The following is a 57,671-nucleotide window of genomic DNA, read 5'->3' as shown; positions in this document are numbered from 1 at the left end:
TAAAACCAGATGAATTGTACATAATATCTGGGCACAAGTGATAACCTAAAAGGTCATGGAATTTGTTGACTTTTCTTTTTAAATGAAATGTGCCATTTTTAACAATTCCACCAAATTCACCATTGAATAAATCAAGAGGAATGGGGCGAGAAAACGTTTTCTTGTTCGATGAATTATATATTTCAAGAAATATAGGCTCTACAGAACGGGATATACACAGTTCTTCTTTATGTTTAACTGTATTTTTTGTTAAAACCTCCCCAAGAGTTCCATAGTCACTTTCCCACTTAACTGTTTCAAAACGAGCAGAGTTGCGCATCTTGTTGTCTACATTAACTACACAAAATCGATTTTCTTGAAAGCTAGGAGCATACTCACAAACATTTTCTAATTCGTTGTAACTATTTGTTGATTTGCATTTTTTACTTATATTTGCTTGCACAGCTATATTAGTTAGTTTTTGTGCAATACTGCCAGCTACTGATGCAATAGATGCATAACCAGATACTTTTGAGAAAGCGGTAGGATAATTTGATGCTCCATGAGCGATGACTTCCCCAATACTATCCATGCCTACTTTAGAAATACTAATAGCAGTTTCTGTATTCTCATTTGCACTAACGAATGTAGCCATTGATGCCACTACTACTGATACAATAGATTTATATGCTACTTTTTTATTTTTCACTGTACGACCTACGATTATTAGCTAAATTACTATGAGACTCATATTGAGCCTCGAGTTAATAAGACCATATTTTTATCACGTTGCTAAGGCATGTTATTATTTAGGAAACGGCAATATGCTAAGCATATTCATTAATGTTCTTATTAGTTTTATTTCTATGAAACAAGATGTGCAAGGTGTCAGCTATTGTTATTTTTTTGATCTTTAGGACTTGTGAATATTATTCAATAAACCCAAGATTGCTTAATTCGATTGACTATGAGTTAGTATGTAAAAAACTCCGGCTGAGAAAATAGTTCACATGTCTCTATATGCATAATCGCTGTCATATATTTTTTTGATCCAATACTTATTGCTCCTATGTCACTTTCACCTTCCCAAGCAACGATGTTGAAGCCCATCTTTAACATGACATCGACAAAGCATTCAACGGAAACTTGACAGTAATAATTATGTATGTTTGTGTTTTTGATTAAATTCAGATTTTAACTGTTTAAAAAAAGTCTCTTCTGTCATTGCATTATGACTAATAGACAAGTAGGAGTAGTTTCTATTTTTACTCAGAGGGACGGATTGTTTTAACCAATTGTAGGCATTTTGGTTCTCTGACCGAATTACGCAACAAAGCCTAACCAAGGCACACAGTTGGCTGAGATTCCGATTTCTTTTCGTGCTCAATAAGTAGATTTGATCGATAAATCAATCCCGTCACTTATTTTTGACGGGATTGGTTTAGACGTGTTACGTATAGTTATTTGTGGATATAGGTATTTTTCAGTAATAAAGTATTTGCTATGGGAGCGATACTTGGTAATTCTAGCCCACTACTAAAACTCATAATCATAGTCTCACTTTTATCTAATCTGGCTTTCATTCTTTTATAAGTTTTCGGACCTATAACTAAGAAATCATTGACACGAGTAGAATTATAGAATGTTGAGCGACTAAGGATTTTTTCAGTTGAGTCAATTTCGAAGCATACACTTTCATTAACATTATAGTATTCGCTCCAATATGGGTCGCTACAACTAATTGTGTAAAGTTGCGCTTGCTTTGACTCTAAATCATCCTCTGTATTGTATCTTATTAAAAGATGAGCAAGATCACCTGCAGATAATAGCTCAATCTCACTTATGATATTTTGGTTGTTTTCCAGAATGTTACTTTTTATTTTTTTCGCTTTGTAATAACTGTTTACTTGATACAGATTACGCTTTGATGCGACCAAGAAAACGGTATATTTCTGATCAGAGATAGCAACAATGTCTTCAATTTCATCGTCAAATTCAATTCCATTGCTAACTTTATCTCTGTAAGTTGGTGCTCGATCTAAACCAGCAGTTAAATAGATGGCATTCTTACCGTTTCTTAATTTACATAGAAATAGTGCATTTGTTTCTGAATATTTACTCGTTGATTCAACGGCTGCGATAACAGAAGTAATATCTCGATCAGCTCCGCCCCATGGAAGTTCATTTGAAAACCCTAATGACTCTATCTTGTCAAAGTATTGATAGCTAGCTTTTGCATAATTTTGATTTATACTTCTTTCAAAAGAAAAAACTTTCCAGAATTTTTATATGAATTTGAAACGACAATTGATCTAGGGAAGCTAATTTTTCCTTTTAACTCTAAGTTGACATTATTTTGTCCAACGAGATCTAATGTTTTAAATGATGTGCGTTTTGCATATTTGAAACCATTCGAGTCATCCACAATAGAAAGAAACTGACCTTTTGGACCGTATATCAAATCTTCTGGCTTTAATACTTGAAGAGTAAAATCGTTGATCGGGGTCGGATTAAATTTCGGTTTTAATAATGTATAGAGAATTTTAGCCAATAAAACAGCTCCACCAGCAACGAGAGCAACGATACCTAATGGACCAGCACAAGACAACCCCAGTAGTGCCGTAAATCCAGATACCACACCAATCGTTGATACGGCAACATTAAGTGTTTCAAATACGATAGAGGATATATCTAGAGAGTTCACACTATTAATCAAAGCATCTACGGCATAATATAGTCCAACAGCGGAAAGGATAAAGGATACTTTGGTAACAAGCTTTGCAATTATGGTTTGATTAAATAAAGCATGAGCTATATTTTGTATTGGTCTATTAATCAGCTTTTTAGCATTACTTGCCCCTAACCAGAATGTGGCATATTTTTCAAAATACATAGTTGCTTTGGTTAAGCTAGTAGGTGACATTTTTTTCATGTAAGCAGAAATAGCCTCTACAGCTGCGTAGTAGCCAATGCTAGAAATGGTGTCAAACATTTGAGTCGCGATGCCAAGTTTAGCGCCAAAACCTGTGGGCTGTTCATCAGATGACGTGATAGCCCACATATGATGAGCGGAGCTAAATAGAAATAAAAATGTATTTAGCATAGCAGTAGGCGCTAATCGAGTACTAGACCCAATTAATATTCTTTTTGTTAGTCTAGTTTGTGCGTATTTTATTATAGGGTTTCTCGTCTGTTTTAAACTATTAAGGTTATTGTCTGCCAGACTTCTTCTTGTTCTTAGTTTAACAGGAACCGTGCTGGATGTAATATCATCTTTAAATTCAGGATAAATCTTTTGGAGCATGGAAACACTCTGATCACTGAAGATAGACGTATTAGCCCAATCGAGAGATGAAAGTTTTGCAACAAATTCTTCTTCATTTTGTTTATCGAAAAAATTCTTCCAAAAGCTTTCAATTTCTTTGTTACTGTTTGTCTTTAATGTATGAAGAGTTTCTTTGATTAACTCTTCATTATTTACAGCAGCATAAGTTTGTGATGAATCTCCCCACCTTGTACTCATAGATGTTGCTAATGCGATTGTGTTATAGAGAGTGTCTTCAAATTTTTTAATTATTTCCGATGATAGCCCACTTTCTCCTTTATCTTTTCCTGCACGGCTTAAAATACCAATTATACCAACCAAGCTCATCGTATTCTGAAATGCTGGTTGAATACTATAATTATCTACTCTACCTATTACCATCGAATCTATGCGATTTTCTAGTTTTGGTTCTTCAAGGTACCAGTTGTATAAATCATTTGCCCATTTAGTAGGGTTAGACATTTTATAACGGTGTAACCTATGGCCAAGTGATCCACTGGCAAAAGATACAGCAATGCTATAAAGATCACTCATCAGATTCTTGAAGTTACTTGTTTCTTTCTCATTTTCTATATTTGACTTAACACCAAACATATTCCATGAATTAAGTTGTTTCCTCTCTTCTCGAGATAATTTTTCCAGTTCATCCTTATTGCTATATACCCCTTGGATCATTTGGGCAATAAACTCAGGCATTATTTCTGTCAAGTAACTTTTATGCTTTTCTTTGATTTTCCAAACATTATTGATTTTATCTGACATGCCAAGGACTTGTTGGTTTGGTGACATATTTTCACCAAGAAGTTGAGCTATGTACCGATGTTTTTCATTAAATACATCTTTAATGATTTCATTGAACATTACACTAGAAATGTATTGTACTTCATCAATAGCTTCTTCAAAGTACTGTTTGGGATATCCTACACAGGCAAGAGCATTGGTACTTTTAGTGTAGAAATTAATCTTATCAAGATCTTCTAATGTTGGAATGTCAGTCGATGTTGATATGTCGCATACAGCTGCATAAACAGTATTAGGGACAAATGCAAATCCAGCAACTGCACTTAATGCTGAAATGGAGGAATAGGTTAGAAAACTTCTTTTCGAAGGGTCAAATTTAGCTCTCATAATTAATATGCCTTTAATGAAAATAAATATTTGTATGGCGAAAAATAAAATGACAACTTTTATTTATAGTTGCCAATCTTTCACCATTTAATTTTAATATATCTATCATTAATTGGTATTGGCACGGGGAATATAAGGGTGTTCTTATTTGCTATGCTATAACTTGAGATCATTAAAATGTTAATGAATTTTATTTTCATTATTGGGTGTATAAAACCTAGAACATAGAATTCCTATTTCGAACAAGAGATACATTGGAATGGCTAATAATGTTTGTGAAACAATATCTGGAGGGGTAAGTAGCATCCCGATAATAAATAAACTAACAATGATGTATGAGCGCTTATCTATCAAGCTTTGTGGTGTAGTTACTCCAGACCAACATAACAGAATAATTGCAATAGGAATTTCAAAAGCGATTCCAAAAGCCATAAATAAAGCAAGGATAAAGTCTAGGTAACTCGATATATCAGTTGAAAACTCTACACCACCTAATGAAATACTCGTAAAAAACCCAAATACTAAAGGAAATACTACGAAGTAAGCGAATGCAATACCGGCATAGAATAATAAAGAACTTGAAAGTAGTAATGGAATGATTAGACGACGTTCATGCATGTACAATCCAGGAGCAACAAATGCCCATATTTGGTAAAGAATAAGTGGTGCTGCGATGAACACTGAAACAATCAATGTGAGTTTTAGTGGGGTAAAAAATGGCGATGCGACATCCGTTGCTATCATGGTTGTTCCAGATGGGAGGCGCTCAACCAAAGGCGCTGAGATAAATTCGTAAATGTGGTTAGAGAAAAAAATGAGACTGGCAAAAACTAATAGCACGGCAAGTATAGAATATAGCAGACGATTACGAAGCTCTAATAAATGGGAAATTAAAGGCGGAACCTGTTTGGTGGTAGACATGTTAACCTCTTTTAAACAGAATGGAAAAGGAGCAACTAAGAATTACTTCTTATCACGAGATTATTCAGCTTTGTTATTCGCCAAGTTAAGGCTAAGCTGCTTTTCTTGATGGGTTGATTCAGGCTCCATTACTGTTTGCTTAGGTTTTTCTTCAATCGGTGGTGGCTCTATTGTAATGTTGACCGAGTGTGCTGAAGTTTCTAGCTCAGATGAGAACGTATCCATGTCGAGTTGTTTCGCTTTACTTATATGTGCTTTCAACTCTATGAGATCCAAGTCCTCTGAGAATTCATCCTTGATGTTATTTATTGTGCGTTTTGTCGCTCTAATAATGCGCGACACATGACGAATAGCATCAGGTAAGCGCTCTGGACCAATGACAATTATGGCAATTATAGAAATTAAAGTTAACTCCCCGATACCCACATCAAACACAGTTACACCAGTTCTTTATTTTTATTCATTTCAGTAGCTGTTTTATTTGGTTGATGATCTTCTAGTCCTCCTAGTTCAAAATCCAAATCTTTGTTACTTCTCACAGGGTCATCTTCACTCATCGCTTTCTTAAAACCTTTAATAGCACCGCCCAAATCACCACCAATTCCACGCAGTTTTTTTGTTCCAAATAGTAGTATTACAATGACAGCTACAATCAGAAGTTGCCAAATACTCACACCACCCATAGATTTACCTCTTAATAATAAATGTTTAATGCCTTATTCTTCGGCATTTTTAAATGAGAAACATATCTGATGGTTATAATAATTTCATTTTTCATTCTGTTGAATAGCAGTGTTAATTTTTTATTGTGCTTCTTTGCTAATGGCTAATTTATTTAATGCTTAATTAATGTGTCTGTATGGTGCTTGTTGCTATTGAATAGACAAACACATATAAGATGATGTAGGTTTTACTGACCTAATTAGATCTAGCAATGTTAATGCTGGTTATGTTCATCTCTAATAGAGAGGGTGGTTTATAATGTAAAAAAACTCTGGCTGAGAAAATAGTTCACATGTATCTATATGCATAATCGCCGTCATATATTTTTTTGATCCAACACTGATTGCTCCTATATCACTTTCACCTTCCCAAGCAACGATGTTGAAGCCCATCTTTAACATGACATCGACAAAGCATTCAACGGAAACTTGACAGTAATAATTATGTATGTTGGTGTTTTTGATTAGATATGTAAATTCAGATTTTAACTGTTTAAAAAAAGTCTCTTCTGTCATTGCATGATGACTAATAGATAAGTAGGAGTAGTTTCTATTTTTACTCAGAGGGACGGATTGTTGTAACTCTATAGAGTTTATTGAAAGGTTACAGTTGTTTATGCGTTGGATCTCACTTGAAAGAGTATCTACTCTAAAAATAAAACATATATTGTGTCCAACGATATCTTCACCTAGCATATACATTGATGCAATGGCGCGGCTTTTTTTGACATAATCGCTAATGTCTATCTCTCTGATATTCAGAGGTTCATCCGAAAACCTTGTTTGTATATGAAAATTATGAAGAATATCTAGAAAATAGTGCCTATTTGAACTATTTACTGAAATCTCCTGCACATCACCAAGGTTAGTATTGATGTTGTTATAATTGACGCTAGAAACAATAGTAGTCGCCCCTTGGTATCTCTTTTTTATTGATAGAGAGAAATGATTAACCCGGCTTTGATACTTCTTTTCTGAAGTTTGAGCCTCCGCCTCTTGTAACAGATAGTCGAGTAAATCATATCTGAATACTCTAAGCACTTTGACCCTCCGACCAAGGGTAGGTTGTGTGATACCTCGTTCCCATCTGCTGAAGGTTACGCAGTCGATACTTTTTAGGTCTCCTCCCTGAGTATTTAATAACTCTACCGCTTCAGATTGCGTGAGGCCGAGCTCATTCCTCATTTCTTTTAGATATTGTCTAAACACTGCATTCATTCATCTGTTCCATGCATAGGTTTCTGCTATTTCTTGTGATTATAAATTGTAAATTCGCGAAGAAAAATATCTTATTTATTTTGATTTTCACCGCAAAGGCATATCTAGTTTGATTATCTTTAGATTGCCTATTTCTTATGAAAAAAAAATTATCTTTTATAAATCGGATAGTTTTTTTGCATTTAAAACAATAGGTTAATTTATGATCGGTATTTTGTGATTTGTCATCTAAAATTTATAGAACTGGAACTGATGTATCACTTTTGTGGATATGTTCTTTTTAATGGTATCCATTGTGAGCTGTGTATTCTTGTTTTAAATGTATATTATTGCCCAATTGTATTGTGCGAATTCAACTTCCTATCTCGATTCTCTGCCCACCAAAGAGTGATCAAGCGGTTGGTTTAATATTGATCAGGATGCTTACTGGTTTGGTTTTTTTAAGACTTTCTTCTTTCATTTCTTTTTAAAATACTTTCATATGAACGCGCCACCTTCATGGTGGCGCGTTCATATTTTCGTTAAGAATAAGCTTTTTTAATTAGTGGGGTAGCTTCATACCTGTTAGACGCTTTTTACGTTCCATCAAGCGGCCAAACAGTGGGCTGAGTAGCGTTACAATCGCCAATGCCGTAAAGGCTAAAGTGATTGGACGTTCCCACAGGAAGCTGATTTCACCATCGGTAATGATCAACGCGCGGCGTAAGTTTTCTTCCATCAAACCACCCAAAATAAAGCCGAGCAGTAGGGGGGCGAGTGGGAAGTTCGCTAGACGCAGAGCAATTGCGCCCATCGCGACCAGAATCATCACATACACATCCATCGTATTGAACGATACCAAATACACGCCAGTGATGGAGAAGAACAGAATCATCGGCAGCAGTACAGTGCGCGGTACTGCCAGCAGTTTGGAGATGTACGGAATCAACGGCAAGTTAAGGATCAGCAGTACGATGTTACCCACGTACATTGAGATGATGACTGACCAGAAAATATCGGGATGCTCAACAAACAGACGTGGCCCTGGTTGAATACCGTAAGCAATCAATGCACCAAGCATAATTGCCGTCGTACCAGACCCTGGGATACCCAACGTTAAGAGGGGAACGAATGAGCCGCTTGATGCTGCGTTGTTGGCGGACTCTGGTGCAACCAGACCACGAATAGATCCATGGCCGAACTCTTCTTTCTTATCTTTTGGGGCGAGATTACGCTCCATGCCGTAAGCCAAGAAAGCCGCAATGGTTGCGCCTGCACCGGGTAAAACGCCAGTGAAGAAACCAAGGATTGAGGAGCGCAGTGAAACCGGTGCGGCTTCTCTCACTTCTTCTCTGGTTAGCTTCATGCTACCGATGTTTTTCATCTGCTCTTGTTCGTTGGCACTGTTATCGCCGTCCGGTTTTAAAATACCCATCAAGGTTTCACCAAGGGCAAAAGTTGCCATGGCTAAGAGTAGGAAGCTAAAGCCATCCATCAAATCGGTCAGGCCGAAAGTGAAGCGTTCGACACCAATGCCTTTATCAATACCGACTGTGGAAAGCATTAAGCCGAGTACAGTCATCATCCATGCCTTGATCACTTGACCTTTACCCGCAAAGGCGGCTACGGCTGAAAGGCCGACCAACATCAGTGCGAAATAGTCGGACGATTGAAAACTGAGTGATACTTTGGCCAGTGCAGGCGCTGCAAACAGCAACATAATGGCTGAGAGTGTACCGCCGGTGAACGAAGCGTAAGCAGCGAGTGCCAGAGCTTTACCCGCTTGGCCTTTTTGCGCCATTGGGTAGCCGTCAAACGCAGTCACTACCGTTGAAGAACACCCCGGTGCGTTGATCAGAATGGAAGAGGTTGAACCGCCAAAAATCGCGCCGTAATAAACGCCGGCCATCAAAATCAGGCCAGAGGCGGGTTCCAAACCGTAAGTAATTGGGATCATCAGCGCAATGGCTGAAATGGGGCCTAAGCCGGGCAACATACCGATGAAAGTGCCGACGAAGCAGCCGATCATGACCATCATCAGGTTGGTCGGCATTACCGCCGTTGCCAGCCCTTGTAAAATTCCGTCTAACATGATGATTTCCTATCCGAAAGTAAACAGATGACCCGGCTCCAGATACACATCCAGTCCTTTGGTCAGTAACAAATAAAAGGCAATCACGAAAGGGAATGATGCCCCCAATAAAATGCTTTTCCGCCGCTCACCCAACAGGTAAAAACCGGCCATGAGGAACAAAGAAGTGGCAATCACAAAGCCCAGATACGTTAAACCGAGACCATACAGCGCCATCAAGACTAAAAAGCTGATCAACAACTTCCAATTGAACTCCAGTACTGCGCCACTTTTCTTGTCAGGTTGCCCAACAACAAGCAGTAATAGCGACAGGGCGATGCCCGCATAAGTCAAAATGGTAGGCAGAGTTCGAGCGTTAAACGGTTCGAGCTCATCACCCGGAAACATGGTGATCAGTGAGGTTTGATAGCCGTAACCAAGGCTGAACAGCAGGAATAGCATGGCTCCCACTCGGTCACGACAGAGTAAGTAATCTTTAGTGAAAATTTTGGTTGGCAGGTCCGACATATCCAACTCCATGGTTTTGTGAACGGTGTGCGAGAAAGAGCCGAGTAAACACAAGTTAATAAATGGGGATTAACTAAACCTGTCACACTGCCGATACCATTGCCGGCAGAGTCGAGGTGTCAGGGTCGGCGGGGACTACATGTCAAAGGAGTACCCCGCAAATTTTACCCATAAACAAAGGAGTGACGGTGTGTACGTTTACTCGGCAAACGGTGAGAGAAGCGGATTGCTCCGCTTCTGTTGCAATTACTTCAAGAAGCCGAGTTCACGCATCAGATCGCCCATTTGCTTCTCTTGCTCTTCAAGGAAAGCGTAAAACTCTTTGTCACCTTTGTAGCTGTCAATCCAGCCATTACGGTCACGAATAACTTTCCACTCTTCGCTAGCAAACATCTTCTTGAATATATCGTTCCACTCCGCCACTTTTTCTGCGCTTACGCCCGGTGCTGCAAAGTAGCCACGCCAGTTTACGAACGTGGTTGGGTTGCCATAGTCAGCAAGGGTTGGAATATCGGGTGCGATCTCCAAACGTTTTGGAGAAGTAATCGCCAGAACGCGCACTTGACCGGATTTCGACATCTCCAGCACTTCGCCCAGACCCGTTGAAAGCACTTGAGTTTCGCCAGAGAGCAGAGCTGTCATTGCAGAGCCGCCCGCATCATAAGCCACGTAACGCACTTCTTTTGGATCCAAGCCTTGGCCTTTAAAGGCCGCCGCTGCCACTAAGTGGTCCATACTGCCGCGCGCAGAACCACCTGCGATTTTAATTTGTTTTGGGTTGGCTTTGAAATCTGCGACCACTTGTTCCCAAGAGGTATATTTCGAATCACCTGCTACGACGAATGCACCGTAGTCAGACACGATTTCAGCTACTGGAGTTAAGTCACGGAAGGATTGAGGGAATACGCCAGACAGTGAGCGAATGACGATCGGGGTTGAGTTCACCATCAAGGTATCTTGCTGACGATCAGCCGTTTCAATCAGGTGAGCAATCGCTTTACCGCCACCACCACCGGATAGGTTTTGGTAAGAAGCGTTCCCCACCAATTTCGCTTTCATGAGCGCATCGCCTGTGGCGCGTGCGGTCATATCCCAACCGCCACCTGCACCACCGGGTACGATAAAGTGGATTTTTTCAATGTCAGCCGCGAGAGAGGAGAAAGAAAAAGTAGCGGCTAAAACGGCTGCGGTGAGGGAGGGTTTGAAAAACTTCAACATGTTTCACGTTCCTTATGTCGGTGCATCATACTGCTCGTTGATGCTTATCGTTTTGTGTTATCTCTTACTACAAGCGGTAGATTCACGACCACATGTCGTTTGAGTTAAGTGGCGGGGGATTTCCCTTATCACTAATACCGATGCTTTGGTATGCCATTAAGGTTAATTCTCTGTTAATGAAATGTATTTAATCTGTCGATAAAAACAATATTGGTCATTAGGTCAATTTTGTTCATAAAGTTCATGGCTTGATTTCACTCTGCTTTGAAGTCGAAGGCATTGATTGTGTAGACAACTCTTTAAGCTATCTCTCAAGCCTTAACGAAGTGATTAAAGGGTGGTGTTATCTTTATTTATTGTTTTTAAAGAGTTTATTGGTTTTTGTGCTTTTATTCGGTTTTTATACCTTAGTCTATATTGTCGACAATGGGCTTGATTGTTGACACTTGCGTGGGCTATTTTTTCATCAGGCCGAATTGTTATTAATGAGTGCTTAGGTACAAAGATCTAGGTGCGAAGTGAGAATTACGATTGATGAAAAGTAGTAACTTATCTCGTCAGCTGAGCACAGAAAAAGAGAGCACCAAATCAGAGAACCTAACCGAATATCTGATTGAAGCCATTGTGGAAGGTCAGCTCGCGCCGGGCAGTAAAATCTCTGAACCTGAACTTGCCAAACAGTTTCAAGTCAGCCGCGGCCCACTGCGCGAAGCGTTAATGCGAGTGGAAGGGCTTGGGCTGATTGAACGCATTCCGCACATCGGTGCGCGAGTGATTCAATTGTCACCCACCAAATTGGTTGAGCTGTATGCAGTGCGTGAAGCACTGGAAGGCATGGCTGCAAGGCTGGCGGCTCGCAATATTACCGAAATCGAACTCGCGGGCTTAGAAAGCTTATTGTCGACACATTCCACTCATATCGATCAGGTTGAAGGCGCTTCTTACTTTCACCAGCAGGGTGATTTCGATTTCCACTACCGAATTATTCAAGCCAGCCGCAATCAACAACTGATTGGCTTGCTGTGTGATGAGCTTTACCACTTGCTGCGCATGTATCGTTACCAATCGCCGCGTTCGCATTCGCGTCCGGTAGAAGCTTTGGAAGAACACAAATTTATTCTGCGTGCGATTCGCCAACGAGACGAAGAGTTGGCCGAAATGCTGATGCGTCGACACATCTCGCGCAGTCGTCAATTGATCGAACAACACATAGTGCTGGATGCCCAACAACAAGGTTAAGGAGAATCCCATGAGTTTAAGTCCTGGCGCCAAATTCAGGCTGGCAGTGAAAACCCATCATCCGCTACAAATCGTCGGCACGATTAACCCTTATTGCGCAATGATGGCGAAAAGTATCGGCCATCAAGCGATTTATCTCTCTGGCGGTGGCATTGCCAATGCTTCGTACGGCTTGCCGGATTTGGGCATCACCACTCTCAATGATGTTTTGGTGGATGTGGAACGCATCACCAACGCCTGCGATTTGCCTTTGCTCGTGGATATTGATACCGGATTTGGCGGCGCATTTAACATTGCTCGCACCATCAAAGCGATGGAAAAAGCCGGAGCTGCAGCCGTGCATATGGAAGATCAGGTGGCGCAGAAACGCTGTGGTCATCGTCCGAATAAAGCGATTGTTAGCCAGCAAGAGATGGTGGATCGCGTAAAAGCGGCAGTGGATGCGCGCATCAATCCTGAGTTTGTGATCATGGCGCGCACCGATGCCTTAGCGGTAGAAGGTATGGACAGCGCAATTGAACGTGCGATTGCTTGTGTGGAAGCAGGCGCGGACATGATTTTCCCCGAAGCCATGACCGAGCTGAAACAGTACGAGCAGTTCTCGACGGCACTGCGTAGTGCCACAGGTAAACCTGTGCCGATTTTAGCCAACATTACCGAGTTCGGTCAGACACCCCTTTACAGCGGTGAGCAATTGGCGGCAGTGAATGTGGATATGGTGCTGTACCCACTCAGCGCTTTCCGAGCCATGAATAAGGCGGCGGAAAATGTGTATCGCCATCTGCTGGAACACGGGAATCAGGAAGCGTTGCTCGATCAAATGCAAACGCGCAAAGAGCTCTACGCTTACCTGCATTACCACGAATACGAAGACAAGCTGGATCAGCTGTTTTCACAACCCTCTTAAGTCGAGGGAAGCCCAAGGAAAACAACCCTCTCTTAGGTTTGACAGCCAATGTGGCTGCGCGAGTAAGAGAACATTAAACCCAATAACGTGAAATTGCTCTCCTAAAACACCTGAAGGTGGACACTAAGAGGTCGGTGCGCTAGCACCAAAAGGAGAGTCAGAAAAGGAGTTCGACATGTCTGCTGCATAAGAGTTAGGCGGAGCTGGGCTGCGCGGCCAAAGCGCGGGAAGCACCGCTTTGTGTACTGTGGGTAAAACGGGAACCGGGTTAACCTACCGTGGTTACGACATTACCGATTTGGCCCATCATGCTCAATTTGAAGAGGTCGCGCACCTGCTATTGGTAGGGCATTTGCCAACGCAAGCGGAGCTGGATCAGTACAAAACTCGTTTGATTGGCCTGCGCGGTTTACCCGAAAAACTTAAACAAGCACTGGAATTGATCCCTGCTGAAGCGCATCCGATGGATGTGATGCGCACGGGCTGCTCCATTCTTGGCAACCTTGAGCCTGAACATACCTTTGCTGAGCAACAAGCAGCGACCGAGCGTATGTTGGCGCTGTTCCCTGCGATCATCTGTTACTGGTATCGCTTCAGCCATGACGGGGTGCGGATTGATACCGCCGATCAAAGTGAAGATTCGATTGGAGGCTATTTCCTCAAAATGCTCACTGGCCAAGCGCCGAGCGAGCTGTTCAAAAAAGTAATGCACTGTTCGCTCACTCTGTACGCTGAGCATGAATTCAATGCTTCTACCTTTGCGGCAAGAGTCTGCGCGTCAACCTTGTCGGATATTCACTCTTGTGTGACGGGCGCGATTGGTACGCTACGCGGGCCTTTGCATGGTGGAGCGAATGAAGCTGCGATGGCGATGATTGAGCAGTGGCACAGTGCCGATGAAGCGGAAGCGGGCATCATGCGCATGTTGGCGAGCAAAGAAAAAATCATGGGCTTTGGCCACGCGATTTATCGTGAGAGTGACCCACGCAACGCCTTAATCAAAGAGTGGTCGAAGGCGCTTTCTGAAGCAGTGGGTGATACTCATCTCTACGCTGTCTCTGAGCGTGTGGAAGCAGTGATGAAGCGCGAGAAAGATCTGTTCTGTAATGCGGACTTCTTCCACGCTTCGGCCTATCACTTTATGGGCATTCCAACCAAATTGTTCACGCCAATCTTTGTGATGAGCCGTTTAACCGGCTGGGCGGCGCATGTTTATGAGCAGCGTGCCAACAACCGAATTATTCGCCCAAGTGCGGATTATGTGGGGCCTGAGCATCAAACTTGGTTGCCGATTGAACAGCGTGGCTAACGCTGAACAAGTACAACGAACCCTCCATCGGAGGGTTCAGAGCCATTCCAATGGCCTGCAGCAATGGAAGCAAAATAATGAATAGTCTGTATCGTAAATCCTTATCGCCAAGCCCTGCGCAATCTCAGGTCAATTTCTTTGATACGCGAGCGGCGGTTGAGGCGTTAAAACCGGGCGCGTACCAAACCTTGCCTTACACGGCGCGTATTCTGGCCGAAAATTTGGTGCGCCGCTGCCCGCCGGAACAATTGAGCGAAAGTCTGCTGCAAATTATTGAGCGTAAACGCGATCTTGATTTCCCTTGGTATCCCGCGCGCGTGGTTTGCCACGATATTCTCGGCCAAACCGCGCTGGTCGATTTAGCGGGCTTGCGTGATGCGATAGCCGATCAAGGCGGCGACCCAGCGCAAGTCAATCCTGTGGTCGAGACTCAGTTGATTGTCGATCACTCGCTGGCGGTGGAGTATTCCGGCTGCGATCCTGATGCGTTTGAGAAAAATCGCGCGGTGGAAGACAGACGCAACGAAGATCGCTTCCACTTTATCGAGTGGTGTAAAACCGCGTTCAAAAACGTCAGCGTGATCCCCGCTGGTAACGGCATCATGCACCAGATCAACCTCGAAAAAATGTCGCCGGTGATACAGGTGAAAGAGGGTGTGGCTTTCCCTGATTCTTGCGTAGGCACGGATAGCCATACGCCGCACGTCGATGCACTCGGTGTGCTGGCGATTGGCGTGGGCGGCCTTGAAGCGGAAACTGTGATGCTTGGTCGCCCTTCCATGATACGCTTGCCAGATATTGTCGGTGTGAAACTTACCGGAGCGCGCCAACCGGGTATTACCGCAACCGATATTGTGTTGGCTTTAACTGAATTTCTGCGCCGTGAGCGCGTGGTCTCAGCCTATCTGGAGTTTTTTGGCGAAGGGGCGAAAGCGCTGACCATCGGCGATCGCGCGACCATCTCCAATATGACGCCGGAATACGGCGCGACCGCCGGCATGTTCTACATTGATGAACAGACCATTCAATACTTAAAACTGACTGGCCGCGAGCCAGAGCAAGTCGCTTTGGTTGAAAGCTATGCCAAAGCCGCAGGTTTATGGACGGACAGCTTAGAGCACGCGGAATACGAACGTGTGCTGGAGTTTGATCTCTCCAGTGTTGAGCGCAATTTGGCGGGGCCTTCCAATCCGCATCGCCGTTTGCCGACCAAAGATCTGAGCGCGCGCGGCATTGCGATACCTGCTCAGCAACGAGACGCACAACAAGCAGAGGGCTTGATGCCTGATGGCGCGGTGATCATCGCCGCCATCACTTCCTGCACCAACACCAGTAACCCGCGTAACGTGGTCGCAGCAGGGCTGCTCGCCAAAAAAGCTAATCAGCTCGGCCTTAAACGCCAACCTTGGGTGAAAACCTCTTTCGCGCCGGGCTCGAAAGTCGCCAAATTGTATTTGCAAGAAGCTGGGCTGCTCTCTGAACTCGAACAGCTTGGTTTTGGGATTGTGGCGTATGCCTGTACCACTTGTAACGGCATGAGTGGCGCGCTCGACCCAGCCATTCAACAAGAAATTATTGAACGCGATCTCTACGCTACGGCGGTGCTGTCTGGCAACCGCAACTTTGATGGCCGTATTCATCCGTACGCCAAGCAAGCGTTTTTGGCTTCGCCGCCGCTGGTGGTGGCTTATGCGATAGCAGGCACGATGCGCTTTGATATAGAGCGTGACGCGCTGGGTCACGATGCGCAAGGCAAGCCAATTTATCTCAATGACTTATGGCCAAGTGATGAAGAGATTGATGCCGTTGTTGGCCGCGCGGTCAAGCCGGAGCAGTTCAAGCAGATCTATATCCAGATGTTTAAACTCGATGAGACACAAAGCGCGAGCTCACCGCTGTATGACTGGCGGCCGATGAGCACGTATATTCGCCGTCCACCGTATTGGGAAGGAGCGCTCGCGGCACCGCGTACCTTGAAAGCCATGCGACCACTGGCGATTTTGGGTGACAACATCACCACGGATCATTTATCGCCCTCCAATGCCATTTTGGCGAGCAGCGCTGCTGGGGAATACCTGACCAAAATGGGTGTGCCGGAGGAAGATTTTAACTCTTACGCCACCCACCGTGGCGATCATCTGACTGCGCAGCGTGCCACGTTTGCCAACCCGAAACTGTTTAACGAAATGGTCAAAGAAAACGGGCAAATCAAGCAAGGCTCGCTCGCGCGTATTGAGCCGGAAGGCAAAGTAACCCGCATGTGGGAAGCGATTGAAACCTACATGAACCGCAAGCAACCACTGATTGTGATTGCAGGAGCAGATTACGGGCAAGGTTCATCACGTGATTGGGCGGCCAAAGGCGTGCGTTTAGCCGGCGTTGAAGCGATTGTTGCAGAAGGCTTTGAGCGCATTCACCGCACCAACTTGGTCGGAATGGGCGTACTGCCGCTGGAATTTAAATCGGGTGTCAATCGCCACTCGTTAGCGTTGGATGGCACTGAGCTGTTTGATGTGGTGGGTGAGATCAAACCTGGTGCAGATTTAGCACTAGTCGTGACCAGACAAAACGGCGAGAAGCTGGATGTGGCGGTGACTTGTCGTTTGGACACGGCCGATGAAGTGCACGTATACCAAGCCGGTGGCGTGTTGCAACGCTTCGCGCAAGACTTTTTGGCGCAGTAGGAGGCAGTATGAACGAGACAGTGTCACAAATTCGTATTCCTGCCACCTACATGCGTGGCGGAACCAGCAAAGGGGTATTTTTCCGTCTGAACGATTTGCCGCTTGAAGCGCAGCAGCCCGGAGCTGCCCGTGATGCCTTGTTGCTGAGAGTGATTGGTAGCCCTGACCCTTACGGTAAACAGATTGATGGCATGGGCGGCGCGACATCGAGCACCAGCAAAACCGTGATTGTCAGTGTCAGTTCACGCGCGGATCACGATGTAGATTATCTGTTCGGGCAAGTGGCAATAGATAAGCCGTTTGTTGATTGGAGCGGAAACTGCGGCAACCTCTCTTCCGCCGTGGGGCCATTTGCGATCCACGCAGGGCTGATTCCCGCTGAGCGGATTCCGCACAATGGTGTGGTGGCGGTGAAAGTGTGGCAGGCCAACATCAGCAAAACCATTGTGGTGAATGTACCGATTGTCAATGGCGCGGTGCAGGAGTGCGGTGAATTTGAACTCGATGGCGTGACCTTTCCGGCTGCCGAAGTGCAGGTCGATTTTGTGGATCCTGCGGATGATAGCGGCGCCATGTTCCCAACTGGTAATGTGATGGATGATTTGCAAGTGCCGGGTATCGGCACGTTCAACGCCACTTTCATCAACTCGGGCATTCCAACCATTTTTGTCGATGCCGAAGCGCTCGGTTATCAAGGTACTGAGCTGCAAGATGCGATCAACAGTGATCCACAAGCTTTGGCGAAGTTTGAAACGCTGCGCGCGTATGGCGCACTGAAAATGGGGCTGGTAGAGCACATAGAAGAAGCGCAAAGCCGCCAACACACGCCAAAAATTGCTTTTGTCAGCGGCGCGAAAAGTTACTTAGCTTCAAGCGGTAAGCCAGTAGAAGCGGATTCGGTGGATCTGCTGGTGCGTGCGCTCTCGATGGGCAAACTGCATCACGCCATGATGGGCACGGCCGCTGTGGCGATTGCCTCTGCAGCAGCAGTACCGGGCACGTTGGTCAATTTGGCCGCGGGTGGCGGTGAGCGTACGTCAGTCACCTTTGGTCATCCCTCCGGCACCTTAAAAGTGGGAGCGAAAGCCAAGCAAAGCGAGCAAGGGTGGCAAATTGAGCGCGCGATCATGAGTCGTAGCGCCAGAATTCTAATGGAAGGATGGGTACGCGTTCCCGCAAATTACGCTGCCCTCAGTGAGAGCAAGGAGTAATGCGATGTCTGCCTATCAAGAGCAATATCAATGGGCGAAAGAGCAGCCCGAAGCCTTCTGGCGTAAACAAGCGCAGCAGATCGACTGGTTTGAACCGCCGCAAACTATTTTGGCCAATGACGAGCACGGTATTGAGCGCTGGTTTCCTGATGGCGTGCTCAATACCTGTTGGTTAGCACTCGATTATCACTGTGAACAAGGCCGTGGCGATCACACCGCGCTGATTTACGATTCTCCCGTGACGGGCAAAAAGCAGCGCTACAGCTACTCGGCACTGCGTGACAGTGTGGCGAAAATTGCTGGCATGCTGGCCGCACAGGGGGTGAGCAAAGGTGATCGCGTTATCATCTACATGCCGATGATCCCAGAAGCGGCCATGGCGATGCTGGCTTGTGCGCGCTTGGGCGCCATTCACTCGGTCGTGTTTGGTGGCTTCGCACCGAATGAGCTGGCAGTGCGGATTGAAGATGCGGAGCCGAAAGTGATCATGACCGCCTCGTGCGGCGTGGAAATCAATAAGGTGATTCCCTACAAGCCCATGGTGGATAAAGCCATTATGGATAGCCGCTGGAAACCCGAAAAAGTCTTGGTTTATCAGCGCAGCGAATGTCGCGCTGAGCTCACTCATGCTCGTGATTTGGAATGGAACACGGTCGTGCAATCGGCCACGCCACACGGTTGCGTGCCTGTGTTAGCCACCGATCCGCTGTATATCCTCTACACCTCAGGCACCACTGGCAAACCGAAAGGGGTAGTGCGGGATAATGGCGGCCATGCGGTCGCGCTCAAGTATTCAATGCAGATCATCTACAACATGCCGCAAGACGGGGTGTTTTGGGCTGCTTCGGATGTGGGCTGGGTAGTCGGTCACTCCTACATCGTGTATGCGCCGCTGCTCCATGGCTGCACCACCATTTTGTATGAAGGCAAACCGGTACGTACACCCGATCCCGGCGCGTTTTGGCGAGTGTGTCAGGAATACCAAGTGACTGCGCTATTTTCTGCTCCGACCGCGTTTCGTGCCATCAAAAAAGAAGATCCGAATGGCGAGTACTTAAAACAGTACGATTTGTCGGCGTTAACCACCATTTTTATGGCCGGAGAACGACTTGACCCGCCGACCTTGGAGTGGGTACAAGCCAAAACTGGCAAGCCAGTGATCGATCACTGGTGGCAAACCGAAACAGGCTGGGCGATCGCCGGAAACCCCACCGGTCTTGAATCTATGCCGGTCAAAGCAGGCTCGGCAACCAAACCGATCCCCGGTTATCAGGTGGAGATTCTTAATGAGCTTGGCGAAAACATGCCCGCCAATCAGCAAGGTTTTGTGGCACTGAAACGGCCACTGCCCCCAAGCTGCCTGCCAACCGTGTGGCGCAACCATGACCGTTTTGAGTCGGGCTATCTGGCACAATTTCCTGGTTACTATGTGTCGGGCGATGGTGGCTATCTCGATGAAGAAGGGTATCTCTTCATCATGGGACGCATTGATGATGTGATCAACGTTGCGGGTCATCGACTATCGACGGGGGAAATGGAAGAGATCGTCGGCGCCCATCCGGCTGTTGCGGAATGTGCAGTGATTGGCATTCATGATGAGCTGAAAGGGCAGTTGCCACTGGGTTTAGTGGTACTGAAAGATGGGGTGAAAATTGATGCACAAACGCTGGAATCTGAGCTGGTGGCCAGTGTGCGCAATCAGATAGGTGCGGTGGCCTGCTTCAAACATGCCATGGTGGTGGAGCGCTTACCGAAAACGCGATCAGGCAAAATTCTGCGCCGTATCATCCGCCAAATCGCCGATGGCGAGAGTTATACCATCCCTTCTACGATTGATGATCCAATGAGTCTGAATGAACTGGAAAAAGTGTTTCAACACTGATTTCGCATGCTAACACTGAGAAAGTGCTCCTATTGGGGCACTTTTTAGTTACCCATCTCATGTATGTGACAAAGATAACAACCTGATTGCACAAAATCCCTACAGACAAAGCTGATTTTTCTTTGCACTTCCTATACAATTTCGCCCCACTATAAATTGATAAAAATCACAAAATGGCTAACTTCTCACTCTCGGCTGCAAGCGATGCAGACTTAGAGCAACTCAATCAGTTGATGTTTGAGCTGCATGATGAGCACCATCAGCAGTGTCCTGAACATTTCAAAACCGCGGAAGAGATTGAGCAAGAGAAGAGTATCGCTCGCTATCTGGATGATCCTGAATGTTTAGTGTATGTCGCGAGGCAGGGAGAGCTGATAGTTGGGTTTATTACAGGACATTTTTGTGAGCTGGTTTCAACCGTAAGTCAAGCGGTTGCGATGGGCAGTGTCGATGAACTCTATGTGGTTCCGGCATTTCGTGGACAAGGGATTGCCAGTCAGCTATGTCATAAATTAGAGCGCGTCTTCAAAGATTACGGGGTGAAGCAGATGTTTGTTGAAGTCTGGGATTTTAACCAGTCCGCCCAAAATTTTTACCAGTGTGCTGGTTTTGTTCAGCATATCCATTGGTTACGTAAGCCGCTTGTTTAAGTCAGTTCGTTTTTTAAAAGGAAACAGTACCTTGTTGGTAAATGTTCGCGCACTTTTGTTGGTGTTGGGTTTCACCTTGAGTTTGGGGATCTCTTTTTCGGCGCTGTCCAATCCTGTGCAGGAGAGCGAGTATCGTGGCGCATTATGTCTGATTCGTGGCGATAACAAATTGGTGATGACGAAAGAGGTACTGACCGGAAAGCTTTCACTCCCTGGTGGGACTATCGAATCGGATGAAGCACCGCAAATGGCGGCTCAGCGTGAAACATGGCAAGAAACGGGTATGGTGGTTTCAGTTGGCCGCCTGCTTGGAAGCACTGCAACCACGTTGGTTTATGAGTGTATTAGCGAATCTCAGATCATCGCCTATTCATACAAAAATGGCTTTAGTGGTTATGAACTTCCCGTTTGGTTTGCACCTGATTACGGTGTGGAGACCATTTCCGCCATGCTGATCACGCCGAGCCATGTGAATCCTACGGAATATCGTTATTCCGAACAGTGGCAATCCATTGTTGTTATGTTTGAAGCTAGTTCAGATCAATCTGTTGATTATGTCGCGGAATTGTACAAAGCTGCCCCTAAATTTCAGCAAGTTGAACTTGAATGGCTCAATCAACTGCAATTGACTCTCAAGCAAGTGCAAAAGAGTCTACCTTGGCTGCAAAATTTCATTTTGATTGGGATGATTTTTAATCTTCCGGTCATTGGTTTAGTTCTGTTTCCTTTCATCTATTGGCAGCTAGGTAAACCTTATTGCTACAAAATTATGTTTGCTATGACGGTAACATCACTGCTCTGTTTGGTTGCCCAGCAAGGCTTTGCGTTGCCTAGACCCCATGTATATCAACCAGGGTTAGAACTGTTTCCAAGTTATGGTTTTGCATTTCCTAACTTGCCCATAGCTTTGTGGAGCTGTTTAGGCGTTCTGTTATGGCATGTGCAACAAGAGTTTACTTACCGTTGGGTTATGCGTGTCTGGGTGGGGGTTTTTGCTTGGCTCTCGTTTGCTTCTTTTTACTCGGGTAGCGCGTTTATCAGTGATATTGCGGCAGGGGCGCTATTTGGTGCGTTAGTAGCTTGGCATATTATTCGCCTTGATCTTAAACCTGGAGTGAATGTGCAATCTTTGTTGAGCTCGAAACCCGTTTGGTGGGGGATAACAATTGCTTGTGCAACACTGTCTCTGATCTGGCCACAACCCATTTTTACTCAATGGTTAGCACTGTTAGTGACCATCTCCGGATTGGTCACTGTGTTAAAGCCTAGCTCAGCGTCACTCTCTTTACGTGATGTGTTGCTGATGATTGCATTGTTACTACTCGCTAATGAGGGGATCTCGTTTGCGATTGAGCCGTTCAATCATAGTTCACTGTACGCTTTGGTCGGTGAAACATTACGCTATCCATTGCTGGTTTTGTTGTTTGCTGTGTTGGTACGCCGCCACGTAAAAACGCCGGAGATCACGGCAGCTTAGTGAGTGATGAATAAGAGCCAGAAAAAAACCGGAAGCTATGAGCTTCCGGTTTGCGTTTGGTTCGCATAAAAAGCGGTCTAAGCCGTTGTGTATGCGCAAACGAATTCGGCAATTTTCACCATATCCGCAATCGCAATGTACTCTTCAGTGGTGTGGACTTTGGCCATACCGGTTGACAGGTTGACCGTGGTTAACCCTTTCGCATTGAAGTTGTTGGCATCGCTGCCGCCGCCGCTGAGCTTGGTTTTTGGCTCAACGCCAATCGCTTCGAAACTCGCTTTAATCGCTTGGATGTGCGCGTTATCTTCTTCCAACTTGAATGCGTTATAAGCGCGAGTGGATTCAATCTCTACTTGTGCGCCATGCTTCTCCGCTGCGCGCTCAAAAGTTTCGATCATGTGCTGAACTTGGGCTTCTAACTTAGCATCGTTGAGTGAACGTGCTTCCGCCACAATTTTCAGCTCAGGCATCACAATGTTAGTCGCTTGGCCACCCTGAACGATACCGATGTTGGCTGTGGTTTCTTCGTCAATACGCAGCAGTTTCATTTGAGTGATCGCATCTGCTGCCACAGAAATCGCGCTGATCCCATCTTCCGGCACTAAACCCGCGTGGGCAGGCTTACCTTTGATCAGCGCAACGATTTTTTGCTGACCCGGTGCGGCGCGAACGATAGTGCCGATTGGGCCACCGGTGTCGAGAACAATCGCTTTTTGCGCTTGTACTTTGCTCATGTCGAAGTGCTCAGAGCCTTTTAGGCCGCCTTCTTCATGCACAGTGAAGGCGATCTCAATGGTTTTGTGCGCTTGTTGGCTATCGCGCAGAACACGTACTGCTTCGAGAACCGCTGCAATGCCTGATTTGTCATCACCACCTAAGATGGTGTTGCCTTTGGAGCGGATAATGCCATCTTCAATCACAGGCTCGATACCATTGCCCGGTTTTACCGTGTCCATGTGGCAGCTAAAGAGAATGCTTTCGTTCAATGTGCCTTCTAGGCGGGCATACAGGTTAAAACCGTTAGAAACCTCAGCAGGGACTGGTAGTTTGTGCACAGAGAAACCGAGTTCACCCAGCTGTTCAGCTAGGGTTTCAGCAATCTGCTTTTCATTACCCGATTCACTATCGATTTGAATCAGTTGTAGGAAGTGATCAACAAGACGTTGGGTATTAATCAGGCTCATAGGAATACCTCTTTGAGAACAGAGGCAGTCACCATGCCTGCAATCGAGTTCACAGAAGATGCGTTAAATCAAAAAAAAGCCGAAAAAGGGTGGGGGAAACGTGCTTGAGTGAAGTAACCCTCACTTTGGTGAATTATGAGGTTGTAAAGAGACGCAGGACGAATCACAAGTAACAATATTGTTACATTGTACGTTGAATTTTACTCTTGGGTGATTCTCTATCGAGATCGGTTCATACGCTGAATTTTTCATCTATTTATTAGTATTCAATGAGTTGAATTTACACTTTGCGTGGCTGTGGGTTATGTTTTTATGATAATGAATAGGGTTGCGATGAATGTAATGATTTTGTTACTTTTTGGGACTGGTACGTTCGCTAACCTACTTTACGGATTGGGATTTTCTTTATCCAGCATTTAAGCCATGGTTTAAATAATCACACTCACCAAGGAAACGATGATGATGGATAGCGTAAACCCACTCGGTACAGATGGATTTGAATTTGTGGAATATACAGCAGCGGATCAACAGGGGATTGAAAGCCTCAAACAGCTGTTTACTTCTCTGGGTTTTGCCGAAATCGCGAAACACCGCTCCAAAGATGCTTGGCTGTATCGTCAAGGTGACATCAACTTTATTGTGAATGCTCAGCCACGTAGCCAAGCAGAGGCATTTGCTAAAGAACATGGCCCCTCTGTCTGCGGGATGGCCTTTCGCGTGAAAGATGCGGCAGCCGCGCTCAAACATGCTTTGGCTAATGATGCGGTTGAATACAAAACCGAGATTGGGCCGATGGAATTGAGCATTCCAGCGGTGATGGGCATTGGTGACAGCTTGCTCTATTTTGTGGATCGTTATGGTGACCACAGCATCTATGATGTCGATTTTCATTTTTACCCTGACAGCGAAGAACGCCTAGCGCAAGCGCAAGTGGGGCTGTACGAAATTGACCACCTCACGCACAACGTGAAGCGCGGCAATATGAACCAGTGGGCAGGTTTTTATGAGCGCATTGGTAACTTCCGTGAAATCCGCTACTTTGATATCGAGGGCAAACTGACGGGGTTGGTGAGCCGAGCGATGACCGCGCCCTGCGGCAAAATCCGTATTCCGATCAACGAGTCTTCTGACGATAAATCGCAAATTGAAGAGTTTATTCGTGAGTATAAAGGGGAAGGGATCCAGCACATCGCGCTCAGCACGGACGATATTTACCATACCGTGAAGACCTTGCGTGAACGCGGCATGGACTTCATGCCAACGCCGGATACCTATTACGATAAAGTGAATCAACGAGTGGTTGGTCACCAAGAAGATGTACAAGCACTGCGTGACTTACGTATTTTGATTGATGGCGCACCGATGAAAGACGGCATTTTGCTGCAAATCTTTACCCAAACCGTGATTGGTCCAGTGTTCTTTGAAATCATTCAGCGTAAAGGAAACCAAGGTTTTGGTGAGGGCAACTTTAAAGCGTTGTTTGAATCGATTGAAGAAGATCAAATTCGCCGTGGAGTATTGACTGATGCATAAATGGATTACTTTTCCGCATCGTGAAGGTACCTGTTCAAGGCAGGCACATGCAGACTTTCCTGAGCACGCTATTTATGAACGTGAGGCGGGGCGTAGTGGCTTTTTCGGCCCCGCGGCTCATTTTCATCATCAACATGCACCCACAGGTTGGAGTGAGTGGGAAGGCGAATTGCGCCCACGCGCGTTTAACTTCAACCATGTTGAGGGCGTCAATGCCTTATCCCCTTGGCAAGTACCACTGTTACTGCACAACCATGAGGTAAAAGTGCGGGTGTGGAAACTTACCCAAGCTATGCCAGCCTTGGCGCGCAATGCGGATGGCGATGAACTGCTATTTATCCATCAGGGTAAAGCCGATCTCTATTGTGATTATGGCCATCTGGTTGTCAGTGAGGGCGATTATGTGCTGATCCCGCGCTCGACCAACTGGCGGTTAGAGCCGATTGAGCCGATGTTTATTCTGATGATTGAAAACACCGATGCAGTGTATTCACTGCCGGAAAAAGGCTTAGTAGGAAATCATGCGGTGTTTGATCCTGCGGTGTTGGACGTGCCTTCGATCAATGATCAGTTCCGAGCGCAATATTCTGAGCAGCAGACTCAAGTGCAGGTAAAGCGTCACGGGCAAATCAGCACTATTACTTTCCCGTTTAACCTATTGGATGCGGTTGGTTGGCATGGCGATCTTTCTGTGGTGCGCCTGAACTGGCGAGATATTCGCCCGCTGATGTCGCATCGCTATCATCTTCCGCCTTCAGCACACACCACCTTTGTCGGACAAGGCTTTGTGGTGTGTACTTTTGTTCCTCGTCCGATTGAAAGTGATCCCGGCGCACTCAAAGTGCCGTTTTATCACAACAACGATGATTACGATGAAGTGCTGTTTTACCACGCCGGCGATTTTTTCAGCCGCGACAATATTGAAGCCGGCATGGTGACTTTCCACCCTGCGGGTTTTACTCACGGTCCGCATCCGAAAGCATTCCAAGCAGGGCTGGAGTACCGCAAAAAATTCACTGATGAAGTGGCGGTGATGATTGATACCCGCCATGCGCTACAGTTCAGTGAAGCTGCGCAGCAAGTGGAAAATCGGCAGTATGTTTACAGTTGGCAGAGTAAAAAGGAGTAGGGCGATATGAAGTTAGCGACCCTGAAAAATGGAACGCGAGATGGTCAACTGGTGGTGGTCAGCCGTGATTTGACTTTGTGTGTGGCGGTGCCGGACATTGCGGCCACTTTGCAGCAAGCCTTAGATGACTGGCCAACCCTAGTGGAAAAACTGCAGGATGCGTATTTTGCGCTGAACGAGCGCACCATTACTGCCCGTTTGTTCGACCCTGAGCAGTGCCTATCTCCACTGCCGAGAGCCTATCACTGGGCGGATGGTTCTGCTTATGTCAATCATGTCGAACTGGTGCGCAAAGCGCGTGGTGCAGAAATGCCTGAGAGTTTCTGGACTGATCCTCTGATGTATCAAGGTGGTTCAGATACGTTTTTAGCGCCGCGGGATCCGATCGTGATGGCTGATGAAGCTTGGGGTATCGATTTTGAAGCGGAAGTGGCGGTGGTGACTTCTGATGTCGCGATGGGAAGCTCCGTTCAAGACGCCGCACAAGCCATTCGGCTACTGATGCTGGTCAATGATGTTTCTCTGCGAGGCTTGATCCCGAATGAGCTTGCGAAAGGTTTTGGCTTCTATCAGTCCAAACCTTCTTCAGCCTTTTCTCCTGTCGCGGTAACACCGGATGAGCTTGGTGAGGCGTGGGATGGTGAACGGCTCTCGTTACCTTTGCGCACTACCTATAACCGTGAGTTGTTCGGCTGCCCAAATGCAGGCGTGGATATGACCTTTTCATTTCCAGAGTTGATTGCTCATGCGGCGAAAACGCGTGCACTGTGTGCAGGCACCATTATTGGCTCGGGAACGGTCTCCAATAAGCAGGGTACCGATTACGGCAGTGCGATCCGTGAGGGTGGTGTGGGTTATTCCTGTATTGCGGAACTGCGGATGATTGAAACGCTGCGTGATGGCAAACCGCAAACGCCATTTATGCAGTTTGGTGATACGGTGCGTATTGAGATGTTCAACGATCAGCAACAAACCGTATTTGGGGCGATTGAACAGCGTGTACTGCCGCACAGCAAGGAGACGCAATGAGTTTAATTCTCTATGGCTATTGGCGTTCATCGGCAGCGTATCGGGTACGAATTGCGCTGAACATCAAACAGTTGAACTATGAGTCGCGTGCCGTGCATTTGAATAAAGATGGGGGACAGCAGCACAATGCGGATTTTCATCGACTCAACCCCAGTGAACTCATCCCCGTGCTTATTGATGGTGAACTGTGTTTAAACCAGTCGTTGGCGATTATTGAATATCTGGATGAAATCTATCCAGAGCCTCGTCTGATCCCAGAACAAGGTGTAGAACGCTATCAAATAAAGGCATTGGCGCTCGATATCGCAGCCGATATCCATCCGATCAATAATTTGCGGATTTTGCAGTACCTTTCCGCAGAGTTTTCGGCTTCGGACGATGAGAAAAATCGCTGGTATCGTCACTGGATTGACAAGGGTTTTCGAAGTTTAGAAGAGAAAGTGAGCCAAACGGCGGGCAAGTTCAGTGTGGGGGATCGGTTGTCGCTGGTGGATGTCTGCTTAGTGCCTCAGGTTTACAATGCGGAGCGGTTTCATATGGATATGAGTCGTTATCCCACTTTGCAAAGAGTGACCGAAACATTGCGAGCCTTACCTGCTTTTGCAAAGGCTGCACCAGAGAATCAGCCAGATGCTGACTGAACGGAAAGGGGGATCACGATATCGTGGTCCTCATCAGCAAATTGTTGTGAGATGGAAATGAAACGTTGTTCCTCAAGCAAAAAGGCATCAATGATTTGAGGGTCAAAGTGGGAACCAGCCCCTTGCAAGATAATCGTCTTTGCTGCTTCGTGACTCATGGGTTCTTTGTAGACTCGGCGGCAAATCAGAGCGTCATACACATCAGCAAGCGCCATTAATCGAGCACTCAGCGGGATGGCTTCACCTTTTAATCCTAGCGGGTAACCGGATCCATCCCATTTCTCATGGTGGCCAATTGCGATCTCTTTGGCTGCATTAATCAGCTCGGTACAAGCCCCAGAGAGCTTTTCTGCTTTCTCTAGCGCAAGTTTACCTAGCAGTGCGTGATTACGCATGATGGTGAATTCACTCTCAGTGAGCTTTCCTGGCTTGAGCAGTATGTTGTCAGGAATGCCTACTTTACCGATATCGTGCAAAGGGGCGGCTTTAAAGTAAGTGTCAATCGTTCTCGGAGTCAGCGTGTCACGGTACTTGTCTAAGGTCGCTAAACGTTCAGCGAGTACTTTCACATAATGTTGTGTACGCAGTAGGTGGTTACCTGTCTCCGGATCGCGTGTTTCGGCAAGGCTTGCCAGCGCAAAAACTACCGCATCTTGCATGCGATCTAATTCGTTTGAACGGCGTAAAACTTCAGTTTCTAAGTAATCATTTTGATTCAACAGAATATCTTTCGAGATCTTGTTTTGGAGATGCGTCTGCACGCGTGATTTCAGTAAAGGAATACTGGCAGGTTTAAACACATAGTCGACTGCACCGAGTTCAAAACCGAGTTGTTCATCCTCTGGACTACTTTTACCCGTCAGGAAGATTACGGGGATATGCTCGGTAAGTGGGTTTTGTTTGATTTGATGAATGACCTCATAGCCAGACATTTCAGGCATCACAATATCGAGCAGCACTAAGTCAATCGGATACTGCCCTAAAATATCTAAAGCTACTTTGCCAGAACGCGCCGCTTTAACTCGATAAAACTGCGCCAAACCTTGTGACATGAAGGCAATGTTATCTGGCGAATCATCGACAATCAGTATCGTGCACTCGGTCAAGCTTTTGATTGGCATGCAAACTATCCTATCCATCACAAAGTTTAGGTATTTCAGATGTAAATGACATCTATTGTTTAAACTATAGCTAAACTTTCAAAATAAGCTGCACAAATCCTGTACTGATAAGGAGATAGCATGCGCTCAATCAAAGCGATGTTTGCACTACTATTTTGCTTAATGGCGGTCTTATCTGTAGCCATGTTTAAAATCACTCGGCAAGTGGCCGATCTTAGGCTAGAAAGCCACCAGCACAGTGGGCAGCTTTATCAATTTTATCGCTTATCTCAAGAGCTAAAGCAAAGCTCCGATCATTTGACCAAGTTTGCTCGTGCCTACGCCAGTACAGGAAATGAACGTTGGTTGCGCTTATTTAATCAGGTGTTGGATGTCCGTAATGGTAAGTTGCCAGCACCGGTGAACAACGACTATGAATTCTGGGATGTGGCTGTACTTAATGGCAACAACGCTCGGGAGCCGATCTCACCTGATCACTATCCATCGCTCATTGAGCGTATTCGTCAGTCAGGCATCGATTCTGTAGAATTTTTAGAATTACAAAATGCTTTAGCTTTATCCGATCAGCTTGTTGCGTTAGAACGTGAAGCGTTTATGGCCGTAACTGGATGGAAAAAAGAGTTTCAAGGCGAGTATCGCTATACAGGTGAACCAGATCTGAACTATGCGCGCTCTCTGCTCTACAGTGAAAAATATTTTCTCGAAAAAGCCAAAATTATGGCCGCGATTGGTTCTGCGCACGCCAATATCGTTCAGCGCATTGAATCTCAAATGAAAGCGGTGGATGAACAGGCACTGTATTACGAAAGGCTAAACCTGATTCTGGTGGCGGTTTTATTGGCGGCGATCATCGCTTCTTTTATCTTGCTTTGGATTGTATACATCGCCCCATTAACCACCTTACTTAAAACGGTGGTCAAACAGGTACGCAGTGAAGATTACGAGTTTACGCTCACACAAAAAGCGTATGGCGAGCTACAGCGTTTTATCGATAGCTTAAACGTGGTATTTCACCATATTGCTGAGCAGTTGAGTTTTAATACCTTGGTGAAAGATTTCAATATCATCATCCGAAATAACCCAACAACGGAAGCGCTGTGTCAACAGGTAACGCAATTTTTATTGCATCAGTTTCCCGTTGAATTGATCGGACTGTATATCTACCGTGATGGCATTCTTACTCGTGTGGCAGGAGTTGGCCAAGCGGAGTTGGCTCTGCGTGAATACAGTGATCCCACAACCACGCATTTTAGTGTGTTACGTTCTGGAAAGCCTTATGCCATGAAAGCGCTTGGAGGCAATTACCAAGTGGTCTCTGCATCAGGAACGATAGCGCTGAATGAAGTCTATTATTTGCCTTTGCACGTGAACTCGCAGCCTATTGCACTCCTTGAGTTGGGTACAGTGGGGATGATCAGTATTCAGCAGTACCACTGGTTGTCACAAATGCTGGATGATCTTTCTGTGGCGATTCAATTGACGCAAAATGCTGAACTTCAACGTTTAGCTGAACGAAAAGTGCTTGAGCAGTCCCAACTCAACCAAGAGATTTTAGATGCCACTCCGAATCCTATGTATTGCTTAAGTGCGAATGGCACTTTCTTAACCGTTAATGCCCAGTTTCTCGAGATGGTTGGGTTGGAAAGCAACGAAGTGATTGGTAAACAGCCACAAGAAATTTTTCCGGATTGCGTTGCGGATTGTTTTGCTCAAGCCCATACATTGCTCACTCAGCAGCAAAGTAGCCAAAACTATGAAATATCCATGACAGATCACAAAGGTATACAGCACGAAATGCTGGTGTATGAAGCTTCATTCGGTGATAGAGCCGATAAAGTTAATGGCATAGTAGGCCTGCTGCTTGATCTCACTGAGCGTAAAGTCATGGAGCAGGAACTGCGTGAAGCCAAAGATGCGGCAGATGCGATGAGCCAAGCCAAAGGGGATTTTTTGGCTAATATGAGCCATGAGATTCGCACGCCCATGAACGCCATTCTAGGCATGGCACATTTGGCATTGAATACTAAATTAGATACCACGCAACGTAAGTACGTTACCCGAATTAATGAATCGGCCAAAAATTTGTTGGGCATCATTAATGAGATTCTCGATTTTTCAAAAATAGAAGCGGGAAAACTCAATGTGGAACGAATTGATTTCAATCTCGATGATGTGTTGGATAACGTCACTGCGGTGATTTCATTGAAAGCACAGGAGAAAGGTATTGAGTTTTTGATGGACATCGACCCCCATATTCCTTTGGGGCTGATTGGTGATCCCCTGCGTCTTGGGCAAGTCATCGTTAACTTGTGTGGCAATGCGGTGAAATTTACTCACCAAGGTGAAATTGTGATTACCGCTCGTGTAAGCCAACTCAATGATCAGTACGTCACGCTGGGTTTTGCAGTTAAAGATACGGGAATTGGCATCGCGAAAGAAAAGCTCACCGATTTATTTAACGCTTTCTCACAAGCCGATAGCAGTATTACCCGACAATATGGTGGTACCGGATTGGGTTTGAGTATCAGCAAACAGTTGGTTGAGCTGATGGGGGGGCAAATCTCAGTTCGCAGTACGGAGGGAGAGGGATCCATCTTTGAGTTTTCAGTCGTCTGTGGCTTACAAGAAGCAAAAATGCGTGATATTGCTCAGCCTGTACATGGGTTGGCAGATAAACGAGTGTTGGTGGTGGATGATAACGATTCTGCCCGTAACATTTTGGACTCATTACTTACGGCGATGCGCTTTAATGTCGTGACTGTGAGTAACGGGTTTGAAGCGTTGTCGGAAATTCAGCACAAGAAATTTGATATGTTATTTGTGGACTGGAATATGCCAGGAATGAACGGCATTGAGTTATTGACCCGAGTGCAATCGCTTGGTCTTCGTGAAAAAACGAAATGTTTCCTTGTTACTGCGTATGGACGTGACATTAATCTCGATGGAGAAAATGGCAAACTGGTTGATGCACTTATCGTTAAGCCTGTTAATCCCTCCAATTTGTTGGATGCGATCGTAACCAGCTACGGTATTGAACATGTCAGACATAAACATTCAGAACACCATCCACACAGTAAACCCAATTTCAAAGGAAAGAGCGTTCTCTTAGTTGAAGATAATGAAGTGAACCAGGAAGTTGCACTTGGTTTGCTTCAAGATACAGGACTCAGGGTTACGGTTGCCAATAATGGCCAAGAAGCGTTAGAGAAGATTGAGCAAGCTCGTTTTGATCTTGTTCTCATGGATATGCAGATGCCAGTGATGGATGGAATTACTGCCACTAAGCGCATTCGTGCAGATAAACGTTGGAAAGATCTTCCCATTGTGGCAATGACGGCGAATGCAATGACGGTGGATATTGAGCGTTGTACCCAAGCTGGCATGAATGATCACCTTTCAAAACCTATTGATATTGATAAGTTTTATTCAGTCCTAAAACAATTTTTGCTAGAGGAGTTGATACTCGAAGAATCAGCAATAAGGCCTAGAGATAGGGCAAACGAATTAACGACTTCTTCTGCGCGAGATCTTCCTAAGTTAACTGGTATTGATGTTGAACAGGCGATTTACCGGATTGGAGGGAACCAACAGCGTTATTTTGAAATTCTGCGTCATTTTATTACAAGCCAGCAGCAAGAGTTGGCGAGAATCCCAACCCTGATTACAGAGCAAGATTGGGAGTCTGCAACTCGTGTCGCTCATACCTTAAAAGGGTCTGCCGCCAACTTAGGCTTAGATGAGTTGGCTAAGATTGCTTCGGAGATGGAGCAAGGCTTATGCGAACAGGTTGAACCAGCCTCAACACAGCTAGAGCAAACTCAAGCCATACTGACACAGGTTAGTGAAGAACTTTTAAGGTGGGATAAGTTGCATAGTTATTCGGATCTGGATAAAAACTTTGACTCAACGGCGTGGTACCAACAACTTCAGCAAGCGATTAAAGATTATGATGTTATCGCGCTTAGTTTGTGTAAACCGATTCGACAAGTAACCGCGTGGGATTCAACCCAACAAACCGAGCTGATCAATGCGATTGAAAACTTTGATTTTGAGCAAGCTAAGCAGCTTTTGGAATCGTACCCCGCTATTTAAACACGAGATGGCTAAGCACTCCTCCTCGACAAATGAGTCAGGAGGAGTGCAGATTGAATTAAAGACTGGCGAGAATGGTTTCAGCTTTACTCAACTCGAATGTTTTAGGTGGTTCTACATTGAGTAACGTCACCATATTATTCTCAATTACCATCGCGTAGCGTTGTGACCGGATTCCACCAAAACTTCCAGTGTTCATTTCTAGCCCGAGAGCCTGCGTAAAAGAGGCATCACCATCGGCTAACATGAGTATCTCACTCGCATTTTGGTTTTCCCCCCATGCCTTCATGACAAAGGCGTCATTGACGGAAACGCAAGCAATCAAATCAACGCCTTTCTCTTTAAATTTGTCTGCAAGTACGACATAACCGGGCAAATGCGCTTCAGAGCATGTTGGGGTAAAAGCTCCTGGGACAGCAAACAGCACGACTTTTTTGTTTGCAAATAGAGTATGTACTGAATGTGTCAACGTACCTTCCGCGGTGCGTTGGCTAAGTTGAACATTTGGGAGGGTTTGTCCGATAGCAATCATTTTCATTTCCTTAATTAAGATGATTAGTCTGTTTGGCTTGGTGTGCGGATAGTGTAGATGCTTGCTCGCCAAACAAATAGAGACGATTAATAAGGGTATTTAGATCTTTATGTTCTTGATGTCATTTATGCTGGCCTGCCGATAATAGACTATTTCAGGCGCATTGAAGCAAGTCTTGAACCGCAGTCTAAACTTCATAGTAGTAATCTGGTCATTTCGATGTATTTTTATTCAAAATCAAAGGTTGAGTTTATTTCTCATAATTAACACTCTGCGACAAAATTGACATAATCCCCATGAATTCTGTGATCAAAAAATAGATAATTAGCCGCTTTGATTGACGCCCCAATAAAAAATATTGAACTCTTGCCGGAAGATAAAAACAAAGGCTTAATCAGCAACGAAGGAATGCCACCATCGTCAGACAACGTCAGTAAGATCTGAACTATTCACTAATGCAATGGTTCGTTTGAGTCAATAAAGGCTAGCAACAAATATAACAAGAGACCCGTTCATTGATTTCGATGATACGGTTATTTGCGTTGCACTCGAATTCTGGGGGCAGATAAAATTTTCCAGACTAATGCCTGAAATCGTGAGGACTTGAGACAGTCGCCGTTTCTGACATGAAGGACAATTAGAATAATGAAAGTACATAGACTTTTGGCTTGCTATTGGCTGCAGGTATGCTCAGCGGGGTTACTGCTCATGAGCTCTTCAGCTCAGGCTGTCGTAGAGCATATTTCTGATTATTTTGTGGAAACATGGACATCAACGGATGGTTTGCCACATAACAGCATCAATAGTATTGCTCAGACACGAGATGGCTATTTATGGTTTGCTACATGGGAAGGCGTTGTACGTTATAACGGCATCAGTTTTGAGCTGTTTGACCGTAGCCCACAAACAGGGATGGAAGATTCAGGCACACGAACCTTATTACCTATGAATGGTAATGGTTTGCTGGTGGCGGGAGCGCGAGGAAGCATCACACAACGATTGAGCTATGGTTGGTATCCTTTTAGCCCCGCGCCCAGTTTGGTCAATGGTGCTTTGATTGATGACGAACAAAACCTGTGGCTTGCGATTGAAGGTATGGGGGTTATGGTTCGTCCCGCTTTAGGAAGTGAAGGATATGGTCCAGATCGTTGGTTGTTAACGGATGTTAGTGCTTATCGATTAGTTAAAAACCCGCAAGGTGTCGTGTTTGCGGCCACCGATAAAGGGTTGTACCGTTTTGACAACTTCAAACCTTCGGTTGTCGATTTGCCCAATGGACGTTATCAACGAATTAACTATGTTTCTCTTAGTTCAGAGCGGGCGTTAGTGATTGCGACTGAGCACGGCGTATGGCTTGAAAAAGAGGGTCGCTTTCAATCACTGTTTGTACCTTTAGAGAAAGAATCGGTTACTTTGGCAGAGCAAGACCGTGTGGGGAATTGGTGGATTGGAACGGTTAACCGTGGTATCGCTCGACTTAAAAATCAACAACTGCAATTTTTAGAACCCAATCGTGGTTTGCCGCATAGCCGAGTTTTATCTTGGTATCAGGATATCGAAGGTAGCATTTGGGTCGGTACGAATGCAGGTTTGATGCGTTTACGTGATGCTCCTTTTATCAATATCAACAGTGACAAAGGTTTGGTTGGTAATTATGTCCGCGCCATACTCCCTCTTGATGATCAGCGCGTGATTGTCGGCACCAGTAGTGGATTAAGCATCATTGAGGATGGACTCGCGCACGATGCAATGCGCCAGAAAGTGGGTACACGTCCCTCCGTTTTGAGTTTAGCCAAGTCTAATTCTGTTGATGGGGGGATTTGGGTTGGTAGTGTGCAGCAAGGCTTACTGTTTTGGAGAAAGGGCTTTATCACCCGGATATTGGATGAAAATGATGGCTTGCCAAGTAATGAGGTGAGAGCAATTGTTGAAGATGATAAAAACAACCTATGGATCGGAACCCCCAATGGCATTGTGAAACGCTCACCTCAAGGTAAGCTCACCACTTATAACAAAAGCAATTCACTTCTACCGGACGACTACATCATGGCTCTAGCTCTGGATGCCAAAGGCCAATTATGGGTAGGAAGTGCCGTAGGGGTTGCTTATTTTGATGTTCAAGGTCAGATCCATCCAGTTAATTTGAGTCAAATGGAGCAAGCTCAATATGTGTTTGGTTTCTATATGGAACCGGATTACGTTTGGATGGCGACCGACCGAGGAATGGTGCGTTATCGCCTCATTGATGGCCGTTTGTCTTTGGTTGGCCGAGCGGCAGGATTGCCGATCGATAAGTTTTTTCAAATGCTGCGAGATAATGAAGGTCATGTTTGGTTATCCAGTAATCGTGGAGTTTGGAAGCTGAATTATGATCAGATGCAGGCCGTTGCGGACGGAATAGGCAATGAGATTGAATTTGAGCACTTTGATGAAGGTGACGGGATGGCAACCAGTCAGGCGAATGGTGGAACGAATCCTGCTGCGGCAAGCCTACCGAATGGTGAATTGCTTTTTGCCACCGCCAAAGGGGTGGCTAGTATTAAAGTTCAACGCTTACAGCAACTAAGTGAATTACGTTTACCTGTGGTTTTAGAGTCGGTCAGTTTTGATAGTGAAAGTATTAATCCTGAGTTACAACATGGTGCTCCAGCAGGGACTAATCGAATCAGCTTTGATTATGTTGGACTGGGTTTTGTCATGTCTGAGCGATTGCAGTACCGAACCAAACTGCAAGGCTTTGACCAAAATTGGTCTTACCGAGGTCACAATACGTTAGCTGAATACACCAACCTAGAGCCAAGGGATTACCAGTTTTTCGTGAGTGCTCGGTATCCCTATGGCGAATGGAATGATGCCGCGTATAGCTATAGTTTCACCATTGAACCTCATCTTTGGCAGCGTAAAGAAGTTATCGTCTTGGCAGTACTGATGGTCATCGCCTTATCGGTTTCTGTGGTGATGTGGCGGATTAGAGTGATGAAACGGCGAGAGAAGTACCTCGTTGAACAAGTCGCTCTCCAAACTCAGAAACTACGTTTTCAAGCCGATAAATTTGAACGGTTGTCCAAAGAAGATGAATTGACTGGACTCGCCAATCGCCGCGCGTTTGATATGTCTCTTAAACAGGCATTTACTCAACTGCCCGATCTGCCGCTTTGTATCGCAGTATTGGACATTGACCACTTCAAACAGATTAATGATCGTTATTCCCATATCATTGGAGATCAGGTGATCGTGTCTGTTTCACAGCAGTTACTGAAATATGTTGGAGACAAAACGAAAGTTGCCCGCTGGGGGGGCGAGGAATTTACGGTCTTGTACTTTGGTCCTCAACAAGAGGCTTGGGGTTATTTTGAACAGTTGAGGCACGTAATCGAACAGGTGGATTTCTCGACAGTTGACTCAGGGCTCACTGTGACGGTGAGTATAGGTTTCGCGGACTCTCAACAAGCAGAATGTTATGAAACGGTGCTCAAACTTGCGGATCATGCGCTGTTGACCGCAAAGCAACTGGGTCGTAACCGAGTTGTCAAAAGTGAAGAGTGGCAAATAGAAAGCGGTCTCAGTTGAGACCGTTTTACTCTACATGAACTTCGTTTGCCCTAGTTATTACAGGACTTTACAAGCGAAACCTTTCAGGTAGAAGCCTTCAGGGTAAGCGGTATCCGTTGGGTGATCGGCAGCTTGCTCAAAGCGCTCGACAAATTTCACATCACGACTCGCATCAAGGGCGGCATCCGCAATGATTTTTTGGAAGAGCACTTGATCCATCAAACCAGAACAAGAATAAGTCAGCAGTGTGCCACCTGGCTTTAGAATCTGCATCGCCAGCATGTTGATGTCTTTGTAACCACGACATGCACCATCTAATTGAGCTTTAGATTCAGCAAATTTCGGCGGATCCATTACCACTACATCAAAACGCGTACCTTGGTCACGGTATTCGCGCAGCAACTTAAACACATCAGCGTTTAAGAACACCGCCCGTTTTTTGCTGATATCAAATCCGTTCAATTCCGCATTGAGTTTGGCAGTATCTAACGCCGGTTGAGATACATCAGCGTTGATCACACGTTTTGCTCCGCCTTTTAGTGCGTACAAGCCGAAACCGCCGGTGTAAGAGAAACAGTTCAGCACTTCTTTATCTTTCACGTATTTCATGGATTGGAAACGGCTGTCTCGCTGATCCAGATAGAAACCCGTTTTGTGTCCCCCCACAATATCAACGCTAATCTTGACGCCATTTTCTTCAATCACGAGCGATTTTGGTGGTAATTCACCATGAAGTACACCAACGCGTTCTTCCAAACCTTCTTTCTTACGTACGGCAACATCGGAACGCTCATAGATATGGCACTCAGGGAAACAGTGAATTAATGCTTCAATTAAGGTTTGCTTTTGGTATTCCGCACCAGCACTCAGTAACTGACAAACGAGATAATCTTGATATTTGTCGATAGTAATGCCTGGTAAACCATCAGATTCCGCTGCAATTAAGCGATAACCGGTTAATCCATCACGCTCAATAATATCGTTACGCAGCAGTTGTGCTTGCTCGATACGCTTAATGAAGAAATCACGATCAATGGGTTGTTGCTCGAAGCTCCACACGCGTGCGGTAATTTGTGAGTGTGGCGAGTAGGCGGCTTTCGCTAACCATTTACCCTCAAAGGAATAAACATCGATGGTCTCACCCAACTCAGGAGTCCCTTCGACTTTGCTGATCCCACGAGAAAAGATCCAGGGATGTTTACGACGCAAAGATTTGTCACGGCCTTTGACCAAATAAATTGCAGGAGTCATTACGCTACTCTGATGGAAATACAAATGGGCGGCTATTGTCGTGGAACTGAGTGTGAAAAGCAAAAGAAAAGAGCCGCATTAGCGGCTCCAGTATTAGGCGTTAAGCCCAGTTAGCAATCGTTCCAGTTGATCACTTTGTTGGCGCAGCTGTTTGATGGTATGCGTTGTAGATTGAATCGTTTTGTGAATCCCAGAGGCTTGTTGGCGGATCTCTTCCACACTCGCTGCGATATTATCGGCTACTACGCCTTGCTCTTCTGAGGCCGTGGCAATTTGCACACTACTGTCAGAGATAGACTGGTTCTTCTGGGCAAGGGCATTAATTTCACCACTCACTTCACTCATTAGCTGATGACCTTGATTAGCACTGGTGACCGTCACTTGCATAAGTTGAGTCAAAGATTGGCTGTTACGCTGCAATGCCTCAATCATAGATTGGATTTCAACTGTAGCGCTTTGCGTTCTGCCGGCAAGTGCTCGAACTTCATCCGCGACCACAGCAAAACCGCGGCCTTGTTCACCAGCGCGTGCCGCTTCGATTGCCGCATTTAAAGCTAGCAGATTGGTCTGTTCTGAAATCGCATTAATCGTAGTCACCACCGCATCAATTTTTGCTGCATTGGTATCGAGTTCGACTACGGCATGAGATGCCGAACCGATTTCATTAGCTAATTTCCCAACCGATGTGAGGGTTTGAGTCACTTTTGCTTGGCCAGAGTGCGCCACACGTTTAGCTTCTTCAGTTTGTTGGCTAGAATCTTGAGCAAGGCCTGCCACTTCCCGAATAGTGGAAGCCATTTGCTCTGTAGCACTGGCCAGAGAATTGAGATGTTCTTGCTGGCTCTCTGATGCCGTTGCGCTACTTTGCGCTGATAAATTGAGGTCTGAGCTGATCTGTTGCATCAGTGCAACTGACTCTTGAATGGAGTGAACCAGTCTTTGTTCACGATCAGCCACTTTATCGAAAGTAATCGCAATTTCACTGAACTCATCACGCACTGGGAAGTAGTTCATACGATAGGTCAAGTTACCTTTCTCTAGTGTTTCAAGGGCTTTGTGCAGGGAGAACATGGCACCACCAATGAAAGTCATGATGTAGTAAACCCCAGCGGCCATCGTCAGCAAGGTAACCCCGATCACTAACCAGTGGTGTAAGGTTAAGGTATGCCATAGATCTACATCGTGTTGCATGGTCAAACTAAATGCCCCATCCATCACTGAAATGGCCTCAGCACCACTACCAAAAACAATAGTGTCAGAGTCAGCTATTATTGAAGAGACTTGTTGTTTTGTGAGTGAGCCTGCTTCGATAAGATCTTTCATCAACAGCAATTCTTGGCTATAAAGCTGTTGCAACATCAAATCAGCGGCACTATCGAGTGCTAAAGTGACGATTACTAGTGCTGCCATAGGTAGTAAAAATAACAGATAGAATTTTTCTTGGATTTTGAGATGGATGAGATATTTATCTATCCAACGAAAGGGGATCTCTTTCATAGTTACGACTCGTGTTCTGGTGAATAGGGCATCAGAAAGGTTATGCAGTGCGGAGTATATCATTCGCTTGATTTAGGGGGTAATGCGATGGTAACAAAATGCGACATATTCATAGTGTCTGGCCATGTACAAGGGGTGGGGTTTCGCTACCATACTGCTCACCAAGGTTTGAAATTAGGCTTGACGGGGTATGCGAAAAATCTCCACGATGGGGATGTGGAAGTTGTGGCTTGTGGTTTACCTGAAAAACTTGATGAATTGTATGTGTGGCTGCAGGTTGGCCCCAAAACAGCCCATGTTAAGCAAGTGATTCGCTCAAGTTGCGAACCAGAAAAAGAGTACCCCGGTTTTGAAATTTTATAGTGAGTAAAATTGGCGAAAATCTATCGAGAAGCTTCGCCAATTGCCATCAATTGTCAAGCATTTACAAACACTTGGCAGGTTTTGGTAATCCGGCAAGCTTGGTGGCTTGTTTTGCAGGGCCTTTAGGAAAGAGCTTGAACAGGTATTTGCTGTTGCCTTTATCTGGGCCGTGTTCCTTTTCCATCGCTTTCACTAGCATACGAATGGCTGGTGAGGTCTTAAACTCCTCGTAGAAGCGGCGTACGAAATGCACAACTTCTAAATGAGCGTCCGTGAGTTCAATCCCTTCTTGCTGCGCCAATAGCGTGATCATTCCCTCTTCCCATTGAGTAAAGTCGAGAAGGTAGCCTTGTGCGTCGGTTTCGATAGTTTGGCCTTGATATTCAAGCATGATGAGTTTCTGTGATTGGAAATTTTCGCATAGGGTAGCGAAGCTCAAGGTTGGGCTCAAGTACAAAAAAGCCCGATGTTATACATCGGGCTGAGAGACTCATTGAGCGGCGAATTAATCGTCGTTCATAATACCCAGAATGCTCAGCAAACTTGTGAACAGGTTCAGGATATTCAAGTACATAGAAATTGTTGCTGAAATGTAGTTGGTTTCTTCACCACGTACAATACGGCTAGTATCAAACAGAATGAAACCAGAGAAGAGCAGTGCTGAGGCACCACTGATAGCCAGATGCGCAACGCTTGAGCCAACAAAGATATTGATCAATGAAGAAACAATCACAATGATCAGGCCAGCAAACAGGAAGTTACGCATGAAAGAGAAATCTTTCTTGCTAGTGATTGTGTAGGCCGACAGACCTAAAAATACCATACCGGTTAAGCCCAGAGCTTGTGCAATCACGATAGGGCCATTTGGCATCGCAGCATAGAAGTTCAGTATTGGACCAAGCGCACCGCCCATCAGTCCAGTAAAGACGAAAGTCCATACAATGCCGGATGAAGAGTTAATCGCTTTTGGCATTACAAAAAACAGAATACCAATAGCAGCCAACTGCATCACCAATGCAAAGATTGGAGAGATGCCGATAGCCATGGTCGCCATTGCTGCAATAGCACTGGTGACTAAGGTCATAGAAAGCAGGAAGTAGGTATTCTTCAGAACCTTGTTGGTTTCAAGAGTACGTTCCATGCCGGAAGTTCGGGTAAACATTGGCGTATTCATACTTTTCCTCTGTTAAAAGTACTGATTGCTACAGGGACAGTTATGAGGCTCAATGCCATAAATTTCAAGCCCCTTGAGCTGTCTAAATCAATAATAATCAAATTCAGTTGTTAGGGTTATGTTGAGTTGTAACACGATATTTCATTAAATTGCGTAAATGTGATTATTGTATTTCGATGAATTTAAAATAATTCAGAAGCGGTTAACGCTTCTGAATCTTTGGTGACTTGTGAATCTTTCACTCTTAGTGGTGCAATATCTGAGCTAGGAAGTTTTGTGTACGGTCCGATTGCGGATTCTCGAAGAATTCTTTTGGGTTATTTTCTTCAATGATTTCTCCTGCATCCATGAAGATGACGCGGTCCGCTACTTCTTTTGCAAATCCCATCTCATGGGTTACACACAGCATGGTCATGCCTTCTTCGGCAAGTTCGACCATAACATCCAGCACTTCACGGACCATTTCAGGGTCGAGAGCTGACGTGGGTTCGTCAAAGAGCATCACTTGTGGACTCATGCACAGAGAACGAGCGATGGCTACACGCTGTTGCTGACCGCCTGAAAGCTGGCCTGGATATTTATCCGCTTGTTCAGGAATGCGTACTCGCGATAGGTATTTCATCGCAATTTCTTCCGCTTTATCTTTAGGCATTTTCTTTACCCAAATTGGTGCGAGGGTGCAGTTTTCCAGAACTGTTAAATGCGGGAAAAGATTGAAGTGCTGAAAGCACATCCCGACTTCACGGCGCACCAGTTCGATGTTTTTCAAATCTTCCGTTAATTCATTACCCGCCACGATGATTTGTCCCTTTTGATGTTCTTCTAGTCGGTTAATGCAGCGGATCATGGTGGATTTTCCAGAGCCGGAAGGTCCACAAATAACGATTTTTTCCCCTTTTTTGACATTCAAATTGATGTTCTTTAGAACATGAAATTGACCATACCATTTGTTCATGTCTTTAATTTGAATCATAAATTCTTGGTTGAGTTGTTGCGTCATAATTCGTTCCTTGAGAGTGACTTATCGTTTGTGACCGGTGTGGAGCTTGCCTTCAAGCCAAATCGAATATCTTGACATGCCAAAGCAGAAGACCCAGAACACTAACGCGACAAAAACATAACTTTCCGTGGCAAAACCGAGCCAATTAGGGTCGGTGTTGGCGGATTGACCAATACCTAAAACATCGAACATACCAATAATCAAAACTAGACTGGTGTCTTTAAACAGCCCGATAAAGGTATTCACGATCGATGGGATAGTGATTTTTAGAGCCTGCGGTAAAATGATCAGCCCCATCTTTTTCCAATAACTAAGCCCGAGTGCATCCGCAGCCTCATATTGACCTTTCGGGATGGCTTGCAAGCCCCCACGAATCACTTCGGCCATATAGGCGGCACTGAACATGACGACGCCGATTAAGGCGCGAAGCAATTTATTGATCTCAGAGCCTTCAGATAAAAATAGCGGTAGCATTACAGAAGCCATAAACAGTACGGTAATGAGTGGAACACCACGCCACACTTCAATATACACAGTACATAAACTGCGAATGATCGGCATATCGGAACGACGTCCTAAGGCAAGTGCAACACCAATCGGCAGTGAGACAATGATGCCGACCAAGGCAATGATCAAGGTGACGAGCAAGCCGCCCCATTTATGTGTTTCAACCACTTCCAGACCAAACACTCCACCATATAACAGTATGGCGGCGAAGAAAGGGTAGATGTTGACAAAAACAAGCCAGATCCAACCTCTTTTCGGTGTTTTCTCATACGCAAGCAGTGCTACGAAAATCGCTAGAGTGATGAAAAAGAGTCGTGGTCGCCACAATTCTGCCGCAGGGTAGAAGCCGTACATAAACTGCTCCCAGCGTGTGCTGATGAATACCCAACATGCTCCATCAAGAGTGCAGTCGTTACGAGTGCTTCCACTCCAGTTGGCATCGAGAATCGCCCAGTGGAAAATATGCCAAAGACCTTGCAGTGCAAAATAGCCTAATATTAATGTCGCTAGGGTATTAAAGGGGCCATTGAATAAATTTTTCCGTAACCAGCCAATAAGTCCTGTGGTGTTACTTGGTGGCGGCAAGCTTGGTTGAAATTGATGTGTCTTCATAATTATCTCTCCACCAAAGCGACTTTTCGGTTGTATAAATTCATGAGTGCTGAGGTGAGCAAGCTCAAACTCAGATAAACCAACATGGTCATTGAGATGATTTCAATGGCTTGGCCTGTTTGGTTGAGAGTGGTACCAGCAAAAACAGAAACCAAATCAGGGTAACCAATCGCCATTGCAAGAGAGGAGTTTTTGGTTAAGTTCAGATATTGGCTAGTTAGCGGCGGGATAATGATGCGCAAAGCTTGCGGAATAATGACCAGTTTCAAGGTTTTTGAGCGCGGTAATCCCAGTGACATCGCAGCTTCGGTTTGACCATGGCTCACTGCGTTGATGCCTGAGCGTACAATTTCGGCAATAAATGAAGCGGTATAAATAGTAAGTGCAACAAGTAATGCCGCGAGTTCAGGTAAAACGGTGAGCCCGCCTTGGAAATTGAATCCACGTAATGCAGGGTATTCCGCACTAATTGGTTGGCCGAGTAAAAAATAAACCAAGAGAGGGAAACCAACGCAACCAATGAGTATGTATCTTCCCATTGGTGTTTGTTGCCCAGTTAATCGCTGACGGTTATTGGCCCAAATGCTCAACAACCAACAAGCAGCGATCCCCATAAGGAGAGAAATAAATACCCATAAGCTACCCGATTCAAAAATCGGTTTGGCTAAGTAGAGGCCTTTAACATTGAGATAGAGCCATTCGCCAAGGTGCATGCTATTTTTGGCTGAAGGTAGCGCTTGTAGCACAACGAAATACCAAAAGAAAATTTGCAGAAGAAGTGGGATATTACGGAAAGTTTCAATATACACCGCAGCGAGACGACTGATGAGCCAGTTCGTGGAGAGTCGGGCAATACCTAAAGCAAACCCTAACAATGTGGCGAAAAAAATCCCTAATACAGAAACTAGGGCAGTGTTGAGTAGACCGACCAAAAAAGTACGGCCATAGCTGTAGGTTTCATCATAGTCCACTAAAGATTGGCTAATGCCAAATCCAGCGACATGGTCTAGAAAAGCAAATCCTGTGGCAATACCTCGGGATTCAAGGTTATTTAAGGCATTGTTTACTATGGTGTATAGAAAAAAACCTAAGGCACATACAGCTATTAGCTGAAAAAGAACAGATCGAAAAGTTGGGTTATAAAGCAAATTGACATGCTTTGAATGTGCGTCAGAAGGTTGAGACGCAGGAGTATTTGTAGGTTTCATACAGCTGTAACCTCTTATCCATTTATATCTAGCGAATGGCTAAATAAGATTTCCTTTTTGACTTGAAGCTTCAGTACGCAAGTTGTAAAGATGACGTACTGAAACTTCAAGGTGATCAGGTATTGTTATGAGTGTTGATTAACGGATAGGTGGCGCATACATAAAACCGCCTGCGTTCCAAAGAGCATTTACGCCGCGGTCAATTTTTAGTGGAGAGCCGGAGCCAACAGTGCGCTCAAAGCTTTCGCCGTAGTTACCTACTTGTTTGACAATCTGATAGCTCCAGTCATCTCGGATGCCGAGGCCAGTACCTTTCGGACCATCAAGACCTAAGATACGTTTTACTTCTGGGTTCTCGGATTTCATCATCTCATCAACATTTTTTGAGGTGATGCCGTACTCTTCCGCATTGACCATCGCGTAAAGAACCCATTTAGCAACGTTGAACCATTTATCATCATCTTGGCGTACAACGGGTCCCAAAGGTTCTTTAGAAATGATTTCGGGAAGAACGACCGCTGCATCTGGTTTCTCTAGATTTAGGCGGAGAGCATACAAGCCGGATTGGTCGGTAGTGAGCACATCACAACGACCCGCATCAAAGCCTTTTGAGGTTTGTGCTGAGGTATCAAATACCACCGGTTTGTATTTCATGCCGTTATTGCGGAAATAATCCGCGAGGTTGAGTTCTGTAGTGGTTCCAGATTGGACACACACAGAGGCTCCGTCCAGTTCTTTCGCGCTTTTGATCCCCAAGTCTTTTTTCACCATAAAGCCTTGGCCATCGTAGTAGTTCACGCCAACAAAGTTAAGGCCCAGAGCGCTATCACGCTGCAGAGTCCATGTGGTGTTACGCGACAGAACATCAATTTCACCTGATTGTAGTGCCGTGAAACGTTCTTTCGCGGTGAGAGGAACGAATTTAACCTTGGTTTTATCGCCGAGCACTGCAGCTGCAAGCGCTTGGCAATACTCAACATCAATCCCTTCCCAATCCCCTTTTGCATTAGGGTTAGAAAACCCTGGTAAACCTGTACTGACGCCACAAGTAATAAAACCTTGTGATAACACTTTGTCTAGTGTGCTTTCTGCGGCGGATGCCGAATAAGTCATTAGCGCCGATGAGGCCGCAATGACAGAAGCAAGAACAGTGAGTTTAGTCGCCATTTGTATCCTTCCTGTTTGATCCGTTTTTGACCAGGTGACACCTGATACAAGGGTTCATTTATGTTGTGTTTCTTTGTTATAGGTTGCTGCTGATGTAGTTGCACATTGACAAATCAACCAGTTGTAAGCGTAGGTAAGGATGAACAATTTCTCAAATTACCGTTGAAAAGAGTTGCTTTTCATCAATCCCCTAACTGCGCCAAGAATGAACAATTGTTAAATTAATGTAAATAGTTCGACTGGGTGACAGAATAGTGCAACAGAATGGCATAACGAAGATGAAACAGAATTCTAATTAATAGTTCTGTAAATTTGTTAAGGATTGGTGATTTACGCTAAATAATGGGTGAAATTTGCACAGATTTTATTTCATTTTTTTATGAGATGCTTTTTCTGCTCCAATTTTGGTAGCATGGTTTGCAGTTAAGGATAGACAAACCATAAGAAGTACTATGCGCTATTTTCCGTTGTTTTTGGATCTGACGAATAAACCGGTATTGGTGGTTGGCGGTGGTGAGGTGGCTTGCCGAAAAATTGATGCACTATTGAGAGCGGATGCCAAAGTAACCGTGATTTCTCCGCAGGTTGCGCCAACATTACAAGGCTGGATACAGGAAGGGAAATGTCATTGGATTCAGCATTTTTATTCATCTCACTGGTTAGAGAAACGTTACGTGCAGGTGTGGGCAACCACAGACAATCCAGAGCTTAATCATCAGGTACACAAGGATGCGAAAGAGCAGGGGATTTTAGTGAATGTGGTTGATGATCAACCCTATTGCGATTTTCTTACTCCATCTATGATCGAGCGGGGGCGGATCCAACTGGCAATTTCTAGTGGTGGTGCCTCTCCGGTCCTGATTCGTAATATTCGTGAAACCATCGAATCCGTGTTAGCACAAAACCTTGGATTGCTTGCCGATTTTGGGGCATCAAAACGCAATTCGATTAAAGACTTTCTGCCGAGTGTTGATCTGCGTCGGCAATTTTGGGAGCGTTTTTTTGCTCACCCAGAAGTGAAAAATGCTTCAAGCAGAGAAGTTCTAGAACGCATATATATTCAATCTCTGGATGGAGTGGTAGATAAGTGCGCAGCCGTGACTTGGATCGAATTTGGATGTGACGTTGAATTGCTTTCACTGAAGGCTCTACGGCACATGCAACAAGCGGAATTGATCTTGCACACGCAAGATTGTCCATTTGCGTTTATTGATCTTTGCCGGCGTGATGCTCAGCGACAAGGTTTTTACTCTTCAACCGAATTGAGCACTCTACTTTTACAAGCTCAGAGAGAAGAACAAACGATCTGTGTGTTGATTCCTAGAGGAAGCAGCGAATACGTGTTACTGCAAGGTAAAGCATGTGTGTTGAAGTTAGCTCAACAGAGCTGATAAGGTAAGGCGAGGTCGCCTTACCTGCAAAATATTAAGCTTCGCTTAGGCAGCCTAGAACAAAGTGCTCAATCGCAACGGCGACTCCATCTTGATCATTACTGAGTGTTATGTGATCCGCAATACGTTTGGTTTCTTCCATAGCGTTGGCCATCGCAATCCCCAATCCTGCATATTCGAGCATGTGGTGGTCGTTTTCCGCATCGCCCATGCAAATAACCTCACAGGCGTCTATGCCTAAATGTTGTGCAATTGCTTTTACTCCTACTCCTTTGTTACTGCCTATATTCAGAAACTCTAGAAAGAAAGGGGCACTTTGTACCACAGTGAAGTCGTTACGCCATTCAGCAGGCAAGTGGCTGATCGCTTGGCTGAGTTTTTCCGGCTCTCCCACAATCATGCTCTTAATGATCGGATGATTATCTTCTAATTGCTCAAAATCCATTTCGGTGATTGATACACCATTAATTGTGGCTTCAACTTCGGTATATTGGCTTGTTTTAGGTGTTATCAAACCATGAATCTGGCTAAACGCATGAGTATTAAGTCCCCATTCTTGTGCAAGACGAGCAACACGTTTCGCTGATTTCCCATCTAAGATTTGTTGATGAATAATCTGCCCGTTCGCCACGTTGGCTACCATTGAACCGTTGTAATAGAGCACATAGTCGTTATCACTGGTTAATTTTAGCTCTTCGAGCTTACTGCGCATACCATCAAGCGGACGGCCTGAGGCAAGCACAACGTGAATACCTTGCTGACGAGCTTGGGCAATGGCTTGCTTAGTGCGTGGAGAGATCTGCTTTTGGCTATTGAGTAGTGTACCGTCCATGTCGAGCGCGATCAGTTTATACATCAGTTACCTACGTAAAATGGAAGAAGAGATGGAGCTCGATTATATACACTTCCAATTCGAACTGTGAGCAAACAAGGTAATAAATGAAAACATGAGTAATTTTGTATGTTGTTACCGCAATTAAATTGACCTTGATCGCCTTCTCCATTATGGTCTGCCCCCAGAAATTCTGTTTATCCATGTTAGGTAGTTTATCTTGTACCGAATCAATGAAATGTTTGAAACCATCCAAGGTGAGGGTGTATTTACTGGGGTTCCTGCAGTATTTGTGCGCTTGCAAGGTTGTCCTGTTGGCTGTGCTTGGTGTGATACTAAGCAAACGTGGGATATGTTGGAATCTGAACAAACTGATTTTTCACACATTCTCTTGAAAGCGGGCGACTCTCCAACTTGGTGCCAAGCCAGCGCACAAGATGTGGTACAACGCTATCAAACACAAGAGTATCAAGCGAAGCATATTGTGATCACTGGTGGTGAGCCGTGTATTTATGATTTAACCGAACTGACACAGGTTTTCGAAGCAATTGGTTGTCAGTGTCAAATCGAAACCAGTGGGACGTATGAAATACTTGCTACGCCCAATACTTGGGTGACGGTGTCACCCAAAGTTGCCATGAAAGGGAAATTACCAATTTTGGATTCTTCCTTACAGCGTGCTAACGAGATTAAACACCCCGTTGCAACGGAAAATGACATCGAGAACCTTGATGCATTGTTGTTGCGTGCAAAAGTCAGCTCGGCCACTGTCATTGCTTTACAGCCTATCAGCCAAAAGCCGAGGGCAACAGAATTGTGCATTCGTACTTGTATTGCACGCAATTGGCGTCTTTCCATCCAAACTCACAAATATCTGAATATTGCTTAGAAGGAACACTGAATGAAAAAAGCCGTTGTCGTGTTTAGTGGTGGCCAAGACTCAACAACTTGTTTAGTGCAAGCGTTAAAAGAATTTGATGAAGTGCACGCTATCACTTTTGATTATGGTCAGCGCCATAAGCTAGAGATTGAAATCGCCCAGAAATTGGCGAAACAGTTGGGTGTTACCGCGCATAAAGTGATGGATGTAAACCTGCTCAACGAGTTGGCAATCAGTTCTTTAACCCGTGATGACATTCCCGTTTCTCATGAATTGCAAGCCAACGGTTTGCCGAATTCATTCGTTCCGGGGCGCAATATTCTGTTTTTGACTTTAGCCGGTATCTACGCTTATCAAATTGGGGCTGATACGGTGATTACCGGCGTCTGTGAAACGGATTTTTCAGGCTATCCCGATTGTCGAAATGATTTTGTACAATCCATGAACCAAGCGTTAGCGAAAGGAATGGATATGTCACTGAACATTCGTACACCGCTCATGTGGCTCAATAAAGCGCAGACATGGGCACTGGCCGATCAGCTTGGCGCGCTTGAGCTCGTTCGTAAGCAAACGTTAACCTGCTACAACGGGTTGATTGGTGATGGCTGTGGTGAATGTCCAGCCTGTCATTTACGCCAAGCTGGGTTGAATGAATATCTCGAAAATCGCACGGCTATTTTGAATACATTGGTGATGAAGCAGTCCGTATCACAGTAGTGTAATCTTGTGCATCAATAAAGCCGCCCCGACCTTGTTGTTTGGCGATGTTCATGGCTTTATCCAAATAAGGGTAGATACTGTGAAAATTCGCCAATGCTCCCTCTAGTGCCAGATAACTCATGGTGATGCTTAAATTGAATGGGTTTTCGGTAGCCGATTCCGTTTGTGCGTTGACTGAGTGATGAAGAGTGAAGAGGTGAGTTTCAGCGCGGCTTCGTTCACAGTTCGGAAGTATAAGTAAAAATTCATCGTCACCGATTCGGCATAAGAAGTCTTCATTTCGGAACTGGGAACGTAAAGCGTCAAAGATGTCTTGCATGGCTTTATCGCCACTCTCATAGCCAAATCGTTCATTAAACTGACGAAGTTGATCGATATCGAGCAGGGCAATAAGGTGTGTTTGTTCAGCTTGCTTGCAAGATTTGAGCTTGGTTAAACGTTCCAAACCAGCATTTCGATCAATGACACCTTGCAACATGTCCAACTTAGCAGAATTGCTCTTTTTCTTAGGGCGGTAGTATGCAAAGGGCAGAGCAACGGCAAGTGTAAGAATCAAAATAGACAGTGAAATACGTTGCCATTTTAGGAAGTCGTATTTCTTCACTAAGGTTTGATAGTTTTCCCTCCAAAAATTCGCACTGTGCTTTTCCTCGAATTCCGCTTTGGAAAGATTGAGCGCTGCGAATGCTTTCCGTTGTTCACTATCACGAACTTGTAACTCATTCTCTGCATATTGTTTATACCAAACCAAAGCCTGTTGGTACTGTTGTTGAGTATCAGCAACGGTTGCTAATTGTAGATATGCCTTAGCTTTAATCCGAGGCAATGATGCTTGGTCACTAATCGTTACCGCTTGGTTTGCGTAGTTGGAGGCTTGTGTATATTTTTGTTCTTTGAAATAGGCTTGTGAAAGTGCGAGATAAATCAGTCCTTTTAGGTTCTGATCTTGATGCTTGTTTACATATTCCAGGGCTTGTAGCAGGTGCTGATCACCCTCGGTAAAGTTTCCTAATTCAATGTACGCCTTACCCAAACCAAGGTGAACATAAGCTAATCCAAACAAATAGCCGGTAGGGGAAATCCGTTGTTCTGCTTGATAAAAATGCCGGATACTTTCTTGATACATTCCTTGTTTGAAATAAGCATCACCTAAGCTGTGCTCTACTTGTGCGAGCAATAAGGCGTTATTTTGTTCTGTTCGGTATTCTAACGCTTTGTTTAGATATTCAAGCGCAGCTTCATGTTGTCCCAACGTGCTCATTAATAGCCCCACATCATTGTATACGCCTGAAGGGTCTACATAGTCGGGTAGCAATTTAAGTAACAACTCATAAGTCTCCGATGCTTCTTGATATTCACCTAAAAACTCAAGGTTATTTGCTACCAAATGTAAGCCTCGGTAGCGTGGAAAAAGTGGGTCTGCTGAATTAAGCAGCCTCTGATCCATTTGGGAACAATAAAAACGTGCTTTATAGGGGCGGCCACTACGCTGGTATAGCCGGCAAAGATGATACTCAAACAATACCAATCCATCTTGATCGTCGATCTCGTTCATATCGGCGTAAAACGCCAGATAGGCTTCTTCAGCTTTTTGGTAATTTAGTGCTTCCTCATAATTAAGCGCTTCAACGAAACGACGTTCTGTTTCTGAATAAGCATCTTGATTGCTAGTTGCTTCCCCGAAGTAAGGTTGGCTTCTGAGCACAAAATACCCATGGATTTTGGATGCCAGATAAAGTTTTTCAGCTCCTGAGGGGAGGGCGAAATAGCGGTCATGTAATAGTTGCAAAGCACTATCACCATTTTTATGTAACGACTTCTCGTAGACCTCTTCCCATGAGGATCGTTCAAAAGCATAACAAAATGATGAGAAGAGACTGAAAGCAAGCAAAGCGCATTGCAAATAAAGTTTCATAATTAAATTCTGTGATCTTAGTTCGGGAAATATACAGAACGATCTCTTGATAAACAACGCGTTGCTCTAGCAGTTCTCTTGAATTGTGACGGTGACAGCATTGCTAATCGAATGAATGCTCATTCTTCTTTGCTCTGCGAATAAGTCACGTAAAGTCAAGATTTTTTTGATGGAGTTGCTGTATAAAAATACAGCAATGCTATTGACAATGTTTTAATGCGCTTTATGCTGTATTTATATCCAGTACTGGAGGGCTTGATATGTTTTTAGACACACTAGAACGTGTTAATCGTCTGCGTCAGCAAGCGATGAACAATCCCGAGTTTATTCAATCAGCCAAACAACATGAAGAAACCCTTCAGCAAGTAGAGCGGTATTTTGAGCCGAGAAAGTACAGGAAGACTTCACATAAACATCAAAAGTCGCTAGCTGATATCTACGACCAAGCTAATTTTGGCGAACGTTCTGATGATGTAACACATTAATCACAAATGGAAACTACTTGATAAATCATCAAGCTAGATTTTCCGATGTAATAAAAGCCAAATGATCGAGTGTTGTTGGCTTATAGCAACACTCGCGAATAGCCAAATAGCATCTAAACTGAGTGATATAACGATATTCAAATAGATTCAGAGGTTGGCATGTTCTTGGCTAGGCAAAACCATCGTAGAGTGGTTTACCTATTACTGATAGTATTCGCTTTTGGTGGATGGCGATGGTGGGAGTCTTTAATGGCATCTTCCGGTCTTTCCTTATCCACAGCTTCGGTTCCGGTAAAGATTGCGGTATCGCAAACCCCTCTTTCTTCCCCTTTCTATATTGCTGAACAACTGGGTTTTTTTAAACAACAAGGCATTGATGTTGAGTTAGTTGGATGTAGTGGCGGTGTTCAGTGTAGCAAGGCACTGCTAAAGGGAGATGTTGATTACGCAACGGCCTCCGAATCGGTCGTCATGTTCACTAGCTTTGAGCGGCAAGACTTTCAAATAGTGGTGAGTTTTGTGCAATCGGATAATGATCTTAAGCTACTCGCTTTAAAAGGGGATGATCTTCAATCCATTAACGATCTGCGAAATAAACGAATCGGGATGATTAAAGCGAGCTCAAGTGAGTTTTATTTTGACACTTTATTACTAGCGCATAACTTAAAAGGGATTTCTATCGATAAGGTTTATGGTTCCGCCGACCAGCTTTATCAACAACTTTTTGATAAACAGCTTGATGCAGTGTCTATTTGGGAGCCTTGGGGCTACAAAATCGATGTGGCTGCTCATTCCAACGTTACTAACCTCAGCTTGCCAGGTATTTATACTTTGTCGTTTAACCTGCTCGCGATGAAAAATACCCTTACATCAGATAGAAAGACTGCTATTGCAATTTTACAAGCATTAAAGCAAGCCATTGATTGGATGCATAAAAATCCAGAAAAAACACAACAACGTATTGCTTTAGTGCTCAGTATTGATGAAAAACAGCTAGAGTGGTCATGGCAGGATTACTCGTTTCGTCTCTCACTGGGGAATACCTTATTGACGAATTTACAACTGCAAGGCCGTTGGGCGATTGAGAGCCAAATTGTACAAGGACAGCTACCTGATTATCGGCAACTGATGGCTGATGAGTTGCTGATTGCTGCACTGCAAAATGAGGAGATTAAGCCATGATCAACTCACTGACTCGAAAAATGACCGCGCTATTTATTGCTTCTCTGTTATTGGTGGGGTTTATTGCGTTTTCATTGTTCAATTTGGCAGAAAAACAGCGGCAGACAAATGAGCAACTTAATACCATTTTAGAAATCCAAAATAGTGTAGCGATGTTGAGGGGGCAGTTGTGGAGCTTCTTACAGTATAAGGACGCAAATAGTCTCGAATTGGTTTATCTTGCTCAACAAGTTTTGGCACGAGAATTAGCTGAAGAAACGATTATCGACCTAAAACTGAACAATATTCAGCGAATGAACAACAGTCTGGCTGGCCTATTAGAACAAGAACGCAAGTTGGCACAGGAGGCTGGGATTACCAAGCTGATCGATGGATTAGGGACGTACGAATTGTTTCATGCTCGCTACAATATCTTGGTGCAGAATATGAATGAAGAATTAACATACATTCAGCGGCAAGTGATGGCGAATAACATCTCAAGCCAGAGAACCCTACTATTGACGACTATGCTGCATTTACTGCTGTTCTCTGCGATTGTGTGTGGAATTGCATTAATTGTTTTACGTCGTTTTCAGCATGGATGTAAAACCCTGCATGAAGGAATATCGCTGATGGCGAAAGGGGATTTGACCAGTCGAATCACCATACAAAGTCGAGAGCTGGAGTTCATTGAATTAACGCAGTTTTTCAATCAGATGAAATCTTATCTTCAGAGTACAACGGTGACTAAAGATGAATTACAAGCCGAAGTGACAAGAAAAACGGCGAAATTAGAACGCCAAAAAGCCGAATTACGTTTCCTATCTGAAAGGGATTCACTAACAGGCCTATTAAATAGACGAGCTTTCAAACAACAGTTGAGCCAAGCATTAGTAAAAGCCAAACGTTCCGACATGAAATTAGCTTTATTGTTTTTCGATTTGGATAAATTTAAAGAGATCAACGATACCAAAGGGCATGAAGCTGGGGATATGGTATTGCAAGAGATAGCGCAAAGGTTAAAGGGGACGATCCGAGAATCAGACTTTTGTGGGCGCTTAGGAGGCGATGAGTTTGTGGTCTGCTTGGATATTTTGCAAGATCACTCTGGCGTAAGAAGTAAAAGCTATCAACTTCTCGATAAGTTAACCAAACCGATGTTGGTGAATAACGAAGAGCTAACTGTCGGTGTGAGTATTGGTATAGCACTCTACCCAGATCAGGCGGTACAAATGCCAGAATTACTGCGTATTGCTGATGAAGCGATGTATGTGGCAAAGCATCAATCCGGTGGGATGATTTATTGTGCCCATCGAGACAAAGATGATGAAACAACCCTAGCAGGATAATGCATGGTATCCCTTAACTATTTTAAGTTGCAGCGGTGTTAGCTACGTGAATTACCCCCATTTCATAGTGTGTCTATGCTCATGGGGGATGAACTTTCGGACTACTTACTTATAGCTGGGCTATCGCGGTTTAGTCTGTGGCGTATAGCCATAGATGTGGCCATACGATGAGATAAGCTTTATGGATGCCTGATATTATGTGAATCAGAGTGCTTAGGGCGAAACCTCCGGTTTTGCTTTGGTTTATCAGGTGATTTTGAGTGGTGATTTTTCACTTTATTTTGTGGTTTCTGAGCTTTCTTGATTACAAAATAAGGGTCTTCATAACTTTTCTCAGAGCCAAATTCTTGGCTGACGATTCGATTCCATACCGCACGTTCAAAAGTCTGATCAGGGATTGCAGGATACAGAGTTTCGATTTCTTCTCGGGCATAATTCAGAAATGTCTCTTTTTGGATCTGATTAAAATGTTTAGCAACAATATTGTGTTTTTTAATCCAAGCTAGCTTAAAACTGCGCAGCTCTTCGGTTGCCTGTTCTAAAGGCATGCGAGAGAGATAAATGCGTTTATAGGAAACTTTTCTATCAACCATAGTTCTCATCGCAGTTTGGATGTAGTCACCGTGATGGGTAATCGAAATTTCTTTGGGATCGAACAGGTTGACACACCAACCTTTAGGCTGGAAATCTGCTTGCTTATATTGACGATTACGAGCTACCAAGGCTTGGTGAAGTACCAAATCCGATTTACCACGAAAGGTTTGCTGCCATTTAGCTATCCGAACTTGGATTGATCCTGGCAAACGAAAAATATGTGTGAATTTATCTTGTTCCATGGGCTTATTTGCAACCAGAGCTTGTTTAACCGATGTACATGGACTTTCTTGCGAATGTAACCCTGAAGAAAGCTGAAATTAAGCAAAAGAGCAAACTGTCTAAGCAGTTACTAGCCAAAGGCACTGACGGAAAGTGTATATAGTATTGTCGTTTTGTGGCAACGGATCTTACACCTTTTTTAGACATTAATGCGAGCTTAAGTTGTTAGATAAATTATATTTTAGTAGTCATTTGGGATGAAGGGCGCCAAAATAAGTAGGGATTAAGTTTCTTCTTTTCATCCAGGATGGCTAAAGTTAATGGATCTGTCTTACTTAGAAATTGCTACGTTAATCAATAATATACTGTGCAGTGGAATCGCGGCATCATTTATCTACATGTTGAGAAGCAAGCTCAGTGAGCATAAACTGGACACGGCAACATGGTTTGTCTTGCTGTTTTTGGCCTATGGATTGGCTTATACCACCTCTTCATTACGTTTTATCCTCCCTATGGCGTTTGCCATTTTCACCAATAACTTGCTGTATCAACTTGGCTGTTATTGCATGCTTTTTGCCGTCTTGCGCTGGTATCAAAAGCCAATTCGAATGAGCTTATATCTCTTGGCTATTGGGCATTCATTCTTATTTGCGTTGCTTGAGTACAGCTTGTTTAAGGTGGATCCTGATGCATTGGGTATTCGTATTTTGGTTTCCTCTGTGAACATGTCAGCGGTGTATTTAGGGGTTGCTTTAATAGCCGCTAAAAATGGGCAGCGTGGACGACCAGAGCAAACTCTGTTGGCAGTCGTTCTGGCTATGATGATGGTCGTTCTCTACATACCTTTAGTGGCTTACCAAACCTTACCTTTGATGGCGGTCTTCCGAGCTGCGACCATTGTGGTACAAAATCTGTTTTTCTTCATTATTCTCGGTACCATGCTCATGCTGTTCCTATTTGAAGAAATTGAATGGCACCGATTGCGGTCCATCCGTGATGAGTTAACGGGTTCCTTCAATCGCCGTTATTTTAAAGAACTCGTACAACGTCAGCTTAACCAGTCAGAAGCCGCTTCCATAATTGCCTTAGTCGATATTGATCATTTCAAACAGATTAATGACACCTATGGGCATGATATTGGTGATGAGGTGATTACTTTTGTAGTCCAGAATCTGGAGTCATTAAACCTAATGGACTGCGTAGTCGCGAGATACGGTGGAGAAGAGTTCGCGATATTTGCCCGTGAAAATGATGAGGCTCGTGTGGCGAAAGCGCTAGATACTGTGCGCGATGAGATTGCGTGTGGTTTTAGTATTGATGATCAGCCTCTCCGCGTTTCTGTCAGTATCGGTGTGGTAATGCTGGATACTTCATATGACTATGGTGAGGTCTTACGTCAAGCGGATAAAGCTTTATATCAAGCAAAGCAACAAGGTCGAAATCGAGTCATGTTGCAAGCGGTGAATGTGGCTTAAACCTTTAGAATATCGGAGCCAGATGGCTCCGATGATCATGTTTTTTGCAAAGTGGAATTAGTGATTCAGCAAGATTAAGCCGCTAGGTAGACTTTCACCAAACGCGCGTTGGGTTTCTGCTTCATCCAGTTCAACCACTTCGTTAACCAAATTGATCCATGACTCTGCAACGCGGCTCTGTTTGAGCTTATCCAACACCTGCGTACGCCAGTCTTCAGCAATATCGCGGCTGCGATCGCCCGTTTTGCGGCACATCATCACGGTGGCGAAAGCACACATGGGTTCTTTTGACCAATCTTGCTCTAAGAGCTTAGGTAGCCATTGTTGGATTTGTTCTTTCGGAAGTGTGGCGTGCAGGCTGCCATAAAACGGCGTGCGAGCGGCTAAACGGCCTAAAGCCCACCAGTGTGCTTGTTGGTATTGATTGTGGTTCAGTGCTTTATTCAAAAACCAAGTGGCGAGCAGAGTTTTATCTTCCACCTGTAATTGCTCTAACGAAGCCGCCAACCGTACCATAGCTTCATAACCTTTCTCTTGGGCTTCTTTGGTCGAAGCAGGCGTACGCATAGCACTCGGATGCAGGTATTTAGCAATATCCGCAAGTAAG

General features: G+C 44.7%; 45 protein-coding genes and 2 pseudogenes (2 of these 47 cut by a window edge). 23 read left to right on the top strand and 24 right to left on the bottom strand.

The features are described 5' to 3' along the window. From VOA_RS04940 to VOA_RS04965, 9 genes are all read right to left on the bottom strand, one after another. Nucleotides 1-688, bottom strand: partial view of a hypothetical protein gene (locus VOA_RS04940; RefSeq protein WP_009356085.1) — the 5' portion only. 434 nt of this gene lie to the left of the window's left edge; only the first 688 of its 1,122 coding nucleotides appear in the window; its start codon is at nucleotides 686-688; its stop codon lies off the left edge, out of view. A gap of 1,539 nt (nucleotides 689-2,227) precedes the next feature. Then, entirely contained in the window at nucleotides 2,228-4,432 is a 2,205-nt protein-coding gene (locus tag VOA_RS0118535) for a hypothetical protein (RefSeq protein WP_001201740.1), read from the bottom strand. Nucleotides 4,433-4,612: 180 nt separating this feature from the next. Beyond that, nucleotides 4,613-5,353, bottom strand: a complete 741-nt coding sequence (tatC, locus tag VOA_RS04945) for a twin-arginine translocase subunit TatC (RefSeq protein WP_000108287.1) — start codon at nucleotides 5,351-5,353, stop codon at nucleotides 4,613-4,615. A gap of 60 nt (nucleotides 5,354-5,413) precedes the next feature. Beyond that, the gene (gene tatB / locus VOA_RS0118530; protein WP_000460645.1) at nucleotides 5,414-5,788 is read right to left on the bottom strand and encodes a Sec-independent protein translocase protein TatB; all 375 of its coding nucleotides are present in this window, start codon (nucleotides 5,786-5,788) and stop codon (nucleotides 5,414-5,416) included. A gap of 2 nt (nucleotides 5,789-5,790) precedes the next feature. Continuing rightward, nucleotides 5,791-6,036 carry a twin-arginine translocase TatA/TatE family subunit gene (gene tatA, locus VOA_RS0118525; protein ID WP_000509625.1) on the bottom strand — a complete coding sequence of 82 codons (246 nt, stop codon included), beginning with the start codon at nucleotides 6,034-6,036 and terminating at the stop codon, nucleotides 5,791-5,793. Nucleotides 6,037-6,312: 276 nt separating this feature from the next. After that, a complete protein-coding gene (locus VOA_RS04950) occupies nucleotides 6,313-7,293 on the bottom strand; it encodes a helix-turn-helix domain-containing protein (protein WP_000994686.1) in 981 nt (326 codons plus the stop codon). A 541-nt stretch (nucleotides 7,294-7,834) separates the two neighbouring features. Further along, nucleotides 7,835-9,364, bottom strand: a complete 1,530-nt coding sequence (locus VOA_RS04955) for a tripartite tricarboxylate transporter permease (protein WP_000883979.1) — start codon at nucleotides 9,362-9,364, stop codon at nucleotides 7,835-7,837. Between the two features lie 9 nt (nucleotides 9,365-9,373). Further along, complete coding sequence (locus VOA_RS04960; protein ID WP_001281718.1) at nucleotides 9,374-9,871, bottom strand: tripartite tricarboxylate transporter TctB family protein; 498 nt, start codon at nucleotides 9,869-9,871, stop codon at nucleotides 9,374-9,376. Nucleotides 9,872-10,117: 246 nt separating this feature from the next. Then, the gene (locus VOA_RS04965; protein WP_000911055.1) at nucleotides 10,118-11,089 is read right to left on the bottom strand and encodes a tripartite tricarboxylate transporter substrate binding protein; all 972 of its coding nucleotides are present in this window, start codon (nucleotides 11,087-11,089) and stop codon (nucleotides 10,118-10,120) included. Between the two features lie 534 nt (nucleotides 11,090-11,623). Between VOA_RS04965 and VOA_RS04970 the strand changes: the two genes are divergently transcribed. The 8 genes from VOA_RS04970 (at nucleotide 11,624) to VOA_RS05005 (ending at nucleotide 22,448) form a co-directional block, all read left to right on the top strand. Next, a complete protein-coding gene (locus VOA_RS04970) occupies nucleotides 11,624-12,328 on the top strand; it encodes a GntR family transcriptional regulator (protein ID WP_000842729.1) in 705 nt (234 codons plus the stop codon). A 10-nt stretch (nucleotides 12,329-12,338) separates the two neighbouring features. Continuing rightward, on the top strand, nucleotides 12,339-13,235 hold the full coding sequence (gene prpB / locus VOA_RS04975; protein ID WP_000059217.1) for a methylisocitrate lyase: 897 nt from the start codon (nucleotides 12,339-12,341) through the stop codon (nucleotides 13,233-13,235). 208 nt (nucleotides 13,236-13,443) lie between these two features. Beyond that, a complete protein-coding gene (gene prpC / locus VOA_RS04980) occupies nucleotides 13,444-14,544 on the top strand; it encodes a bifunctional 2-methylcitrate synthase/citrate synthase (protein ID WP_032468362.1) in 1,101 nt (366 codons plus the stop codon). A 77-nt stretch (nucleotides 14,545-14,621) separates the two neighbouring features. Then, nucleotides 14,622-17,228 (top strand): Fe/S-dependent 2-methylisocitrate dehydratase AcnD, encoded by a 2,607-nt coding sequence (gene acnD, locus VOA_RS04985; RefSeq protein WP_001087449.1) that lies wholly within the window; start codon nucleotides 14,622-14,624, stop codon nucleotides 17,226-17,228. 8 nt (nucleotides 17,229-17,236) lie between these two features. After that, the gene (gene prpF / locus VOA_RS04990) at nucleotides 17,237-18,439 is read left to right on the top strand and encodes a 2-methylaconitate cis-trans isomerase PrpF (RefSeq protein ID WP_001006412.1); all 1,203 of its coding nucleotides are present in this window, start codon (nucleotides 17,237-17,239) and stop codon (nucleotides 18,437-18,439) included. Nucleotides 18,440-18,443: 4 nt separating this feature from the next. Then, entirely contained in the window at nucleotides 18,444-20,321 is a 1,878-nt protein-coding gene (locus tag VOA_RS04995; RefSeq protein WP_001277364.1) for a propionyl-CoA synthetase, read from the top strand. Nucleotides 20,322-20,494: 173 nt separating this feature from the next. Then, nucleotides 20,495-20,971, top strand: coding sequence for a GNAT family N-acetyltransferase (locus VOA_RS05000; RefSeq protein WP_001273405.1), 477 nt, complete (start codon nucleotides 20,495-20,497; stop codon nucleotides 20,969-20,971). Nucleotides 20,972-21,002: 31 nt separating this feature from the next. After that, nucleotides 21,003-22,448 carry a bifunctional NUDIX hydrolase/phosphatase PAP2 family protein gene (locus tag VOA_RS05005; protein WP_000960882.1) on the top strand — a complete coding sequence of 482 codons (1,446 nt, stop codon included), beginning with the start codon at nucleotides 21,003-21,005 and terminating at the stop codon, nucleotides 22,446-22,448. Between the two features lie 77 nt (nucleotides 22,449-22,525). Here VOA_RS05005 and VOA_RS05010 read toward each other — a convergent pair whose 3' ends face one another. Then, the gene (locus tag VOA_RS05010) at nucleotides 22,526-23,632 is read right to left on the bottom strand and encodes a tripeptidase T (protein WP_000052814.1); all 1,107 of its coding nucleotides are present in this window, start codon (nucleotides 23,630-23,632) and stop codon (nucleotides 22,526-22,528) included. Nucleotides 23,633-24,091: 459 nt separating this feature from the next. Here VOA_RS05010 and hppD point away from each other — a divergent pair, with 459 nt between their 5' ends. Genes hppD through maiA form a run of 4 tightly spaced genes read left to right on the top strand, consistent with a single transcriptional unit; the run spans nucleotide 24,092 to nucleotide 27,964 of the window. Beyond that, nucleotides 24,092-25,165 carry a 4-hydroxyphenylpyruvate dioxygenase gene (gene hppD / locus VOA_RS05015; protein WP_000969498.1) on the top strand — a complete coding sequence of 358 codons (1,074 nt, stop codon included), beginning with the start codon at nucleotides 24,092-24,094 and terminating at the stop codon, nucleotides 25,163-25,165. After that, complete coding sequence (locus VOA_RS05020) at nucleotides 25,158-26,294, top strand: homogentisate 1,2-dioxygenase (protein WP_000549745.1); 1,137 nt, start codon at nucleotides 25,158-25,160, stop codon at nucleotides 26,292-26,294. The genes hppD and VOA_RS05020 overlap by 8 nt, the downstream gene beginning before the upstream one ends. 6 nt (nucleotides 26,295-26,300) lie before the next feature. Then, a complete protein-coding gene (locus VOA_RS05025) occupies nucleotides 26,301-27,323 on the top strand; it encodes a fumarylacetoacetate hydrolase family protein (protein WP_000762012.1) in 1,023 nt (340 codons plus the stop codon). Then, the gene (maiA, locus tag VOA_RS05030; protein WP_000052749.1) at nucleotides 27,320-27,964 is read left to right on the top strand and encodes a maleylacetoacetate isomerase; all 645 of its coding nucleotides are present in this window, start codon (nucleotides 27,320-27,322) and stop codon (nucleotides 27,962-27,964) included. Before VOA_RS05025 ends, maiA begins: the two co-directional genes overlap by 4 nt. Here maiA and VOA_RS05035 read toward each other — a convergent pair. Continuing rightward, a complete protein-coding gene (locus VOA_RS05035) occupies nucleotides 27,946-29,085 on the bottom strand; it encodes a response regulator (protein WP_001121883.1) in 1,140 nt (379 codons plus the stop codon). The two genes, maiA and VOA_RS05035, sit on opposite strands and share 19 nt — an antisense overlap. Before the next feature lie 120 nt (nucleotides 29,086-29,205). Here VOA_RS05035 and VOA_RS05040 point away from each other — a divergent pair. Both VOA_RS05040 and VOA_RS20525 read left to right on the top strand, forming a co-directional pair. Next, a pseudogene (locus VOA_RS05040) lies at nucleotides 29,206-32,532 on the top strand (response regulator); the annotation flags it as partial. 75 nt (nucleotides 32,533-32,607) lie between these two features. Then, nucleotides 32,608-33,177 (top strand): annotated as a pseudogene (locus VOA_RS20525) (Hpt domain-containing protein); the annotation flags it as partial. Nucleotides 33,178-33,235: 58 nt separating this feature from the next. Here the strand turns inward: VOA_RS20525 and VOA_RS05045 are convergent. After that, the gene (locus VOA_RS05045; RefSeq protein ID WP_000560327.1) at nucleotides 33,236-33,709 is read right to left on the bottom strand and encodes a peroxiredoxin; all 474 of its coding nucleotides are present in this window, start codon (nucleotides 33,707-33,709) and stop codon (nucleotides 33,236-33,238) included. 645 nt (nucleotides 33,710-34,354) lie between these two features. Between VOA_RS05045 and VOA_RS05050 the strand changes: the two genes are divergently transcribed. Beyond that, entirely contained in the window at nucleotides 34,355-37,279 is a 2,925-nt protein-coding gene (locus VOA_RS05050; protein WP_000862887.1) for a ligand-binding sensor domain-containing protein, read from the top strand. A gap of 39 nt (nucleotides 37,280-37,318) precedes the next feature. Here the strand turns inward: VOA_RS05050 and VOA_RS05055 are convergent, their stop codons facing one another. Together VOA_RS05055 and VOA_RS05060 are read right to left on the bottom strand one after the other, a co-directional pair. Next, nucleotides 37,319-38,512: a class I SAM-dependent methyltransferase gene (locus tag VOA_RS05055; protein WP_000186565.1), complete on the bottom strand. Its 1,194-nt coding sequence runs from the start codon at nucleotides 38,510-38,512 to the stop codon at nucleotides 37,319-37,321. A 93-nt stretch (nucleotides 38,513-38,605) separates the two neighbouring features. Beyond that, nucleotides 38,606-40,009 (bottom strand): methyl-accepting chemotaxis protein, encoded by a 1,404-nt coding sequence (locus tag VOA_RS05060; RefSeq protein ID WP_000659061.1) that lies wholly within the window; start codon nucleotides 40,007-40,009, stop codon nucleotides 38,606-38,608. 87 nt (nucleotides 40,010-40,096) lie between these two features. Here VOA_RS05060 and yccX point away from each other — a divergent pair, with 87 nt between their 5' ends. Then, nucleotides 40,097-40,372 carry an acylphosphatase gene (gene yccX / locus VOA_RS05065; protein ID WP_032468361.1) on the top strand — a complete coding sequence of 92 codons (276 nt, stop codon included), beginning with the start codon at nucleotides 40,097-40,099 and terminating at the stop codon, nucleotides 40,370-40,372. 61 nt (nucleotides 40,373-40,433) lie between these two features. On the opposite strand, the gene VOA_RS05070 is transcribed toward yccX, so the two are convergent. The 6 genes from VOA_RS05070 to VOA_RS05090 all read right to left on the bottom strand — a co-directional run bounded on the left by VOA_RS05070 (nucleotide 40,434) and on the right by VOA_RS05090 (nucleotide 46,040). Continuing rightward, the gene (locus tag VOA_RS05070; RefSeq protein ID WP_000895413.1) at nucleotides 40,434-40,763 is read right to left on the bottom strand and encodes a TusE/DsrC/DsvC family sulfur relay protein; all 330 of its coding nucleotides are present in this window, start codon (nucleotides 40,761-40,763) and stop codon (nucleotides 40,434-40,436) included. Between the two features lie 114 nt (nucleotides 40,764-40,877). Beyond that, nucleotides 40,878-41,546 (bottom strand): Bax inhibitor-1/YccA family protein, encoded by a 669-nt coding sequence (locus VOA_RS05075; RefSeq protein ID WP_009356079.1) that lies wholly within the window; start codon nucleotides 41,544-41,546, stop codon nucleotides 40,878-40,880. A gap of 244 nt (nucleotides 41,547-41,790) precedes the next feature. Next, nucleotides 41,791-42,546: an amino acid ABC transporter ATP-binding protein gene (locus VOA_RS05080; RefSeq protein ID WP_000193741.1), complete on the bottom strand. Its 756-nt coding sequence runs from the start codon at nucleotides 42,544-42,546 to the stop codon at nucleotides 41,791-41,793. A 21-nt stretch (nucleotides 42,547-42,567) separates the two neighbouring features. Further along, nucleotides 42,568-43,665 carry an amino acid ABC transporter permease gene (locus tag VOA_RS0118520; protein ID WP_000848143.1) on the bottom strand — a complete coding sequence of 366 codons (1,098 nt, stop codon included), beginning with the start codon at nucleotides 43,663-43,665 and terminating at the stop codon, nucleotides 42,568-42,570. Between the two features lie 2 nt (nucleotides 43,666-43,667). After that, a complete protein-coding gene (locus VOA_RS05085) occupies nucleotides 43,668-44,873 on the bottom strand; it encodes an amino acid ABC transporter permease (protein WP_000805350.1) in 1,206 nt (401 codons plus the stop codon). Nucleotides 44,874-45,011: 138 nt separating this feature from the next. Continuing rightward, nucleotides 45,012-46,040 carry an amino acid ABC transporter substrate-binding protein gene (locus VOA_RS05090; protein ID WP_000201868.1) on the bottom strand — a complete coding sequence of 343 codons (1,029 nt, stop codon included), beginning with the start codon at nucleotides 46,038-46,040 and terminating at the stop codon, nucleotides 45,012-45,014. 452 nt (nucleotides 46,041-46,492) lie between these two features. Here VOA_RS05090 and VOA_RS05095 point away from each other — a divergent pair, with 452 nt between their 5' ends. Continuing rightward, nucleotides 46,493-47,431, top strand: a complete 939-nt coding sequence (locus VOA_RS05095; RefSeq protein WP_001268690.1) for a precorrin-2 dehydrogenase/sirohydrochlorin ferrochelatase family protein — start codon at nucleotides 46,493-46,495, stop codon at nucleotides 47,429-47,431. Nucleotides 47,432-47,465: 34 nt separating this feature from the next. On the opposite strand, the gene VOA_RS05100 is transcribed toward VOA_RS05095, so the two are convergent. Next, on the bottom strand, nucleotides 47,466-48,287 hold the full coding sequence (locus VOA_RS05100; protein ID WP_000277393.1) for a Cof-type HAD-IIB family hydrolase: 822 nt from the start codon (nucleotides 48,285-48,287) through the stop codon (nucleotides 47,466-47,468). Nucleotides 48,288-48,501: 214 nt separating this feature from the next. Between VOA_RS05100 and queE the strand changes: the two genes are divergently transcribed. Together queE and queC are read left to right on the top strand one after the other, a co-directional pair. Continuing rightward, nucleotides 48,502-49,152, top strand: coding sequence for a 7-carboxy-7-deazaguanine synthase QueE (queE, locus tag VOA_RS05105; protein ID WP_000464241.1), 651 nt, complete (start codon nucleotides 48,502-48,504; stop codon nucleotides 49,150-49,152). 12 nt (nucleotides 49,153-49,164) lie between these two features. Then, a complete protein-coding gene (queC, locus tag VOA_RS05110; protein WP_000710437.1) occupies nucleotides 49,165-49,860 on the top strand; it encodes a 7-cyano-7-deazaguanine synthase QueC in 696 nt (231 codons plus the stop codon). On the opposite strand, the gene VOA_RS05115 is transcribed toward queC, so the two are convergent. Continuing rightward, entirely contained in the window at nucleotides 49,817-51,778 is a 1,962-nt protein-coding gene (locus VOA_RS05115; protein ID WP_000780971.1) for a diguanylate cyclase domain-containing protein, read from the bottom strand. The two genes, queC and VOA_RS05115, sit on opposite strands and share 44 nt — an antisense overlap. A 260-nt stretch (nucleotides 51,779-52,038) precedes the next feature. On the opposite strand from VOA_RS05115, the gene VOA_RS05120 reads away from it, so the two are divergent. From VOA_RS05120 to VOA_RS05125, 3 genes are all read left to right on the top strand, one after another. Beyond that, nucleotides 52,039-52,263, top strand: coding sequence for a hypothetical protein (locus tag VOA_RS05120; RefSeq protein WP_000478173.1), 225 nt, complete (start codon nucleotides 52,039-52,041; stop codon nucleotides 52,261-52,263). Between the two features lie 159 nt (nucleotides 52,264-52,422). Next, on the top strand, nucleotides 52,423-53,445 hold the full coding sequence (locus VOA_RS0118515) for an ABC transporter substrate-binding protein (protein WP_032468360.1): 1,023 nt from the start codon (nucleotides 52,423-52,425) through the stop codon (nucleotides 53,443-53,445). Next, nucleotides 53,442-54,773: a GGDEF domain-containing protein gene (locus VOA_RS05125; protein WP_000610831.1), complete on the top strand. Its 1,332-nt coding sequence runs from the start codon at nucleotides 53,442-53,444 to the stop codon at nucleotides 54,771-54,773. Before VOA_RS0118515 ends, VOA_RS05125 begins: the two co-directional genes overlap by 4 nt. A 179-nt stretch (nucleotides 54,774-54,952) precedes the next feature. Here the strand turns inward: VOA_RS05125 and VOA_RS05130 are convergent, their stop codons facing one another. Beyond that, nucleotides 54,953-55,609 carry an MSHA operon transcriptional regulator gene (locus VOA_RS05130; protein WP_000434281.1) on the bottom strand — a complete coding sequence of 219 codons (657 nt, stop codon included), beginning with the start codon at nucleotides 55,607-55,609 and terminating at the stop codon, nucleotides 54,953-54,955. A 378-nt stretch (nucleotides 55,610-55,987) separates the two neighbouring features. Between VOA_RS05130 and VOA_RS05135 the strand changes: the two genes are divergently transcribed. Further along, a complete protein-coding gene (locus VOA_RS05135; protein ID WP_009356075.1) occupies nucleotides 55,988-57,064 on the top strand; it encodes a GGDEF domain-containing protein in 1,077 nt (358 codons plus the stop codon). A 57-nt stretch (nucleotides 57,065-57,121) separates the two neighbouring features. Here the strand turns inward: VOA_RS05135 and VOA_RS05140 are convergent, their stop codons facing one another. Further along, a protein-coding gene (locus VOA_RS05140) for an Hsp70 family protein (RefSeq protein WP_000098108.1) crosses the window boundary here: on the bottom strand, nucleotides 57,122-57,671 show its 3' portion. 2,267 nt of this gene lie beyond the right edge of the window; only the last 550 of its 2,817 coding nucleotides appear in the window; the start codon falls outside the window, past its right edge — the gene reads right to left on this strand; the stop codon is at nucleotides 57,122-57,124.

The organism is Vibrio sp. RC586 (assembly GCF_000176715.1).
Classification (GTDB): Bacteria; Pseudomonadota; Gammaproteobacteria; order Enterobacterales; family Vibrionaceae; genus Vibrio.
Note: the sequence above shows the minus strand (reverse complement) of the source record. Positions and strands in the feature narration are given on the sequence as shown.

What these genes read in the sequence shown, in the direction of transcription:
- VOA_RS05125 (WP_000610831.1), top strand. Translation starts at nt 53,442, where the DNA reads ATGATCAACTCACTGACTCGAAAAATGACCGCGCTATTTATTGCTTCT.
- queE (WP_000464241.1), top strand. Translation starts at nt 48,502, where the DNA reads ATGTTTGAAACCATCCAAGGTGAGGGTGTATTTACTGGGGTTCCTGCA.
- prpB (WP_000059217.1), top strand. Translation starts at nt 12,339, where the DNA reads ATGAGTTTAAGTCCTGGCGCCAAATTCAGGCTGGCAGTGAAAACCCAT.
- VOA_RS04950 (WP_000994686.1), bottom strand. Translation starts at nt 7,293, where the DNA reads ATGAATGCAGTGTTTAGACAATATCTAAAAGAAATGAGGAATGAGCTC.
- queC (WP_000710437.1), top strand. Translation starts at nt 49,165, where the DNA reads ATGAAAAAAGCCGTTGTCGTGTTTAGTGGTGGCCAAGACTCAACAACT.
- VOA_RS05025 (WP_000762012.1), top strand. Translation starts at nt 26,301, where the DNA reads ATGAAGTTAGCGACCCTGAAAAATGGAACGCGAGATGGTCAACTGGTG.
- tatC (WP_000108287.1), bottom strand. Translation starts at nt 5,353, where the DNA reads ATGTCTACCACCAAACAGGTTCCGCCTTTAATTTCCCATTTATTAGAG.
- VOA_RS0118520 (WP_000848143.1), bottom strand. Translation starts at nt 43,665, where the DNA reads ATGAAGACACATCAATTTCAACCAAGCTTGCCGCCACCAAGTAACACC.
- VOA_RS0118535 (WP_001201740.1), bottom strand. Translation starts at nt 4,432, where the DNA reads ATGAGAGCTAAATTTGACCCTTCGAAAAGAAGTTTTCTAACCTATTCC.
- VOA_RS05100 (WP_000277393.1), bottom strand. Translation starts at nt 48,287, where the DNA reads ATGTATAAACTGATCGCGCTCGACATGGACGGTACACTACTCAATAGC.
- acnD (WP_001087449.1), top strand. Translation starts at nt 14,622, where the DNA reads ATGAATAGTCTGTATCGTAAATCCTTATCGCCAAGCCCTGCGCAATCT.
- VOA_RS05075 (WP_009356079.1), bottom strand. Translation starts at nt 41,546, where the DNA reads ATGAATACGCCAATGTTTACCCGAACTTCCGGCATGGAACGTACTCTT.
- VOA_RS05070 (WP_000895413.1), bottom strand. Translation starts at nt 40,763, where the DNA reads ATGCTTGAATATCAAGGCCAAACTATCGAAACCGACGCACAAGGCTAC.
- yccX (WP_032468361.1), top strand. Translation starts at nt 40,097, where the DNA reads ATGGTAACAAAATGCGACATATTCATAGTGTCTGGCCATGTACAAGGG.
- hppD (WP_000969498.1), top strand. Translation starts at nt 24,092, where the DNA reads ATGATGGATAGCGTAAACCCACTCGGTACAGATGGATTTGAATTTGTG.
- VOA_RS05060 (WP_000659061.1), bottom strand. Translation starts at nt 40,009, where the DNA reads ATGAAAGAGATCCCCTTTCGTTGGATAGATAAATATCTCATCCATCTC.
- VOA_RS04965 (WP_000911055.1), bottom strand. Translation starts at nt 11,089, where the DNA reads ATGTTGAAGTTTTTCAAACCCTCCCTCACCGCAGCCGTTTTAGCCGCT.
- VOA_RS05000 (WP_001273405.1), top strand. Translation starts at nt 20,495, where the DNA reads ATGGCTAACTTCTCACTCTCGGCTGCAAGCGATGCAGACTTAGAGCAA.
- VOA_RS04970 (WP_000842729.1), top strand. Translation starts at nt 11,624, where the DNA reads ATGAAAAGTAGTAACTTATCTCGTCAGCTGAGCACAGAAAAAGAGAGC.
- VOA_RS05055 (WP_000186565.1), bottom strand. Translation starts at nt 38,512, where the DNA reads ATGACTCCTGCAATTTATTTGGTCAAAGGCCGTGACAAATCTTTGCGT.
- VOA_RS05020 (WP_000549745.1), top strand. Translation starts at nt 25,158, where the DNA reads ATGCATAAATGGATTACTTTTCCGCATCGTGAAGGTACCTGTTCAAGG.
- VOA_RS05135 (WP_009356075.1), top strand. Translation starts at nt 55,988, where the DNA reads ATGTTGAGAAGCAAGCTCAGTGAGCATAAACTGGACACGGCAACATGG.
- VOA_RS05130 (WP_000434281.1), bottom strand. Translation starts at nt 55,609, where the DNA reads ATGGAACAAGATAAATTCACACATATTTTTCGTTTGCCAGGATCAATC.
- tatA (WP_000509625.1), bottom strand. Translation starts at nt 6,036, where the DNA reads ATGGGTGGTGTGAGTATTTGGCAACTTCTGATTGTAGCTGTCATTGTA.
- VOA_RS05090 (WP_000201868.1), bottom strand. Translation starts at nt 46,040, where the DNA reads ATGGCGACTAAACTCACTGTTCTTGCTTCTGTCATTGCGGCCTCATCG.
- VOA_RS05080 (WP_000193741.1), bottom strand. Translation starts at nt 42,546, where the DNA reads ATGACGCAACAACTCAACCAAGAATTTATGATTCAAATTAAAGACATG.
- VOA_RS05115 (WP_000780971.1), bottom strand. Translation starts at nt 51,778, where the DNA reads ATGAAACTTTATTTGCAATGCGCTTTGCTTGCTTTCAGTCTCTTCTCA.
- VOA_RS04960 (WP_001281718.1), bottom strand. Translation starts at nt 9,871, where the DNA reads ATGTCGGACCTGCCAACCAAAATTTTCACTAAAGATTACTTACTCTGT.
- prpF (WP_001006412.1), top strand. Translation starts at nt 17,237, where the DNA reads ATGAACGAGACAGTGTCACAAATTCGTATTCCTGCCACCTACATGCGT.
- VOA_RS05085 (WP_000805350.1), bottom strand. Translation starts at nt 44,873, where the DNA reads ATGAAACCTACAAATACTCCTGCGTCTCAACCTTCTGACGCACATTCA.
- VOA_RS05095 (WP_001268690.1), top strand. Translation starts at nt 46,493, where the DNA reads ATGCGCTATTTTCCGTTGTTTTTGGATCTGACGAATAAACCGGTATTG.
- VOA_RS04995 (WP_001277364.1), top strand. Translation starts at nt 18,444, where the DNA reads ATGTCTGCCTATCAAGAGCAATATCAATGGGCGAAAGAGCAGCCCGAA.
- VOA_RS05010 (WP_000052814.1), bottom strand. Translation starts at nt 23,632, where the DNA reads ATGAGCCTGATTAATACCCAACGTCTTGTTGATCACTTCCTACAACTG.
- VOA_RS05035 (WP_001121883.1), bottom strand. Translation starts at nt 29,085, where the DNA reads ATGCCAATCAAAAGCTTGACCGAGTGCACGATACTGATTGTCGATGAT.
- VOA_RS04955 (WP_000883979.1), bottom strand. Translation starts at nt 9,364, where the DNA reads ATGTTAGACGGAATTTTACAAGGGCTGGCAACGGCGGTAATGCCGACC.
- VOA_RS0118515 (WP_032468360.1), top strand. Translation starts at nt 52,423, where the DNA reads ATGTTCTTGGCTAGGCAAAACCATCGTAGAGTGGTTTACCTATTACTG.
- VOA_RS05120 (WP_000478173.1), top strand. Translation starts at nt 52,039, where the DNA reads ATGTTTTTAGACACACTAGAACGTGTTAATCGTCTGCGTCAGCAAGCG.
- VOA_RS05050 (WP_000862887.1), top strand. Translation starts at nt 34,355, where the DNA reads ATGAAAGTACATAGACTTTTGGCTTGCTATTGGCTGCAGGTATGCTCA.
- VOA_RS05045 (WP_000560327.1), bottom strand. Translation starts at nt 33,709, where the DNA reads ATGATTGCTATCGGACAAACCCTCCCAAATGTTCAACTTAGCCAACGC.
- maiA (WP_000052749.1), top strand. Translation starts at nt 27,320, where the DNA reads ATGAGTTTAATTCTCTATGGCTATTGGCGTTCATCGGCAGCGTATCGG.